This window comes from Streptomyces sp. NPDC091209, from assembly GCF_044757755.1.
Taxonomy (GTDB): domain Bacteria; phylum Actinomycetota; class Actinomycetes; order Streptomycetales; family Streptomycetaceae; genus Streptomyces.
On record NZ_JBIVVR010000022.1, the window covers coordinates 1 to 57,671 of the forward strand.

Genomic DNA, 57,671 nt, shown 5'->3' on the forward strand with positions numbered 1-57,671 from the left:
CCAACGTCGCCCGGACACGGTTCACTTCATGTGCGTCCACACACCCAACATGCTCTTGATCAGCACTGATAGGAAGACCTAACGGAGTCCTACTACGCGGTGGCCAAGAAGGATCTCGGCTCCAGGACGAGTTACCTCGCGGCGGCCAGTCTCGTCGTGGACTACGTGCTCACCGTGACCGTCAGCCTGGCGGCCGGAGCGGCCAGTCTCGCGTCCGCCTTCCCCTCGCTCGGCTCGCATCTGCTCGAGCTCTGCCTGGGCGGGCTCGCGCTGCTCACGGTCGTGAACCTGCGCGGTGTGGCCACGAGCGCCCGGGTACTGATGCTGCCCACGGTGCTGTTCATCGTGAGCATCCTCGGCATCGTCGTGCTCGGGCTGCTGCGCCCCCACCCGGCGGCCGTCGTAGGGACGGACCAACCCGTCCACGCCACCGAGGCGTTGGGCGTGCTGCTGCTCCTGAAGGCGTTCTCCTCCGGCTGCTCCGCGCTCACCGGGGTGGAGGCCATCGCCAACGGGGTACCCGCCTTCCGCGCGCCGCGCGTCAGGCGGGCGCAGCGCACCGAGCTGATGCTGGGCGCGCTGCTCGGGCTGATGCTGATCGGGCTCGCGGTGCTGATCCGGCGTGACCATGTGGCCCCGCGCGGTGGCGTGACCGTACTCGCACAGCTCACGGCGGGCTCGTACGGGACGGGCTGGCCGTACTACGCGACCAATCTCATCGTCACCGTGGCCCTCGCGTTCGCCGCGAACACCAGCTTCGGCGGACTGCCCGTCCTGATGAGCCTGCTGGCCAAGGACCACCGGCTGCCGCATCTCTTCGGACTGCGCAAGGAACGCCCCGTCTATCGCTGGGGAGTCGTGGCTCTCGCCCTGCTCGCGGCTCTGCTGCTGATCGCCGTGGACGCGGACACGCACCGGATGATCCCGCTGTTCGCGATCGGGGTGTTCATCGGCTTCACGATCAGTCAGATCGGGCTCGTACGGCACTGGAGGCGTGAGCGGCAGCCCGGCTGGCTGCGGCGTGCGGTGCTGAACGGGATCGGCGCGGTGCTGACGGCCGTGGCGGGCCTCGTGCTGCTGTCCACCAAGTTCCTGGAGGGGGCGTGGGTGGTGGTGGTCGCCATTCCGCTGCTGATGCTGCTGTTCTCCCGCGTCCAGCGGTACTACACGGAGGTCGGCCGGGAACTCGGGTTGGGGGAGACCCCGCCGCCGGTGCGTCTCACCGACTCCCTCGTCATCGTGCCGGTCGGCGAGGTCAGCAGGCTCACCCAGCTCGCGCTGACGGCCGCCCGCGCGCTCGGTCACGACGTCGTCGCGGTCGCCGTGCACGGTGATCCGGCCAAGGCCCGTGCCCTGGAGGAGAGTTGGGCCCGCTGGAATCCTGGCGTACGCCTGGACGTCATCGACAGCCCGCAACGCTCCCTCGTGGAACCGATCGTCGACTACGTCCGGCGGGCGGAGAAGGAAGGACGTCAGATCGCCGTCCTCATCCCCGAGGTCGAGCCGCGCCACCGCCGCTACCAGATCCTCCAGAACCAGCGCGGCCTTCTGCTGGCGGCCGCGCTGCGGGCCCGTACCGACGTCGTCGTGTGTGTCGTGCCGTACCGGCTGAGGCTGTGATGTGACGGGCCGGGAGCTCAGCCGGTACGGGGCTACAGGAGTCCGTCGGCGATGGTGCCGAGGGACAGTGCCGGCAGGAAGTTGAGCAGCGCCAGGACGACGGCCGCGGCCGTGGCGAGGACGACGAAGTTGACGCCCTGGCGGCGCAACGTTCCGACCGTGACGACGCCCGGCCGCTGCCTGGCGAGCCGCCCGGCCAGGGCCAGCACGGCGACCATCGGGAGATACCGCCCCGCCGGCATCGCGACCACCATCAAGAGATTGTGGAAGTCGGTGGCGCCGTTGAAGCCCGCCATCGCGCTGCCGTTGCTGTTGGTGTTGCTGGTGTAGGCGTAGATCAGCTCCGTCAGGCCGTGCGCCCCCGGGTTGCCCATCGAGGTCTGCCCGTCGTCGAAGGCGAGCGCGATGCCCGTGCAGGCCAGGATGACGGTGGGCGGGATCAGCGCGTAGACCACGACCCAGCGCATCTCCCCGAACCCGATCCGCTTGCGCAGGTACTCGGGCGTGCGGCCGACCATCAGACCGCCGATGAAGACGGCCACAAGGACCACCATGATCAGGCCGTACAGTCCGCTGCCGGTGCCGCCGGGCGCGATCTCGCCGAGCATCATCGCGGACAGCAGCACCCCGCCGCCGAGGCTGGAGAAGCTGTCGTACGAGGAGTTGGCCGCGCCGTCGGCCGAGCCGGTGGCTCCCACGCCGAACAGTGTCGAGCCGGGGATGCCGAAGCGGGTCTCGGTGCCCTCGTACTGGCCGCCGACCGCCTGGGTGACCGTGCCGGTGTGGGTGGACTGGGCCAGCGTTCCGGCTGCGAGGAGCAGGCCGAAGAGGATGCCGACGACCGTCAGCAGGGTCCAGCTCTGCTTCAGGCTGCCGATCATCCGGCCGAACATGCGGATACAGGCCGTCGGGATCAACAGCATCAGCACGATCTCGAAGGCGTTGGTCCAGGCGCTCGGGTTCTCGAAGGGGTGGGCGCTGTTGGCGTTGAAGACGCCGCCGCCGTCACCGGTGAACAGCTTGACCGGCTCCCAGGATCCGACCGGTCCGTCGAGGATCGTCTGCCGGGCGCCCGCGACCGTGGTGATGGTGTGGCCGGCGCCCAGACTCTGGATCACACCGCCCGCCATCAGGATCAGACCGCCGACGACCGCCATCGGGAGCAGGACGCGGACGGTCGTGCGGAGCAGGTCGACCCAGAAGTTGCCGAGGTCGTCCGTGCCGCGCCGGACGAGGCCCCGTACGAGGGCGAGTGCCACGCAGATGCCGACCGCCGCCGACGCGAACGCCTGCACGCCCAGGCCCGCCATGACGGCGAGGTGCCCGGTGGCCGACTCACCGGCGTAGTTCTGCCAGCTGGTGTTGGTCGTGAAGGAGACGGCGGTGTGCAGCGCGAGCCGCCACGGCATGCCCTCGTGGCCCGTCGACCACGGCAGCTTCCCCTGGAGGGGTGAAGAGGGCGAAGAGCGCCGCGATGCTCATGACGGAGAAGGCGAGCAGGGCGGTGAGGTAGTGCCGCCAGGTCTGCTCCTTGTCCGGGTCGATTCCACACACGCGGTAGAGGGTCTTCTCCCCGCGCCGGTGCCTCCCGCCGTCGAGCGCCCGGGCCATGTAGTCGCCGAGCGGGACGTGCAGTCCCACGACCACGGCGAGAATGATCGATGCCTGGATCCAGGCCGCCATGATCAGGCTCCCTGCTTCGGAGACGGCGCGGAGGTCGCGGTCGTCGGGTACCCACGGTCGAGCGCGAGGTTCAGCTCGACGACATTGACGCCCGGTTCGCCGAGCACACCGAGCGCACGCCCGGTGCTGTACTTCGAGATCAGCTTGCGTACGTCGGCCGTGCTCGCGCCGCGCTCACGTGCGACGCGCGGCGCCTGGAGCTTTGCGTACGCCGGGCTGATGTCCGGGTCGAGGCCGCTGCCGCTCGCGGTGACCGCGTCGGAGCGGGGCCAGACGGAGAGGCCTTCGGCGTCGCGCGCGTCGGTGTGGGGTCCTTCGCCGGGGCGGCCGGCTCCGGGCGCCTGACGTGCTTGCCGAACGGACGGTTTGCCGACGGCCGGGTCTGAACGGGCAGTTCCTGGATGGACATGACGCCTCCTCAGCCGATCAGCAGGTTCAGACACGCGACGACGGCGACCGCGCCGGACACCCGCTGGGCAGTGACGTGCTGGGGATGCCGGCGGCGCCAGGAGTTCTCTCGCTCATGGACCGTGGCCGCCGTGCGGTCGGCCGCGGGGGCGGAGAGCTGCGGGTCGACGGTGAGGGCGGTGACGCCCAGGGGTGCGGCGAGTGCGCGCAGCGCCGGTTCGGAGAGCCTGATGCAGGCCTGTTCGGTGCCCAGCGTGGCGGTGAGCTTCGCCGCCGAGGTGAATCCGACGGCCGTACGGCCGCCCAGTGGAGTGCGGAAGAACCGGGCCGTACAGCCCGTGGGCCCCGACCGGACGGGGACGAAGAGAGGTCCGGCCGGGAAGCGTTCTGAGGGCTCGGGGTCCTCGGAGTACTCGACTGGAGACATGGTGCTGCTCCTCGAAGAAGGCGACGTGCGCCGCCCGGTCGGATCGACCGGGCGCATCGATGAAGCTATGCCCGCCCCACCAGGGCCGGGCCCCCTCGCTGACGGATGCTTGACGGCAGGCCCCGCGCCCATAACGCGATGCTGACGGAGGCGGGGATGGGTCCTGACCGATGCCGGATTCCTCAAGCCCTGACGGCCGGCCCTCGGCGAGTCCGGCCGGCGGGGTGCGATCCGGAGGACGCCGGGGCTGATGGTCCGTGTCGGTGAACCGCCACGTGTGCCGACGGTCGATCCTGGGCACACCTGACGGAATGGATCTCACCGCGGCCGCTGACCCGGGGTTGTTCGGGCCCGATTCGGTCACCTGGCAGATGCATGCCGACCCCATGATGTGGGTCGCCGGGATTCGCGCGCTCTACCTTCAGGCTCTTCACCCGCGTGTCGTCAGCGCCGTCGTGCAGAACTCCGACTTCCGCAATGACGCCTGGGGCAGGCTGAAGCGCACCGCGAACTTCGTCGGGACGACGACGTACGGGACCGCCGAGGCCGCGGAGCGGGCGGCGGCCAGGGTCCGCAGGATCCACCGCACGCTCACCGCGACCGACCCGGACACCGGTGAGCGCTACGGAATCGACGATCCCGAACTGTTGCTGTGGGTGCACTGCGCGGAGATCGACTCCTATCTGCACGTCCTGCGGCGTTCCGGTTTCCGGCTCACGGACGCGCAGGCCGACCGCTACATCGGGGAACACCGGGTCGGCGCGCGGCTGGTGGGGCTCGACCCCGACCGGGTGCCGCTGAACCGGTCCGAACTGGCCGCGTACTTCGAGAAGATGCTCCCCGAACTGGCCGCGGGCCCCGGAGCCCTGGAAGTGGACGAGTTCCTCATGCGTCCGCCGGTCCACCCCCTGCTCGTACCGGCGCGCGCACTGTTGTGGCGGCGCGTGGCCGGGCTCGCGTACGCCGCTCTGCCGCCGTACGCCCACGCGCTGTACGGCAGGCCGACGCCGTCGCCCGGAGCGGTGACCCGGCGGCTGCGTGTCACGGGCACCACGCTGCGCTGTGTCCCCGCACGGTTGCGCTGGCAACTCCCGCCCAAGCACATTCTCTCGGCCGTGTCACGGCTCGGCCCCGGCTCGCGTCCGGCACCGTACAAAGTGGGCAGATAGCTCGTCATACTGGGCGGGGGTCAGGGGCGGGCCCGGGGCTGAGCGGTGACGGGGGCGATCACGCGAGATGGCGGAGAGCAGGCTGATCCAGGGCCGTTACCGGCTCCTCGATCCGATCGGGCGCGGCGGCATGGGCGAGGTGTGGCGGGCGCGGGACGACTCGCTGGGCCGCCAGGTGGCCGTCAAGTGCCTCAAGCCACTCGGCCCGCATCATGACCCGTCCTTCACCCGCGTCCTGCGCGAGCGGTTCCGGCGCGAGGCCCGGGTCGCCGCGGCCCTTCAGCACCGCGGGGTGACCGTCGTCCACGACTTCGGCGAGTCCGACGGTGTGCTGTACCTGGTGATGGAACTGCTGGAGGGACACAACCTCGGCCAGCTCCTGGAGGAGAACCGGCATCATCCGCTGGCGGTCGCCGAAGTCGTCGACATCGCCGACCAGGTGACCGCCGCGCTCGCGTACACCCACGAACAGGGCGTCGTCCACCGCGACTTGAAGCCCGCGAACATCATGCGGCTGACCGACGGCACCGTGAAGATCTGCGACTTCGGCATCGCCCGCCTCGGCCACGACATCGGATTCACCTCACGGCTCACCGGCACCGGCATCGCGATGGGCACCCCGCACTACATGTCGCCGGAACAGATCGGCGGCTCGGAGGTCGACCAGCGCAGCGACCTCTACTCCTTCGGGTGCGTGCTCTACGAAATCGCCACCGGAGCACCGCCGTTCGACCTCGACGACGCCTGGGCCATCCTCATCGGCCACCGCGACACGGTGCCCGAGCCGCCGCGCAGCCACCGGGCCGAGATCCCCGAGTACCTGGAGCGGATCATCCTCGACCTGCTCGCCAAGCGGCCCGAGCAACGCCCGCAGGACGCCCGCGAACTCGCCCACCGCATCAGCGCCGGGCGCACCACGCCGATGTACGTTCCGACGGTGGTCGCCCCGGCCCTGCCGCACCCCGCCGCGGGGCTACGCCCGGCCCCCCGGGTCCCGTCCCGACCCGAGTGGCAACCCTCCCGCGAACCCCGGCTGCCGTCCTGGACCCAGGGCATGACCACCGGCCACAAGGCCACCGGCGCGGGACTGCGCGGCACCCCGCCGGACACCTCCGCGGGACTCACCGGCGAGTGGATCGCCCGCCCCTCCACCGCTGTCTCACCCCTGCCAGGACGCAGTGAACGACCCACCCCCGCACCGGAGTTGCTCGCCACCCTGGCGGGACGGCACAACGCCGGACTGAGCCTCGGGCGGCTCGGACGGTGGACCGAGGCCGGAGAGGTCCACCGCTCGGTCGCCGCAGAACGGGAGCATCTGCTCGGCCCCGACCATCCGGACACGCTCGCCAGCCGGTACGAGGTCGGCTTCACCCTCAGCCGCACCGGACGCCCCGCCGAAGCGCTCGGCGAGTACGCGCGCGTCGCCCAGGCCAGAGAGCGGGTGCTCGGCGCCGACCACCCCGACACCCTGGCGGCGCGACAGGAAATGGCCTATGTGCTCGGCCAGTTGGGACGCCACTTCGAAGCGCACCAGGCCTACACGTCGGTGCTCGCCGCCCGGGAGCGCGCGATGGGCCCCGACCATCCCGACACCCTGCGCTGCCGCCACAATCTCGCCTTCAACCTCAGCAGGCTCGGGCGCCTGGAGGACTCGTACCGCATGGCGAGCGAAGTCGCCGCCGCCCGCGCCCGGGTGCTCGGCCCCGCCCACCCCGACACGCTCGTCACCCGCTACGAAGTGGCCTATGCCCTGGGCCAGTTGGGGCGCTGGCCGGAGGCGCTCGGCACCTACCAGGAGGTGGCCGCCGCCCGCGGGCAGGCCCTGGGCCCGGACCATCCGGACACGCTCGCAGCCCGCTACGAGGTGGGCATCAGTCTCGGCCGGCTCGGCCGCAGCGCGCAGGCACTGGAGCTGTACCGCTCCCTCGTCGACGACCGCACCCGGGCCCAAGGCGCAGCCCATCCCGAAACCCTGCGCGCACGGCACGGGCTCGGCGTGAACCTCGGCCGTCAGGGCCGCTGGGAGGAGGCGCTCGCCGAGTCCCGCGACGTGTGCGCCATCCGCGAGCGGGTGCTCGGCGCCGATCACCCCGACACCCTCGTCAGCCGCCGCGAGGTCGCCGTCGGGCTCGGCTGGCTCGGCCGCTGGGCCGACGCCCTCACCGAGTACCGGCGCGTCGCCGCCGCCCGCGAGCGGGTCCTCGGCCCGGCCCACCCCGACGCCCTCGCCAGCCGCAACGACGAAGCACACTGCCTGGAGCAGCTCGGCCACGGGCAGGAGGCGGTGGAGCTGTACCGCAGGGTGGCGGCCCTGCGGCAGCAGCGAGCGGCCGGAGGACACTGACCGCGCGGACGACGCCGGCGGCACGTCCCGACCGCACGGGCGACCGCGACAGCAGATCCCTACCGCCGCGGTGACCCGGCCGGTCGGTCCGCCGACCCGGACCCCGACCGCGCCGGCCGCCCCGGGACGAGAAGGCCGTCGGGTGTCGGGCGCCGGGGATCGGTGTGGGGCCGCGTGACGGTCGTACACGAAAGCCAAAAAATCTCCGACGGTGATGTCGAGAACCCGTGGCCCGCTCCGTCCCAGCAGTGAACGCGACCACAATGGATCGCACCAGTACCGAGGAGAAGCACGATGGCCAAGTACCTGCTGCTCAAGCACTACCGGGGCGCCCCGGCCGCGGTCAACGACGTGCCCATGGACCAGTGGACTCCGGAGGAGATCTCGGCCCACATCCAGTACATGAACGACTTCGCGGCCCGGCTGGAGAAGAGCGGCGAGTTCGTCGACGGGCAGGCGCTCGCCCCGGAGGGGACGTTCGTCCGGTACGACGGCGAAGGGCGCCCGCCGGTCACCGACGGCCCGTTCGCCGAGACCAAGGACCTCATCGCCGGCTGGATGGTGATCGACGTCGACACCTACGAGCGCGCCGTCGAACTGGCCGGGGAGCTGTCGGCCGCCCCCGGGGCGGGCGGCAAGCCGATCCACGAGTGGCTCGAGCTGCGCCCGTTCTACGGCGTGTCGCCCACCATCACGGAGTGACCTCTCCGGTGAACGAGGTCCTGCTCCGGAGCCTCACACCGAGCGTGCTCGCGATCCTGGTCCGCCGCGGAGCCGACTTCGCGGCGGCCGAGGACGCCGTGCAGGACGCGCTCGTCGAGGCGGTCCGCGTCTGGCCGGCCGACCCCCCTCGGGACCCGAAGGGCTGGCTGGTCACCGTGGCCTGGCGCCGGTTCCTCGACGCGACCCGGGCGGACGCGGCCCGCCGCCGGCGCGAGGACCTCGTCGACGAGGAGCCGGCCCCCGGACCCGCGCCCGCGGCGGACGACACGCTCCAGCTCTACTTCCTGTGCGCCCACCCCTCGCTCACGCCGTCGTCCGCGGTCGCGCTCACCCTGCGCGCCGTCGGCGGGCTCACCACCCGCCAGATCGCCCAGGCCTACCTGGTGCCCGAGGCGACCATGGCGCAGCGCATCAGCCGCGCCAAGCGCACCGTCTCCGGCGTCCGGTTCGACCAGCCCGGCGATGTCGCCACCGTGCTGCGGGTCCTCTACCTGGTCTTCAACGAGGGCTACTCAGGCGATGTCGACCTCGCCGCCGAGGCCATCCGGCTCACCCGGCAGCTCGCGGCCGCGATCGACCACCCCGAGGTGGCGGGGCTGCTCGCCCTCATGCTGCTCCACCACGCCCGGCGCGCGGCCCGGACCGCGCCCGACGGCAGCCTCGTACCGCTCGCCGAGCAGGACCGCGGCCGCTGGGACACCGGGGCGATCGCCGAGGGCGTGGGGATCCTGCAGGCGGCCCTCGCCCGCGACCGGCTGGGCGAATTCCAGGCCCAGGCCGCCATCGCGGCACTCCACGCCGACGCGCCCACCGCCGAGGAGACCGACTGGGTGCAGATCGTCGAGTGGTACGACGAACTCGCGCGCCTGACCGACAGCCCGGTCGTCCGGCTCAACCGCGCGGTGGCCGTCGGCGAGGCGGACGGACCGCGCGCCGGCCTGGCCGCGCTCGCGGCGCTGCACGACTCCCTGCCGCGGCACACCGCCGTGGCCGCGTATCTCCACGAGCGTGACGGCGACCTCGCGGCGGCGGCACGGCTGTACGCCGAGGCGGCGCGGAAGGCGCCCTACCTCGCCGAGCGCGACCACCTGACACGCCAGGCCGCCCGGCTCAACGCCCGCCGGTCCCGCTGAGGGGTCGCCTGAGCACGCGAGCCGGAGGCCGGGACGTCCGCGCCTTCCCGTACGGACGCCCGCCGCTTGCCGCGCACCCCTGGCCGACGTAGATCATCACGTGCTACGAAGAACCATGCCTGTACACGAGGGATATGACGCCGTGATCGTCGGCGGAGGCCACAACGGACTGGTCGCCGCCGCCTATCTGGCACGGGCCGGCCGGTCCGTGCTGGTGCTGGAGCGCCTGGGCAACACCGGCGGCGCCGCCGTGTCCACCCGGCCGTTCGCCGGAGTCGACGCGCGGCTGTCGCGCTACTCGTACCTGGTGAGCCTGCTGCCCCGGAAGATCGTGCGGGACCTGGGGCTCGACTTCCGGGTCAGGGGCCGCACGGTCTCCTCGTACACGCCCGTCGAGCGCGACGGACGGCCCACCGGGCTGCTCGTCGGCGGCGGCGAGCGGCGCACCCGCGAGGCGTTCGCCCGGCTGACGGGGTCGGAGCGCGAGTACGAGGCGTGGCAGCGCTTCTACGGGATGACCGGCCGCGTCGCCAAGAGTGTGTTCCCCACGCTCACCGAACCGCTGCCCACCCGCGAGGAGCTGCGGGCGCGCGTCGACGACGAGGAGGCCTGGCGGATCCTCTTCGAGGAGCCGGTCGGCGTCGCCGTCGAGAAGTACTTCGCCGACGACCTCGTCCGCGGTGTCGTGGTCACCGACGCGCTGATCGGCACCTTCGCCGACGCCCACGACACCTCGCTGCGGCAGAACCGCTGCTTCCTCTACCACGTGATCGGCGGTGGCACCGGAGCCTGGGACGTGCCCGTCGGCGGGATGGGCGCCCTCACCGACGCGATCACCGGCGCCGCGCGTGCCGCGGGCGCCGTGATCGCCACCGGTCACGAGGTGCTGCGGATCGAGACGGACGGCGAGTCCGCCGAGATCACCTACCGGACCGCCGACGGCGAGGGCGTCGTCGCGGCCCGGCATGTCCTGGTGAACGCCTCGCCGCAGGAGCTCGCGCACCTCACCGGAGACGAGCCGCCCACCCCCGCGGAGGGTGCCCAGCTCAAGGTGAACATGCTGCTCAAGCGGCTGCCGAGACTGCGTGACACCTCCGTCGACCCGCGCGAGGCGTTCTCCGGGACCTTCCACATCGCCGAGGGCTACGAGCAGTTGGCGGCCGCGCACGCGCAGGCCGCGGCCGGTGAGCTGCCCGCCGCACCGCCCTCGGAGATCTACTGCCACTCGCTCACCGACCCCAGCATTCTCGGCCGGGACCTCGTCGAGCAGGGCTATCAGACCCTCACGCTCTTCGGCCTCCACACGCCCGCGCGGCTCTTCGAGCGGAACAACGACGCCGTACGGGAGGAACTGCTGAAGTCGACGCTGGCCCAACTGGACGCTCACCTCGCCGAGCCGCTGGCCGACTGTCTGGCCACCGACGCGGACGGGCGTCCCTGCATCGAGGCGAAGACCCCGCTCGACCTGGAGCGCGACCTGCGCCTGCCCGGCGGCAACATCTTCCACCGCGACCTCGCCTTCCCGTACGCCCAGGAGGGCACCGGCCGCTGGGGCGTGGAGACCCGGCACGCGAACGTGCTGCTGTGCGGGGCCGGCGCGGTACGCGGCGGCGGCGTGAGCGGCGTACCGGGCCACAACGCGGCGAAGGCCGTACTGGAGTCCCTGGGCCAAGCGGGCTAGGCCGCGAGCGCGCCGCCCTCGCCCGGACCGTCCGGAGAGGGAGGACGGCCTCGGCGGCCCGCGCCCACGGGATTCCGTCGTGCCCCGTCGTCGAGGGGTGGCGGGGGCGGCCTCGCGCGGCCGTCCCCGCACGCAGCCCTCAGTCCCGCGACGGCACCCAGCCGGCAGCCGCGATCCGTGCCGCGTCGGCCGGGCGCGTCTCGTCGAAGAGGACGCGGCCCGCGGCCTCGACCCGCAGGGCGTCGACGTACGCGCCGCGGCCGACGTACAGCCGGTCGGTCGCGTACCGCCAGCGCAGCGTGAGTGCCGGCGCGCTCGGCAGATCCGCGTCCAGCCGGTGCCACACCCGCCCCGCCCAGCCGGTGGCCGTGCCCGCCGGATGATCCTCCGGGGCCTCGGACCCGCGCCGGACCGTGAACGGGACCGGTCGCCAGGTCGTGCCGCCGTCGGTCGAGGACTCCAGGAACAGGACGTCCGACACGGGTTCGGTGTCCCACCACAGCGCGCAGCCGAGCCGCGTCGGGCCGGCGGTGGTGTCGAGCGCGGGCAGTGTCAGTGTCGCGGTCGTCGCGCTCGCCATTCCGGAGAACCAGGACGTACGACCGCGCACGGGACGCACCGCGACGGCCCGCGCCAGGTTGTTCCCGGCGGCGACCCGGGGAGCGGAGCCGGATCGCCAATTGCGCACGGGGTGAACGGAGTTGCCCAGGACGATCAGGAAGGAGTCGGTCGTCGGGTCGAGGACGAGCGAGGTGCCGGTGAAGCCGGTGTGGCCCGCGGTGCGCGGTGTCGCCATCGCGCCCATGTACCACGGCTGGTAGAGCTCGAAGCCCAGGCCGTGCTCGTCGCCGGGGAAGGCGGTGTTGAAGTCGGTGAACATCAGGTCCACCGTCTCCGGTCTCAGGATGCGCGCCCTGCCGTACGCCCCGCCGTTCAACAGCGTACGGCCGAGGATCGCCAGGTCCCAGGCGCGGGAGAAGACCCCCGCGTGACCGGCGACCCCGCCCAGGGAGTACGCGTTCTCGTCGTGGACCTCGCCCCACACGAGCCCGCGGTCCAGTCCCGACCAGGGCGGCCGGGCGTCCTCGGTCGCGGCGATCTCCGGCTTCCAGGAGGCGGGCGGGTTGTAGCGGGTGCGTTCCATGCCGAGAGGGCCGGTGATCTCGTCGCTCAGGAGTGTGTCGAGGGTGTGCCCGGTGATCCTCTCCAGGACGAGCTGGAGCGAGATCAGGTTCAGGTCGGAGTACAGGTAGGCGGTGCCGGGCGGGTGGAGGGGGACCTCGTCCCAGATGAGCTGGAGCTTTCCCTCGCGGGTCGGCGCCTTGTACAGCGGGATCCAGGAGCGGAACCCGGAGGTGTGGGTGAGCAGTTGACGGATGGTGATGTCCTGCTTGCCGCCGCCCGCGAACTCCGGGAGGTACGCGGCGACAGCGGCCTCCAGCTCCAAGTGGCCGCGCTCCATCTGCTGCACGGCGAGGATCGAGGTGAACAGCTTCGAGACGGAGGCGAGGTCGTAGACCGTGTCCGGGGCCGCCCGGATCTGCCGGTCGGCGGGGAACTCCACACCGGTGTCGGTCTTCTCGTCGTAGGCCGCGTAGCGCACGGCCATGCCGATCGGCTGGTGCAGGGCCACGGTGCCGCCGCGCCCGGCGAGCAGCACGGCACCGGCGAACCAGGGGTACTTGGGGGAGGGTCCGAGGAACGCCTCGGCGTCCGCGACCAGTTGGCGCAGATGGCCGGCGAGCAGCCCGGCCTGCCCGGGGGTTCCGTGCCTCAGGGTCCGGCGGCCGTTCCCCGTCGAGGCCGCCGCCGGGCCCGCCGGGAAGGGGGCGAGGGCCAGCGCCCCGCCCACGGCCAGCGCGCCCCTGCCCCACTGGCGACGGGTCAGCCCGCCGCCCGCGTCGGCCCGGTCGTCACCTGTCCCGGCCCCCTCGCCCGCCGCTCTGTCCCGCTCGCCTTCCGCCCTGTCCTTCGCGCCTTCGGTCATCGAGAAGCCTCTCGCTCGCGTCGCCTGAAAGTATCTTTCCGGGTCTGCTGTGCCGAGTGAAACTTTCCGGTCAGAAGTGGGCGTGTCAACCCTCTCCGACGGGACCCAAGAGATCTGACGGAGTATCAGAAAAGGCCTTCCCTCGTCCGGACGTCTGCGGCATCCTGCGCCCATGCAGACGGAGCTGAGCAAGGAACTGGGAGTCGAGCACGCCATCTTCGGCTTCACGCCGTTTCCCGCCGTCGCCGCGGCCATCAGTCGCGCGGGCGGGTTCGGTGTGCTCGGCGCGGTCCGCTACACCGCCCCCACCGATCTCGAACGCGACCTCGACTGGATCGAGGCGAACGTCGACGGCAGGCCCTACGGCCTGGACGTCGTCATGCCCGCGAAGAAGGTCGAGGGCGTCAGCGAGGCCGACGTCGAGGCGATGATCCCCGAAGGGCACCGGCAGTACGTCAAGGACACCCTCGCCAAGTACGGCGTCCCCGAACTCGCCGAGGGCGAGGTGTCCGGCTGGCGCATCACGGGCTGGATGGAACAGGTCGCCCGCGGCCAGCTCGACGTCGCCTTCGACTATCCGATCAAGCTGCTCGCCAACGCGCTGGGTTCACCGCCCGCCGACGTCGTCGAGCGCGCCCACGCCCAGGGTGTGCTCGTCGCGGCCCTCGCGGGCAGCGCCCGGCACGCCCGCAAGCACGCCGAGGCGGGCATCGACGTCGTCGTCGCGCAGGGCTACGAGGCGGGCGGACACACCGGCGAGATCGCCTCGATGGTGCTGACGCCCGAAGTCGTCGACGCCGTGGGCCCGTTGCCGGTCCTGGCGGCGGGCGGCATCGGCAGCGGACGACAGGTGGCCGCCGCGCTCAGCCTCGGCGCCCAGGGGGTATGGCTCGGTTCGATCTGGCTGACCGTCACCGAGGCGGACATGCACTCGCCCGCCGTCACCCGGAAACTGCTCGCCGCCGGCTCCGGCGACACCGTCCGCTCACGCGCCCTGACCGGCAAGCCCGCACGTCAGCTCCGCACCGAGTGGACCGACGCCTGGGACGACCCGGACGGGCCCGGCACGCTCCCCATGCCCCTCCAGGGACTGCTGGTCGCCGACGCCGTCTCGCGCATCCAGAAGTACGAGGTGGAGCCGCTGCTCGGCACACCGGTCGGGCAGATCGTCGGCCGGATGACCAGCGAACGCTCCGTCCAGGAGGTCTTCGACGACCTGACCCGGGGCTTCGAGCGCGCCGTCGACCGCGTCAACCGCATCGCGGGCAGGGGGGAGCAGGCATGAGCACGGCACCGAACGGCTTCTGGGCCCAGGCCGCCGCCGACCCCCAGCGTGTCGTCCTCGTCACCCCCACCGGCGAGGAATGGACCGCGGGACGCCTGCACGCCGCCGCCAACGGGCTCGTCCACGGACTGCGCGCCGCCGGTCTGCGGCGCGGCGACTCCTTCGCGGTCGTGCTGCCCAACGGCGTCGAACTCCTCGTCTCCTACCTCGCCGCCTCGCAGGCCGGTCTCTATCTCGTCCCCGTCAACCACCACTTCGTCGGCCCCGAGATCGCCTGGATCGTCTCCGACTCCGGAGCCAAGGTCCTGATCGCCCACGAACGGTTCGCCGACGCCGCCCGGCACGCGGCCGACGAGGCGAAGCTTCCCGCGGCACAGCGGTACGCCGTCGGCGAGATCGAGGGCTTCCGGCCGTACGCCGAACTCCTCGACGGACAGCCCGAATCGGCGCCCGCCGAACGCACGCTCGGCTGGGTCATGAACTACACCTCGGGCACCACCGGCCGCCCACGCGGCATCAGGCGCCCGCTGCCCGGCAAGCTCCCCGAGGAGTCGTACCTCGGCGGCTTCCTCGGCATCTTCGGCATCAAACCGTTCGACGACAACGTCCACCTCGTCTGCTCGCCGCTCTACCACACCGCGGTGCTCCAGTTCGCGGGCGCGTCCCTGCACATCGGCCATCGGCTGGTGCTGATGGACAAGTGGACGCCTGAGGACATGCTGCTTGTCATCGACACGCACAAGTGCACCCACACTCATATGGTGCCGACCCAGTTCCACCGACTGCTGGCCCTCTCCGACGAGGTGAGGGCCCGCTACGACGTCTCCTCCATGCGGCACGCCATCCACGGCGCGGCCCCGTGCCCCGACCATGTGAAGCGGGCCATGATCGCGTGGTGGGGCGAGTGCGTCGAGGAGTACTACGCGGCCAGCGAGGGAGGGGGAGCGTTCGCGACCGCCGAGGACTGGCTGAAGAAGCCCGGCACCGTCGGCAAGGCGTGGCCCATCAGCGAACTGGCCGTCTTCGACGACGACGGCAACCGGCTGCCGCCCGGTGAACTCGGCACCGTCTACATGAAGATGAGCACGGGCGGATTCTCGTACCACAAGGACGAGACGAAGACCCGGAAGAACCGCATCGGCGACTTCTTCACCGTCGGAGACCTGGGCTGCCTCGACGAGGACGGCTATCTCTTCCTCCGCGACCGCAAGATCGACATGATCATCTCGGGCGGGGTCAACATCTACCCCGCCGAGATCGAGTCGGCCCTGCTCTCGCACCCCGCCGTCGCCGACGCGGCCGCCTTCGGCATCCCGCACGACGACTGGGGCGAGCAGGTCAAGGCCGTCGTCGAGGCCGCGCCGGGCCACGAACCCGGTCCCGCGCTCGCCGCCGACATCCTCGCCCACTGCGAGCGCCGGCTCGCGGGCTACAAGCGGCCCAAGAGCGTCGACTTCATCGCGGCCTTGCCCCGCGACCCCAACGGGAAGCTGTACAAGCGACGGCTGCGCGATCCCTACTGGGAGGGCCGCACCCGGACGATGTGACCCGGTTCGCCTTCCCGTGCCGTCCCGCCACGCCGCCTCACTTGACCTCGCTCTTCCGTGGATCGAGGATCACGTGTCATGAAGCCTGGACACGGCAGTACGGTCGACGGGGTGCTGCGCCGCAGTGCCCGGCGCACACCGGCGCGGCGCGCCGTCGACTACCGAGAGCGCTCCTGGACGTACGCGGAACTCGACGAGGCCGTCTCCCGCGCGGCGACCGTCCTCCTCGACGAGGGGCTCGTCCCCGGGGACCGCGTGGGCGCCTACGGCCACAACTCGGACGCCTATCTGATCGGCTTCCTCGCCTGCGCCCGCGCCGGCCTCGTCCATGTGCCGGTGAACCAGAACCTCACGGGCGACGACCTCGCCTACATCGTCGGCCAGTCGGGATGCTCCCTGGTCCTGACCGACCCCGACCTCGCGGGCCGGCTCCCGGAGGGCGTAAGGACCCTGCCGCTGCGCGACGCCGACGACTCGTTCCTCGTACGGCTGGAGGCGGCACGCCCGTACGACGGTGACGAGCCGCGCGGCGACACGCTCGTGCAGCTCCTCTACACGTCCGGCACCACCGCACTGCCCAAGGGCGCGATGATGACGCACCGCGCCCTGGTGCACGAGTATCTGAGCGCGATCACCGCTCTCGATCTGAGCGCCGGGGACCTGCCGGTCCACTCGCTGCCGCTCTACCACTCGGCGCAGATGCATGTGTTCCTGCTGCCCTACCTCGCGGTCGGCGCCTCGAACACCATCCTCGACGCGCCGGACGCGGGGCAGCTCTTCGACCTGATCGAGGCGGGCCGCGCGGACAGCCTGTTCGCCCCGCCCACGGTGTGGATCGGCCTGTCCAACCGCCCCGACTTCGCCGAACGCGACCTGAGCGGGCTGCGCAAGGCGTACTACGGCGCCTCGATCATGCCGGTCCCCGTCCTGGAACGGCTGCGCGAACGGCTGCCGAAGCTGGCCTTCTACAACTGCTTCGGCCAGAGCGAGATCGGCCCCCTGGCCACCGTGCTGGGACCCGACGAGCACAAGGGCCGGATGGACTCGTGCGGACGCCCGGTGCTGTTCGTGGACGCACGGGTGGTCGACGAGGACGGCAAGGACGTGCCGGACGGGACAGCGGGCGAAGTCGTCTACCGCTCACCGCAGTTGTGCGAGGGCTACTGGGACAAGCCCGAGGAGACGGCCGAGGCGTTCCGCGACGGCTGGTTCCACTCGGGGGACCTCGCCGTGCGCGATGCCCACGGGTACTTCACGGTCGTGGACCGGGTGAAGGACGTCATCAACTCCGGTGGCGTACTGGTCGCTTCGCGCCAGGTCGAGGACGCGCTGTACACCCACGAACAGGTCGCCGAGGTGGCCGTCGTGGGGCTCCCCGACGAGCGCTGGATCGAGGCCGTCACCGCGGTCGTCGTCCCCCGGGGCGAGGTCACCGAGGACGAACTGATCGCCCACGCACGCGAGAAGCTCGCCCACTTCAAGGCGCCCAAGCGCGTCCTGTTCGTGGACGAACTGCCCCGCAACGCCAGCGGGAAGATCCTGAAGCGGGAACTGCGGGACCGGTTCGGCGGGGCGTAGCCCTCGGCGGGGACGACGTCCGCTACCCGGGAGGGTCCTGGCGCCGGTTGTCGTTCTGATGTTCCGCGACCTCCGGTGCTTCCCCGGCCGCGGACCCCTCCTCGTGGGACAGGCGGTAGGCCACGGCGAGTCCCCAGGGGACACCGAGGAGGACGACGAGGGCGAGGCCGAGAACAAGTGGGGCCGGGCGCGCGGCACCGACTCCCACGCATACGACCGCCACGGCGACGCAGGTGGCTGCCAGCGGCCGGTAGAGCCCGCGGTCCGGGCGCCAGACGCGCAGGGAACTCGCGATCACCATCGTCGTGCAGAGCACGAGGGCCGCGCCCCCGCAGATCACCCAGGCCGTGGCGGCGGGGGTGCGGCTGTCGTGGGCGTGCTCGACGAGGCCGACCATCGCTGCACCCATGGCGGCCACCGCGGCCGTGAGCGGCAGGTGAACCAGCATCCACTGCACGGTGCTCGCGCGTGTGGGCCTCGGCCGCCGGTGTCCGGCGAAGTCGAAGTACGTCCACCAGGCACCGAAGCCGACGACGACGGCGACGAGCCCGACGGCGAGGGTGAGGGCGTTCGTCGGCTCGTGGGTCAGTCCGTCCACCACTCCGGTGACGGTCTCGCCGAGCACGATGATGATGAACAGCCCGAACCGTTCGGTGAGCGCGCCGGTCACGCTGAGCGCGACCGCCTGTACCGGGGTGGCCGCACCGACCATGACCGCGAACCCCGTCAGGTAGGCGACGGCCAAAAGGCCCCACGTGAGCACGCGGGCGTCCGCGGGCAGGGCGGAACTCGCGGCCAGGACGACGGCGCAGACGGCCGTCCCGGTCACGAACAGTGTGCTGGGGCGCCGGAATTCGGGGCTGTCCCCGCGTGCGGCGAGCAGCCACAGCACGGCCAGCACCGCGAACAGCACCCCGGCGTCCACGGCGAACGCGACTCCGCGTGCGCCGCCCGCCTCGGGGATGAACGCTCCCAACGGCACGAGCACCAGGATCTGCAGCAGGAACACGCTCCGGCCGCGGGCATCCTCGTGCCCGTGCAGTTCGTGGTGCAGGGTGCCGTTGAACCAGGCGATCCACACCAGCGCGAACACCACGGCGAACTCGCCCAGACCACGCCAGGTGAGGTGCCCGGCGAAGTGGTGGGCGGCCTGGGCGACCAGCACGACGACGACCAGGTCGTAGAAGAGTTCGAGCGGTCCGACCACTCGCTCGCGTGGCTGCTCGCCATGGGCGCGCGGGGGCTGCCACAGTCGGCGGCGCAGCCGGTCCCACCGCTCATGTCGTGAGGTCACAGCGGCAGCGTAGGACTTCAGCGGACGAGAGCCTCGGACACGGCCCACAGCCGGGCCGCGTTCTCCGGATCCAGGGCGTACGGCGCGACGCCGGCGACGGCACCGGCTCGCTCGGTGACCTGCTCGGCCTGCGCGCAGTCCTCGAAGTAGCGGCCGGTGATGCCGTCCACCGTCGGTGAGGCGGCCAGCAGCACCGAGGTGGCGGCGCCCTGCTCCACGGTCTTCTGCGGCGGCAGCGCGAGGTCGCCCGACGCGATGAACGCGGCCACCTGCTGCATGTCCACATGCCGGGCCAGGGACGTGTCGGCGATGTTCCCCGGCATCAGCGCGTTGGCGGTGATGCCGTCGTCGGCCCATCGCCCGGCGGCACCGAGGGCGAACAGGGCGTTGGCCGTCTTCGACTGTCCGTAGGAGGTCCAGGGGTCGTAGGGGCGGAAGCGGTAGTCCAGGTCGTCGAAGACGACCGGCGAGAAGAGGTGACCGATGGAACTCACCGAGACGACCCGCGCGCCGTCCGCCGCCGCGAGGGCCGGGTGGAGGCCGGTGGCGAGGGCGAAGTGGCCCAGATGGTTGACGGCGAACTGCGTTTCCCGGCCGTCCGGCGTGCGGGTGAGTTCCGGCGGGGCCATCAATCCGGCGTTGTTGACCAGGATGTGCAGCGGGCCTTGCCAGGCGGCCACGAACGCCGCGACCGTCGACCGGTCGGCCAGGTCGAGCCGCCCCACCGTCACCTGTCCCGATTCGGGCGGCAGCTCGGCCTCCAGGCGCGCCGCCACGCGGGCACCCGCGGAGGTGTCGCGCACGGCCAGGGTGACGTCGGCGCCCGCCACGGCGAGCACCCGGGCCGTCTCCACCCCGATTCCGGAACTGGCTCCGGTCACCACGGCCCGGCGGCCGTGCAGGTCGACGCCGTCGATGACCTCTGTGGCGGTTGTGCTTGCCCCGAACGTCTGGGGCGTCTGAGATACGGACATGAGGTGAATCTCCTGATTTGAGTAACTTCGAGACCCGAGACCCGAGCGGCCTGGGGGTGAGGTGCGCCGCGTTGGGCCTTAAGGGGCCTCGGCCGGCTTTCTGCCGTTGAGCGCCGCCGTGAACTGGGGTGCGCGGCGATCGTCGCTGGTGCGCCGTTCGGGGTGATCGCCTCGATTGCGGCGACGTCGTCGGCGGTGCGGCAGAGGCTGCCAACGTGTAACTAACTGGATATATACATCACCGTAGACCTGCGGATCGACCATGTCAATAACTAGATAGTTACTTGCTAGGGTGGCGGCATGCCACGGGATTCCAGCGCCACCAAGGCCAGGCTGCTCGACGCCGCCTTCGCCGAGTTCGCCGCCTACGGCATCGCCGGGGCCCGAGTGGACCGGATCGCGGAGGCCGCGGGGGCGAACAAGCGGCTGATCTACGCCTACTTCGGCAACAAGGAGCAGTTGTTCGACGAGGTGCTGCAACGAGCGATGACAGCGGGTGCGGAATCGGTGCCCTTCGACGTCGAGGACCTGCCCGGGTACGCCGGAGCGGTCTTCGACCACCTCGTCGCCCGGCCGGACCTGATGCGCCTACGGCTATGGAAGCTGCTGGAGCGCCCCTCCGCCACCGGACTCGAACCGAACGCCTTCCGGCGCAAAGCGGCGGAGGTGGCCGACGCGCAGCACCGTGGCGAGGTCACCCAGGAGATGGAGCCCGGCGATCTTCTGACCATGGTTCTGGCCGCGGCCCAGGCGTGGTTCTGGGCGGCCGAGGGCGTCGACCCCGAGGAGGTCGCGCAGTCCTGGTCGGCGCAGCGGCTGGCCCTGCATCGCTCGGCGGTCGTCGAGGCCGCCCGCCGGATGAGCGAGCCGAGGGCCGCAGGCGCGTAGCGGTCTCATGGGCGCGTGGCGCAGGGCGGGCCCGTCTCCCCAAGGCGGTGGGCCGTCTCCCACAGGGCGGGGAGACGGGGTGGGGGCACGGCCGGTCGCCGTTCCGGGCGGAAGACGCGTGGCGCGTGACATGGCGGCCGGTGTCGGCCTGCTCCGGCCCACCGCCCGCCAGGCCTGAGGCGGTGGACCGGTCCGCGACGGGTCGGACCAGCGGTCGGCCGGAGCGCGGTTCGCCGTGTCCGCGTGGGGTGCGAGCGACCGCTCACGGGCGTCGGCGCAGGTCCACGATCCGCTTCAGCTTGCCCACCGACCGCTCCAGGGACTCCGGTTCGACGATCTCCACCGTGACCGAGACGCCGATCCCGTCCTTGATGCCCGCGGTGATCGCCCGAGCGGCCGCCTCGCGCGTCTCGGGTGTGGCGCCGGAGCGGGCCTCGGCCCGGACGGTCAGGGCGTCGAGGCGGCCCTCGCGGGTCAGCCGGAGCTGGAAGTGCGGAGCGACTCCCGGGGTCCGCAGCACGATCTCCTCGATCTGCGTCGGGAAGAGATTGACCCCCCGCAGGATCACCATGTCGTCACTGCGGCCGGTGACCTTCTGCATCCGGCGGAAGACCCGTGCGGTGCCGGGCAGCAGCCGCGTCAAGTCCCGTGTCCGGTAACGGATCACGGGCATGGCCTCCTTGGTGAGCGAGGTGAACACCAGCTCACCCTCCTCGCCGTCCGGCAGCACCTCACCCGTGATCGGGTCGACGACCTCCGGGTAGAAGTGGTCCTCCCAGATGTGCAGACCGTCCTTGGTCTCCACGCACTCCTGGGCGACCCCCGGGCCGATGACCTCCGAGAGGCCGTAGATGTCCACCGCGTCGATCGCGAACCGCTCCTCGATCTCGCGGCGCATCTCCTCCGTCCACGGCTCGGCCCCGAACACGCCGACCCGCAACGAGGTGCCGCGCGGGTCCACGCCCTGCCGCTCGAACTCGTCGAGCAGGGTCAGCATGTACGACGGTGTCACCATGATGATCTCGGGCTTCAGGTCCTGGATGAGCTGGACCTGACGTGCCGTCATACCGCCGGACGCGGGGATCACCGTACAGCCGAGCCGTTCCGCGCCGTAGTGGGCGCCCAGCCCGCCGGTGAACAGGCCGTAGCCGTAGGCGATATGAACCTTGTCGCCGGGCCGGCCGCCCGCCGCGCGGATCGAACGGGCCACCATGTCGGCCCACATGGACAGGTCGTTCTCCGTGTAGCCGACGACCGTGGGCCGCCCGGTCGTCCCGCTCGACGCGTGGATGCGCCGGATCCGCTCCTGCGGAACGGCGAACATCCCGTACGGGTAGTTCTCGCGCAGATCCGCCTTCACCGTGAAGGGGAACCGTGCCAGGTCGGCGAGCGAGCGGCAGTCGTCCGGGCGCAGCCCGGCCTTGTCGAAGGACTCCCGGTAGAAGGGGACGTTCTCGTACGCGTGCCGCAGCGACGCGCGCAGCCGCTCCAGTTGGAGCGCCCGCAGTTCCTCCGCGTCGAGCCGCTCGCCCGCGTCGAGCAGGTCCTTCGGGTCCGTCGAGCCCGCCATCGCGCCCACTCCCTCGCCAACCGTGCGATTCCGGACGACCGATCATTCGGTCGTGTCGTTCCGGATCAGTAATTCAGGTGTCCCGTCCCCGTGCAAGGGGTCCGCCGCCGCTTTTTGCGGGAGCGCGTGCGGCGGGGGTCAGCGCACCAGCGCGGGCCGTTTGGCGTCGAACTCCCACCCGGGGACGAGGCAGCGCATGCCGACGGCGTCGTCCCGGGCGCCGAGCGCCTCCTTCAGATACAACTCGTGTGCCGCCAGCAGCCGGTCCATGTCCAGCCGGACGCCCAGGCCGGGGGCGTCCGGAAGCGCGATCTCGCCGTCGACGATGCGCGGCGGGGCGACCGTGAGCCGTTCCAGACCCTCCTGCCAGATCCAGTGCGTGTCGAGGGCGTTGTACGCGCCCGGTGCCGCGGCTCCGCAGTGCGTGACCATGGCGAGCGAGATGTCGAAGTGGTTGTTCGAGTGGCAGCCCCAGGTCAGGCCCATCGCGTTGCAGAGCTGGGCCACGCGCACCGAGCCCCGCATGGTCCAGAAGTGCGGGTCGGCCAGCGGGATGGAGACCGACTGGAGCGCCAGGGCGTGGGTCAGCTGCCGCCAGTCCGTGGCGATCATGTTGGTCGCGGTGGGCAGTCCCGTGGCCCGCCGGAACTCGGCCAGGATCTCCCGCCCCGAGTAGCCGTCCTCGGCCCCGCAGGGGTCCTCGGCGTAGGCGAGGGTGCCGACCAGGGGCTCGCACAGTTCGATCGCCTCGCGCAGGGACCAGGCGCCATTGGGGTCGAGCGTGATCCGGGCCTCGGGGAAGCGGTCCTTGAGCGCGCGGACGGCCCGGACCTCCTCGACGCCCTCCAGGACACCGCCCTTGAGCTTGAAGTCCCGGAAGCCGTACAGCTCGTGGGCGGCCTCGGCCTGCCGGACGATCGCGCCGGGCGTGAGGGCCTCCTCGTGCCGCAACCGGTACCAGTCCACGTCCGAGTCGCTCTCGCGGACGTACGGGAGATTCGTGCGGTCCGGGTCTCCGACGTAGAAGAGATAGCCGAGCACCCGTACGCGGTCGCGTTGCTGTCCGTCGCCGAGCAGGGCCGCGACCGGCACGTCGAGGTGCTGGCCGAGCAGGTCGAGCAGGGCCGACTCGACGGCGGTGACGGCGTGGACGGTCGTCCGCAGATCGAAGGTCTGGGCACCGCGCCCGCCGGCGTCGCGGTCGCGGAAACGGTCCCCGATCTCGCGCAGCACGCGCTGGTAGTCGCCCACCTTCGCGCCGAGGACGAGGGACTCCGCGTCGCGCAGCGTCCGGGTGATCTTCTCCCCGCCCGGCACCTCGCCGAGCCCGGTCCGCCCCTCGGAGTCCTTGAGGACCACGACATTGCGGGTGAAGTAGGGGCCGTGGGCGCCCGACAGATTCAGCTCCATGCAGTCCCGCCCCGCGACGGGATAGACGGCGAACTCGGCGATCGTCGGTTGCTGACTCATCATCAAAATCCTTGTGTACGAGGGTGACCGGGGCCGGTGATCACAGGATGACGGCGACGGGCCGGGCGAGGGGAGGCCCGCGCCGAGACCCCTCGCCCCGTCCCCCGCGTGCTTCAGGCGGGTCCGCGCACGGCTCCGGCCAGAGCCAGCCCGGTGTCGAGGATCCTCTCCAGAGCGGCGAGATCGTCCGGGCCCGGATCGGTGAGCGGAGCGCGCACCGGTCCGACGGGAAGACCCCGCAGCCGGGCCGCGGCCTTGACGAGCGAGACGGCGTATCCGGGCACCTTGTCGCGGAGTTCGACGAGCGGGACGTAGAAGTCGCGCAGCAGTTTGTTCACGGTCGCCTCGTCACCGGTGCGCAGTGCGGTGAAGAAGGCGCCGGCGATCTCGGGAGCGAAGGCGTGGACGGCCGACGAGTAGGCGGGGACGCCCACGGTGGCGTACGCGCGGGCCTGGATCTCGGCGGTGGCGGCGCCGTTGAAGAAGAGGAAGCCGTCGGGTGCCGCGAGCGTGAGGCGCTGGAGCCGGTCGAGGTCGCTGTGCCCGTCCTTCAGCCCGATGACCGTGGGGATCGCCGCGATGGCGCGCAGCCCCTCGGGGGTGAACGTGACCGGGCCGCGCTGGTAGGCGATGAGGGGCAGCCGCGTACCGGCGGCGATCCGGCGCAGCTGCTCGACCAGGCCGGCCTCGGGGGCCTCGACGAGATAGTGGGGCAGTACGAGAAGGGCGTCCGCGCCGGCCTCCTCCGCGATCCGGGCGAACCGCAGCGCCTGCGCCCATCCATAGCCGACGCCCGCGACCACGGGCAGCCGGCCGTCGGCGATCTCGACCGTCGCGGTGACGACCGCCCGGTACTCGTCCTCGTCCAGCGCGCTGAATTCGCCGGTCCCGCAGGCGGGGAACACCGCGCCCGGCGCCGTGGCCAACTGGGCTGTCAGGTAGACCCGGTAGGACTCCGGATCGAGTTCGCCGTCCTCCGTGAAGCTCGTGAGCGGGAAGGACAGGACCCCGCTCGCCATGCCGTCCCGCAGCCGCTGGACCACACCCTCCGGATCCGCGCTGAACCCTGCCATGAGTCTCATCCCTATATGCAGACGTCGTCTATGTATGAGAACTCAGGTTAGATTCGTGAACCTCGGGGGTCAATGGGTACGGAGGCATGGATGCACGATCGCGGGCGCCATCGCTTCTGCTCGGTCCGGCGGCGCGGCTCACGGAGAGCGCGAGGTCCGCGTCGTCGCCGACGTGCGCAGGGCGCGGACGAGTGGAGGAGCCGGCCGGTCACCCGCCCCGGACGCGCCGGACCGGCGCTGATGGGGGGTGTCGGGCGAGCTGGGCTCCCGAGACGGCCACGGTCCTTCCCGGGTGCCGGCCCGGCGAGAGTCGATGCGAGGAGGAGCACTGCGGCGGGGACGGTGAAGAGCGCGAAGAAGGCGCCGCCCAGCAGAAGGCCGGCCACCCACAGGACCGCGGTTGCCGCCGCCCAGAGGGTCTGCAGGCGTCGTGCGCGCAACGCGTGCCACAGGACCGTGACGGCGTCAGAGTCGACGGACGGGGCGACGACGCGCTCGTGATGTACGTGGAGCGCCTGGATGACCGCGTCCCGGAAGCCGGGATCGACGTACGTGCCCGCGCTCGGCAGCCGGGTGGTGTCGGTGACCTCGTCGGCCACTGCGGACCAGTTGCGGCCGGACGAGTCCGGCGGACGTAACGGTGGCGGAAGCGGACCGGAGAGGTGCTCGTCATGGCCTTGGCCGGGCGGATGGTCATTGCTGCTCGCTGACGTCACTCCACCCCCAGGCTGAGGCCCCGACGAGGCGGTTGCTCCAGCGCTGCGATCGGATCCCACATCATATTGGGCACTCGGACCGAAACAACCACTAATCCCCTGAGCCGACTTGGGCGCTCCGTGACAGATCGGGCCAAGCGCCCCGTCCTCAACCGGCTCGAACGCTTCAAGTAACGGCCCGGCGGCTTCATGGCGGGCACCGGGCCCGGCCCCCGACAATCCGTGTCGGCAAGGGCACCTTCGGCGCCGCCGAGTCGTGCACGCAGCCCTTACCGCTGCTGCTGAGGTGCGCACCAGGGCGAGCGCCGAGGCTTCCGTGCCCCAGCAAGGAGAGCGGCAGCCGCCAATGACGTCGGCAGTCGTGCGGTAGTCGGGCGGCGGTGCGGCGGCAAGCATGGGTGCCGCCGTCGTGCTGGACCGGCGGCGTCGATGTTCAGCAGGGTCCGCGTCATGCTGCCGGCCGTCGGCTCGTCCCCGGTTCTGACGAACTCCAGGTTCGGTTCCTTGCGGCTACTTCTTCTGCTCGGTGGTGTCTTCCCCTGAGCCCTGGCTCGTCGGCAGCAGGTACTGCAACGGTGTGTACCGCTGGACGCAGGCCGTTCGCGCGATGGCCTCGGCGACCGCGTCGGCGAGGGGACGGGATGATTTGCTCAGCAGAGTGCGGGCCTTGTCGGTGAGTGTCACCTCGACGCCGCGCCGGTCGCCGCATGCGGAGTTCTTGGTGACCAGCCCCGCGTGCTGCAGGCAGGCCACCTGGTAGGTCAGCCGCGTCTTGGGGCGACCCAGCAGGTCCGCAATTCGTGTCATCCGCAGGCAGGAGCCGGGCTGATCGGCGAGCAGGCACAGCACCAGGAACTCGTCGTGCGAGATCCCCATCGCGTCCTTCACCCGCGAGCGGAGCTGCTGCTCGATCGCGCCGGCCGCGGCCAGCAGCTGCATCCAGGAACGCAGTTCGGCCGGCAGGAGCCCGATGTCGTCTGACGGCGCACGTTCGGGCTGATCGGCGGGGGCTGGAGAGTCGGCCATGGTGTCACAGTCTAACGGTTGTCCATTTTTGGATAACCCGCTAGCGTGACGGGAGTCATCCAAATTTGGACTACTGGGTGCGGTCCCGGCGCTCAGATCGCGGATGCGGCTCCTCGTTTCCTTTCCTCCTTAACCCTTCTGGAGAACTCCCATGACCGTCGTCATCGAAACCGGCCTGTGGCAGCTGGATCCCGCCCGCTCCACCGTGGCCATCGCGCATCGGACCATGTGGGGCCTGGTCACGGTGAAGGGCGCCTTCGGCAGCGTCACGGGCGAGGGTGAGATCAAGCCCGACGGGACCGTCCACGGTGTTGTCAGCGTGGACGCGAGGTCCCTGGACACCAGGAACGCGAAGCGGGACGAGCATCTGCGCGGCAGTGACTTCTTCGACGCCGAGAACCATCCGACGCTCGCTTTCAGCGTCCATGACGCAGCGGTGCCCCAGGACGACACCGCCGAGATCACGGGCCAGTTGACCGTCCGGGGTACCAGCAGCCCACAGGTCGTCGCCACCCACGTCACCGCATCGAGTGGCGACGCGATCAGCCTTGCCACGGAGTTCACCGTGGACCGGGAGCAGTTCGGGATGGTCTGGAACCAGCTGGGGATGATCCGCGGCCTGACCACGGTCACCGCGACGCTCACCTTCGCCCGCGCGGCTGTCTGAAGAGCCAACGCGCTCGCCCCCTGACCCGGACACCTGAACGGCGCATGCGCGCCACCAAGGGCCCTGGCCGTCCGAGCGGAGCCGGGCGTGGAGTCCGGGGCCCGAGCCGGTGTACGCCAGGTGCCCGGCCTTCACCGTCCCCGGGAACCAGCATGACTGCTCGTGTCCGCACCGGCGGAGATCCTGCCGGATGGGGATCCGCCGTTGTACGGGCCGCTACGTCCATGCCCCAGGCCACGCCGAAGCGGTCCGTGAGCATGCCGTACAGCGGTGCCCACTGCGACGCCGCTGCTGTCGGTCTGTCTGGCCAGGTGGGCGTCTGATGGGTGAGTCACGTCCAGAGCGCCTCCCGAGGCGGAGGCGAGGCCGTGCATTCACGCCGTCGAGTCGATCTTGGTGATCCCTCTCCACTGCTCAGCGCTGTAGCCGTCCCATCCCTTTGCCCTGCGGTCGGCCGGGAACTTCGCCGCTTGGTCTGCGCCCACGAGGACGAGTTGGTAGGTGTTGCTGAGCCCTTTCGCGCCGGGATGGCCGACGCGGTGGTTGGTCTCCTATCCTGCCGCACTCGACCTGCCTCATGCGCTGGTCGAGTGGGTCTGGACGGGCGCGTCCCGGATGACGCCGGGGCCACGGGCGCTCCGATCACCGCGTCGCGTTCGCGGCGACCGACCGGGCCCAGCGGTAGTCCGCCTTGCCGCTGGGCGAGCGCTGGATGAAGTCGGTGATCACGAGCCGGCGCGGGATCTTGTAACCCGCGAGGTGGGCGCGGCAGTGCGTCTGGATGTCGTCCAGGGAGAGCTGCGGCGCGCCCTCGCGGAGCTGGACGACCGCCGCCACATGGTTGCCCCACTTCGGGTCGGGCACCCCGGCGACCAGGGCGTCGTACACGTCCGGATGCGACTTGAGGGCCTGTTCGACCTCCTCGGGATAAACCTTCTCACCGCCGGTGTTGATGCACTGCGAACCGCGGCCGAGGACGATGACGATGCCCTCCTCGTCGACCGTGGCCATGTCGCCGAGGAGCACCCAGCGCTCGTCGCCCTTGTGGAAGAACGTCTCGGCGGTCTTCTTGGGGTCGTTGTAGTAGCCGAGGGGTACATGGCCGCGCTGTGCGACGCGTCCGGGCTCGCCGACCGCGACCGGCTCGTGGGTGACCGGATCGACCACTTGTGTACGGGCGTTGACGCGAATGCGGAAGCCGCGCTCCGGGCCGGAGTCGGCCGTCGCGGTGCCGTTGAAGCCGGACTCCGAGGAGCCGAAGTTGTTGAGCAGCATCACGTTCGGGACGAGCGCCTGGAACTGTTCGCGCACGGTGTCCGACATGATCGCGCCGGACGAGGACACGCTGAACAGGGCGGAGCAGTCCGTGCCCTTCAAGGGACCGTTCAGTGCGTCGATCAGGGGCCGCAGCATCGCGTCGCCGACCAGCGACACACTGGTCACCCTCTCCCTCTCGATCGTCCGCAGGACCTCCTCGGGCACGAACTTGCGGTGGAGCGCGACGCGTTGACCGAAGTTGAAGGCGATGAAAGCGGTGAGCGTCGAGGTGCCGTGCATCAACGGGGGAGTGGGGAAGAAGGTGATCCCGGCGCCGCCGGCCGCGACGCGCTCGGCGAGCTCCTCCGGCTTCGTCACCGGATCGCCGGTCGGCGCGCCTCCGCCGAGTCCGGCGAAGAAGAGGTCCTCCTGCCGCCACATGACGCCCTTGGGCATTCCCGTCGTGCCGCCGGTGTAGATGATGAACTGGTCGTCCGCGGAACGCGCGGGGAAACCGCGTCCGGGCGACCCGGCGGCCTCGGCGTCGGCGAAGTCCACCACGTCCGCCGCACCCACGGCATGCACCGCACCCACGGCTTGCATCGCATGCACAGCGCTCGCCGCATCCGCGGCGCTCACTGCAGCGGCAGTACTCGCCGCACCCGCTGTGCCCACCGCACCCGTCACGCCCTCGGCGCCCGCTCCGGACGTCGAGGCTCCCACCCGTACGAGGTGCCGCAGCCGCGGGGCGCGTGGCCGGGCCGCTGCCACCCGGTCGGTGAACTCGGCGTCGAAGACCAGCGCCGAAAGGTCGGCGTCCTGGTAGAGGTACGCCAACTCTTCCTCTACGTATCGGTAGTTGACGTTGACCGGGACGATGCGCGCCTTCAGGCAGGCCAGCACCGTCTGGAGGTACTCGACCCCGTTGTAGAGGTGCAGGCCGAGGTGCTCGCCGGGACGGATCCCGCTGTCGATCAGATGGTGCGCGATCCTGTTCGCGGCCGCGTCCAACTGCGCGTACGTCAGGCGGCGTTCCGCGCCCGTGCCCGGGTGGTCGATGTAGACGAGCGCCTCGCGGTCCGGGACCACGTCGACGACCGACTCGAACAGGTCGGCAAGGTTGTACTCCACCGTTCCTCCTGACCGTGCACGTCCGTGGCCGGGCGCCCCCGGTGCGTGTCCGCCCCGGGCCCGACGGTCATCAGAGCAAAGCCCCACCCAACTGTGAAGGGTCCCGGCACAAGAAATCTGACTGTCTGTCAGAAAACCCTTGTACTGGCTGGACGCCTCCTGCAACCTGTTCTCGTTCCTGAGACGGGAGGACGGCAATGGGTGGGACGGAACACCTCACCGTGCAGCGCGAAGGCGCCACACTGGTGCTCACGCTCAACAGGCCCGAGGCCAAGAACGCGCTCTCGCTGCCGATGCTGGTCGGTCTGTACGACGGCTGGGTCGAGGCGGACGAGGACGACGCGATCCGCTCGATCGTGCTCACCGGCGCCGGTGGTGCCTTCTGCGCCGGGATGGACCTCAAGGCGCTGGCCGGCAAGGGCATGGAGGGCGAGCAGTACCGGGACCGGCTCAAGGCCGACCCCGATCTGCACTGGAAGGCCATGCTGCGCCACCACCGCCCCCGCAAACCGGTGATCGCGGCCGTAGAGGGCCACTGCGTCGCGGGCGGCACCGAGATCCTCCAGGGCACCGACATCCGGGTCGCCGGAGCCTCCGCGACCTTCGGGCTCTTCGAGGTCCGGCGCGGACTCTTCCCGATCGGCGGCTCGACGGTCCGGCTGCAACGCCAGATCCCGCGCACCCACGCCCTCGAAATGCTGCTCACCGGACGCCCGTACAGCGCCGAGGAGGCGGCGGGCATCGGTCTGATCGGCCATGTCGTGCCCGACGGCACCGCGCTGGAGAAGGCACTCGCCGTCGCCGAGCAGATCAACGCCTGCGGTCCGCTCGCCGTCGAGGCCGTCAAGGCGTCGGTGTACGAGACCGCGGAGCTGACCGAGACCGACGGCCTCGCCGCCGAACTGCGGCGCGGTTGGCCGGTCTTCGACACCGCCGACGCCAAGGAGGGCTCCCGGGCCTTCGCCGAGAAGCGCCCGCCCGTCTACCGGCGCGCCTGACCCGCAAGCCCGGCCCCGGACGCGTCCAGCCGCCCTCGGACGTGGCGCGTCCGGCCGTTGGAAGGAGAGATCCGGGATGCCCGAAGTCCTCAAAGCCCCCCTCGTCGTCGAGTTCCCCTTCACCCGCTCCCTCGGGCCCGTGCAGAGCGCCTTCCTCACGGGTCTGCGTGAACGGGTCGTCCTCGGTGTGCGGACCGCCGACGGCCGCACGCTCGTCCCGCCCGTCGAGTACGACCCCGTCACCGCCGAAGAGCTGCGCGACCTCGTCGAGGTGGCCCCCACAGGCACCGTCACCACCTGGGCCTGGAACCACGAACCCCGTCGTGGCCAGCCCCTCGGCACCCCCTTCGCCTGGGTCCTGGTCAAGCTCGACGGGGCCGACACCGGCCTGCTGCACGCTCTCGACGCCCCCGGCCCCGACGCCGTGCGCACCGGAATGCGCGTCCGCGTCCGCTGGGCCCCCGAACGCTCCGGCGCGATCACCGACATCGCCTGCTTCGAGCCGTACGACGGCGCGGCCGCGCAACTCACGGGCCACGACGGCCGGTTCGACGACATGGTGACCGGGATCGTCGCCCCCGCACGGCTCGACTACGTCTACTCGCCGGGCCGCGCCCAGTCCGCCTACATCGCGAGCCTCTCCGAGCGGCGGACCGTCGGCGAACGCTGCCCCTCCTGCCACAAGGTGTACGTCCCGCCCAAGGGCGCCTGTCCCACCTGCGGGGTGGCCACCTCCGAACAGGTCGAGGTCGGTCCGCGCGGCACCGTCACCACGTACTGCATCGTCAACATCAAGGCGAAGAACCTCGACATCGAAGTCCCGTACGTATACGCCCACATCGCCCTAGACGGCGCCGGCCTCGCGCTGCACGGCCGGATCGGCGGCATCCCCTACGACAAGGTCCGGATGGGTCTGCGCGTGGAGCCCGTGTGGTCCGAGGGCGGCCGCTACCCCGACCACTACCGGCCCACCGGGGAACCGGACGCGGACTACGACACGTACAAGGAGATGCTGTAGATGCGGACCGCCAGGGACATCGCCGTCGTCGCCTTCGGGCAGACCGACCACCGGCGCACCTCCGACGAGCACTCCGAGGTCGAGATGCTCCTCCCGGTCCTGCACGACGTCCTCGACCGGACGGGCCTGCAGACCAGCGACATCGGTTTCACCTGCTCCGGTTCCACGGACTATCTCGCGGGCCGCGCCTTCTCCTTCACCATGGCCCTCGACGGCGTCGGCGCCTGGCCGCCGATCTCCGAGTCGCACGTCGAGATGGACGGCGCCTGGGCGCTGTACGAGGCGTGGACCAAGCTGCTGACCGGCGACGCCGACACCGCGCTCGTGTACGCGTACGGCAAGTCCTCGCCCGGTTCCGTACGCGACGTCCTGACACGGCAGTTGGACCCGTACTACGTGGCCCCCCTGTGGCCCGACTCCGTCGCCCTCGCCGCGCTCCAGGCGCAGACGCTCATCGACGCGGGGGAGACCGACGAACTCGCGCTCGCCTCGGTCGCCGCCCGGAGCAGAGCTGCGGCGACCGCCAACTCCCATGCCCAGCTGCGAGGTCCGGTGCCGCAGGGCGACTATCTCGTACGACCGCTGCGCACCGGCGACTGCCCGCCCATCGGCGACGGCGCCGCCGCCGTGATCCTCGCCGCCGGGGACCGGGCCCGCGACCTGTGCGAACGGCCCGCCTGGATCCGGGGCATCGACCACCGTATCGAGGCGCACTCCCTCGGCGTACGCGACCTGACCGACTCGCCGTCCACCCGGCTGGCCGCCGAACGGGCCGGCGCCTTCGAAAGGCCTGTCGACACGGCCGAGTTGCACGCCCCCTTCACCTCCCAGGAAGTGGTCCTGCGTAAGGCGCTGCGGCTCGACGACAGCGTCCGCGTCAACCCGTCGGGGGGCGCGCTCGCCGCCAATCCCGTCATGGTGGCCGGGCTCATCCGCATCGGCGAGGCCGCCGCGCGCGTCCATCGCGGGGAGTCCGACCGGGCGCTCGCCCACGCCACCTCCGGCCCCTGTCTCCAACAGAACCTGGTCGCCGTACTCGAAGGGGATGCGCGATGAGCAAGGAGCCCGTGGCCGTCGTAGGCATCGGCCAGACCAAGCACGTGGCGGCCCGGCGGGACGTGTCCATCGCCGGACTCGTCCGCGAGGCCGCGCAACGAGCCCTGGAAGATGCCGAGTTGACCTGGGCCGACATCGACGCCGTCGTGATCGGCAAGGCGCCCGACTTCTTCGAGGGCGTCATGATGCCCGAGCTGTACCTCGCCGACGCGCTCGGCGCCGTCGGCAAACCGATGCTGCGCGTGCACACGGCGGGCTCCGTCGGCGGATCGACGGCCCTGGTCGCCACCAACCTCATCGCGGGCCGCGTCCACGGCACCGTCCTGACCCTGGCCTACGAGAAGCAGTCCGAGTCCAACGCCATGTGGGGCCTGTCCCTGCCCATCCCCTTCCAGCAGCCGCTGCTCGCCGGCGCCGGTGGCTTCTTCGCACCGCATGTGCGCGCCTACATGCGGCGGACCGGCGCACCCGACACCGTCGGCTCACTCGTCGCGTACAAGGACCGCCGCAACGCGCTGAAGAACCCGTACGCGCACCTGCACGAGCACGACATCACCCTGGAGAAGGTCCAGGCCTCGCCCATGCTCTGGGACCCGATCCGCTACTCGGAGACCTGCCCCTCCTCCGACGGAGCCTGCGCCATGATCCTCACCGACCGCGCGGGAGCGGCCCGTTCACCGCGCCCGCCCGCCTGGATGCACGGCGGCGCCATGCGCAGCGAACCGACGCTCTTCGCCGGGAAGGACTGCGTGTCCCCGCAGGCCGGCAAGGACTGCGCCGCGGACGTCTACCGGCAGGCGGGGATCGCGGACCCCCGCCGTGAGATCGACGCCGTGGAGATGTACGTGCCGTTCTCCTGGTACGAGCCCATGTGGCTGGAGAACCTGGGATTCGCCGACGAGGGCGAGGGCTGGAAGCTCACCGAGTCGGGCGTGACCGAACTGGAGGGCGACCTGCCCGTCAACATGTCGGGCGGGGTCCTCTCCACCAATCCGATCGGCGCCTCCGGCATGATCCGTTTCGCCGAAGCGGCCCTCCAGGTGCGCGGCCAGGCCGGAGAACACCAGGTCGACGGGGCTCGCAGGGTGCTCGGGCACGCCTACGGCGGCGGATCCCAGTTCTTCTCCATGTGGCTGGTCGGGGCCGCGCCGCCCGCCTCCTGAAACCGTCTCCCTCATGTGGCCTGTGCGCGGCACGGACCGATCGCTAGGCTGGCCGCGGACGACGAACCGGGAGGAGCACGGACGTGGCCGAAAGCACCATCGAGCAACACCCGCTCGCGGGCTGGGACAAGCCGGAGCTGGACCTCAGCAACGCCGAATGGCAGTCCAGCAGCCGGGGGCGGGGAGATGTCCAGATCGCCTTTGTCGAGGGCTTCATCGCGATGCGCAACAGTGGCCGCCCGCACAGCGCTTCCTTGATCTTCACTCCCGCGGAGTGGGGGGCCTTCGTATCGGGAGCCCGCGAGGGCGAGTTCGACCTGACCTGAACAGAGGACCGCCGGGCCTTCCCGCCCCGCCCCCGTGCGGGGAAGGGGCGGCGGCTCGCGCCCCCGCGCCCAGGGGGCTGCTCACCGGCCTGTCCTCCCGCAGCCACGCTGCCTCGACGAGGTTCCGAACAGGAGCGCGCGAACGGGCTGCCCCGTGGATGATCGGGGCGTACGCTGAGGTGCCTGAACGTCACGGTGCGCATCCGCTCCCCGCGCGGGCGCGCGATCGTGACAGGGGGTGATCATGGGGCAACGCAGCCTGCGCAGCCGTCGGACGCTCTTCGAGCGCGAGAGTGAACTGTCCGCCGCCGACGAGGCGTTGAGCGACCTCGTCGGGCTGCGCCGGGACGCGGGCGAACCGCCGGGCCGGCCCCGCGGCGCGCTCCTCGCCTTCGCCGGACGCGCCGGAATCGGCAAGACGACCCTCCTCGCCGAGGTCCGCGGGCGCTCCGCGGCCAAGGGCTGCACCGTACTGAGCGCACGCGGTGGAGAACAGGAACAGCGCGTCGCCTTCCACGTCGCCCGCCAGCTCCTGCAGCCACAGCTCGCCGGATACTCCGAGGCCGAACTCCGCACCTCGCTGGGGAGTTGGTACGCGATCGTCGGCCCCGCACTCGGCCTCTGCGCGCCCTCCGAGGGTGCCCCGCCCGACCAGCAGGGCCTGCGCGCCGGACTCGACTGGGTGCTCACCCACCTCGCCGTGCAGCGTGCCCCCATGGTGCTCCTCCTCGACGACGCCCACTGGGCCGACGCCGAATCCCTGAGCTGGCTGGCCGCGTTCGCGCCCCGCGCCGAGCAACTCCCACTGCTGCTCGTCGTCGCCTACCGGCCCGACGAACTCCCGGAACACGCCGAGGCGTTCAGGGGCCTGCCCGGCCGCGCCGGACAACGCCCCATCGGCCTCGAACCGCTCAGCGCCGCGGCCGTCGCCCGGCTCGTCCGGGAGGACCTCGGCACCCAGGCCGACGACGCCTTCTGCCGTGAGTGCTGGGCCGTCACCGCCGGCAACCCGTTCGAGGCCGTCGAGCTGACCGCGAAGGTCCGCGACCGCGGCCTCACGCCGACCGAGGACGGAGCGCATCTCCTGCGCGACCTCGCCGCCGCCGTCAAGGGCAGCGGCATCGTCGCCCGCCTCGAACGCCTGGGCACCGCGACCGTCCGCTTCGCCTGGGCCTGCGCCGTGCTCGGCACCGAGATCCGCCCGACGCTCGCCGCCGCCGTCGCGGGCCTCGGCTCCGAGGAGGCCGCCGACGCGGCGGACGCCCTGCGCACCGCCCGGATCCTCACCGGCGCCGACCCCCTCGAATTCGTCCACCCACTGATCGCCACCGCCGTCTACCGGGACATCCCCGGCAGCGTCCGCGTCGCCCTGCACGGCCAGGCCGCCTGGTGCGTGATCGACGAGGGCCTCGGCCCGGCCGCCGCCGCCCGGCACCTCATGGAGACCCACCCCGACGGCGACACCTGGATCGTCCAGCAACTGCGCGCCGCGGCCCGCGAGACCCAGCGCGCCGGAGCCCCCGACGCCGCCCGCCGCTACCTCGCCCGCGCCCTGCGCGAACCGCCGCCCTTCGAGGACCGCGCCGCCGTCCTGTACGAACTGGGCTGCGCGTCCCTGCTCACCGAGCCGACGACCACGGTCAACCATCTGCGCGCCGCCCTGGAAGAGCCCATCACCGACCCCGAGCTGCGGCACAACATCGTCTACCGCCTCTCCCAGGTCCTCGCCCACAGCGACCGCCTCGCCGAAGCCTCCGAGACCCTCGCCCGCGAGATCCCGGTCACCGGCGACGCCCGGGTGCGCCTGCGCATGCAGTCCGAGCAGTTCATGTGGGACGCCTTCCGCGCCGACGAACCCGACTCGCCCGCCCGCTCCCGCCGGCTGACCCGTCTCGCCGACCGGCTCACCGGCCACGACCTCACCGAGCGCTATGTCATCGGACTGCGCGCCTGGGACGCCACCCTGCGCGGCGAACCCGCCCACATAGCCCTCCACCACGCCGAACGCGCCCTCGCCGGAGGCCTCGGCTGGGCCGAGGCCGACCGCGGCTTCGAGGTCCCGGTCCTCGTCGCGATGACCTTCATGTACGCCGACCGGCCCGGCCGCACCGAGGAACTCTTCGCCACCGGAATCGCCGACTTCGAATCCCAGGGCTGGCACGGCGCCCACCTCTCCTTCGGCTACACGATCCTCGGATACGTCCGCTTCCGCCGCGGCCGTCTCGCCGAAGCGGAGGACTTCGTCCGCGCGGGGCTCAGGCTCGCCGAACGCGTCGGGCCCGGTACTCCCGTCCACTGGTACGCGGTGGGCACCCTCATCCAGGTCCTGCTCGCCCGTGGCCAGGTCGAGGAGGCCGCGCGGACCGGCGAGGCCTACGCCTTCCGCGCCCCTTTCCCGGCCGCCGTCACCTTCCCCGACGCCCAGACCGTGTACGGCGAACTCCTGCTCGCCCGCGGCCTCACCAAGGACGCCGCGATCGAGCTCGCCTCCGCAGGGCGCCGCCTCGACCCGCGCGGCATGCGCAACCCCGCCTGGTGCCCCTGGCAGCTCCACCTCGCCCGCGCCGAGAGCCACGACGCCCCCGAGCGCGCCGTCGCCACAGCACTCGAAGCGGTGAACCGCGCCCGCCAGTACGGTGCCCCCTCCGCGATCGGCCAGGCCCTGCGCGTCGCCGCCGAGGTCTCCCCGGGACCGGCCCGCGTCCAGCTCCTCGAAGAGGCCGTCGGCCATCTGGAGCGCTCCCCGGCCGCGTACGAACTGGCCTGCGCCCTGGTCGCCCTGGGCACCGAACTGCGTCGCGCCGGACGTCCCAGGGAAGCCGCCGAGCACCTCTACCGCGGCCTCGACGCGGCCGTCCAGTGCGGTGCCGACGGGCTGATCGAGGACGCCCGTGACGAGCTGGCGTCGGCCGGACTGCGGCCGCGTCGCCTGCACAGCACCGAGACGGACACCCTGACGGCCCGCGAGCGCACCGCCGCGGCACGCACCGCGGAGGGCCGGACCCAGGGTCAGATCGCCGAGGAACTGAACATCGACGAGCACGCCGTCGCCCGGCTCCTGTCGGCGGTCTACCGCAAGGTCGGCACGGACCACAGGGGACTGGCGGCGGCGCTGGGGGAACAGGCGATCTCCTGACGCGCGCGGGCCCGTCCCCGGCCCCGCGCGGACGGCGCCCGTGGGGCCCCGTACGCCCCCGTGCACGTACCATTGCGGCATGTCCTTCCTCCGCCGCCGCAGCGCCACGCCCGCCGGGCCCGACTTCGACGTTCTGGCCATGGATCCGGGCGACTGGCCCGGCAATCTCGGCGCGGGCCTGCTGCCCGCCCCCGACGGCAGCTGCCAGGGCGTCTTCCTGCGCTACGACCTGTTCGGCGGCCGCGGTCCGGCGATGATCATCGGCAATCTGCCGGAGGGCTCCCAGGCCCGGGACGTCGCCGAGGGCGAGGTCCCCTTCGAGGTGGCCCAGCTCCTGATCGCGCTGGAGAACGACGAAGAGGTGACCGTCACCGGGACCGAGGACATGCCGGTGATGCAGGGCGACAACCTGCTGATCGTGCGCCGGCTGAAACTCTCCGAGACCCGTATCGCCTGCGTGCAGTTCGACCGCAGCGACAACGTCCTGGTGACCATCGCCGCCTGGGACCGTCCGATCACGGACGACCTGTACGCCCTGCTGAAGCCGCTCCCGGCGGAACTCTTCCAGCAGGGCTGAGGCCCAACACCCGCGCCCTCGTCACAGTTTGAGGGTGAACCAGGTGGTCTTGCCCGCGTCGGTGGGACGTACGCCCCAGTCGTCGGCGAGCGCGCGGACGAGGATCAGGCCCCGTCCCGACTCCTCGTCCTGGTCGGCCATCCGGGGCTGCGGCAGATGCGGGCTGTGATCGCTGATCTCCACCGTCAGGTCGGTCGCCGTGCGGCACAGGTGAAGGCCGATGGGGCCCTGCGCGTGCTGCACGGCGTTCGTGAGGATCTCGGAGAGCAGGAGCCGGGCGTCGTCCGAGGAGGGCACGCAGTCCCAGGCGGTCAGCGCCTTGCTCAGGAAGGCACGGCCCTCCGGCACCGACTCGGGCATCGCCGGCAGGTCGGTGCTGACGGTGGCCAGTGGCCCTTCGGGGAGCCGGGTGAGCAGCAGTGTGACGTCGTCGTTGTGCCCGTCGGCGTCCGGCAGCAGGGCGGCCAGCACATGGTCGGCGGCCACCTCGAGATCGGGCGCCGTGGTGAACAGGTCCGTGAGGGTGGCGGTGAGCTCGGCGAGCTGGTCCTCGATGTCGCTGCCCGGCGTCTCGATCAGACCGTCGGTGTACAGGACGAGCGTCGCCCCCGGCGGTATCACAGAGGTCGCCTGCTCGTAGAGGATGTCACCGACCCCGAGCGGCGCGTTGACCGGTGCGGGGAGCGGCCGGGCTCGGGCGCCGGGCGTGGCCACCAGGGTCGGCAGATGCCCGGCCGAGCAGACGGTCACCTCGCCCGCGTCGGCCGAGATGACCAGATAGCAGCAGGTCACGAGCTGGTCGGGCACGTCCAGATCGCCGACGACGGCTTCCAGCGCTTGCATGAGCTGGCGGGGCTGCATACCGGTCTTGGCCAGGGCGTGCGCGGCCGACCGCAACTGCCCCATCACCGCGGCGGCGTCCAGACCGCGGCCCATCACATCACCGATCAGGACCCCGACCCGGCCGGCCCCCAGGGGGATCAGGTCGAACCAGTCGCCGCCCACCCCGGCCCCCTGCGTGGCGGGCCGGTAGCGGCTCGCGGTGGTCAGACCGGGAATGGCGGGCGGGGTGCCCATGAGGCTGCGCTGCAGGGTGAGGGCGATGTGCCGCTGCTGCTCGTAGAGGAAGGTCAGCTCCGCCTCGGCCTTCTTGCGGTCGCTGATGTCCCGGACGATCGCGCACGCACCGATCACCGAGCCGTCCGTGGCACGGGTGGGCCACAGCGTGATGTCCACGTTCAGCAGGTCGCCCGAGCGCGTCAGCCGCAGCGTCTCGAAGTGCTCGACCTTCTCACCGCTGCGCAGCCGGTCCATGAGCAGGTCGATCTCGTCCCGCCGCTCGGTGGTCGCGAGCAGCGACACGTGCCTGCCCATGACCTCGGCCCTGCTGTAGCCGTACAGCCGCTGGGCCGCCGCGTTCCAGTACGTGATGTGGCCGTCCAGGGTCTTGGCGAGGATCGCGTCCTGGGAGGACTCCACCAGACCGGCCAGTTCGTTGATCCGGGCCTCGGCGCGCTTGCGGTCGCTGACGTCGCGGACGGCGGCGGAGACGAGGAGACCGTCGGTGGTTTCGAGCGGGCTGAGACTGATCTCGACGGGGAATTCGGTGCCGTCCTTGCGCAGGCCGTGGAGTTCGAGTTCGGCGCCCATGGGGCGGACTTGGCGGTTGTCGGCGTAGCCGTCGCGGTGCCGGTGGTGGTGGCCGCGGAAGCGGCCGGGTACGAGGAGTTCGACGGGGTGGCCGAGGAGTTCCTCGCGCCGGTATCCGAAGAGTGCCTCGGTCTGGGCGTTGACGAGTCTGATGGTTCCGGTGTCGTCGACGATGACCATGGCGTCCGGCGCCGCCTCCAGCAGCCCCCGAAACCTTTCCTCGGCCGCCTTGCGGTCGCTGACGTCGCGGACGGCGGCGGAGACGAGGAGACCGTCCGCGGTTTCGAGCGGGCTGAGACTGATCTCGACGGGGAATTCGGTGCCGTCCTTGCGCAGGCCGTGGAGTTCGAGTTCGGCGCCCATGGGGCGGACTTGGCGGTTGTCGGCGTAGCCGTCGCGGTGCCGGTGGTGGTGGCCGCGGAAGCGGCCGGGTACGAGGAGTTCGACGGGGTGGCCGAGGAGTTCCTCGCGCCGGTATCCGAAGAGTGCCTCGGTCTGGGCGTTGACGAGTCTGATGGTTCCGGTGTCGTCGACGATGACCATGGCGTCCGGCGCCGCCTCCAGCAGCCCCCGAAACCTTTCCTCGGCCCCCGCCGGCGCGTTCCCGCGTGATGTGCCGCCGCATTGGCAGCGCCGTGGGTCCGCCGCATCGGCGGGCCGCGTTGAAGTCCCTTTGACAAAGTCGCCCATACCCGCCCCAGATGTGCCGCTTACCGTGAGCGGCCCATCCCAGCGCACATCGATCGGGCGCACGGTTACATGTCGTTAACTGGTCCTACCGAGGTCGAACCTGTCCTAGGCGGCGCATTCCCTGGCCGGTTGCCCGTGTCATTGTCGTCAGGGACCGACGGAAACCGGGCCCGCTCCGCGCGGACCCGGCCCCCGGACCAACGGATCCGCTAGGGAACGAGGTCCACGTCCGCGGCCCGCACGAACTCCACCCGATGCCCGAACTGGATCTCGTAGTACATGTCCGTACCGATCACGACCCTGTGCGGCGTCGTGTCGAAGGTCGGCGCGTAGAAGTACTCGCCCGGCACCTCGTCACCGGCCGCGTACCGCTGGCCCGCGAGGATCTTGTACGGCAGCGGCGAGACGGCCTGGACGGGCACACCCGCCGGGTAGGCCTCCTTCTCCGGGTACGCCCTTCCGTAGACAGGGATCTGTGCAAGCCCCTCCTTGGGTGTCACGACAGGCCCCCGGGCGTTCACCGCAGTGGGCTGTTTCCTCGGGTTCTTGAACCAGGCCTTCTGGCCCAGGTACCAGATCGCCGTCCAGTCACCGTCCCGTCCGGCGAGCGCGTACCGCTGTCCGGTGGAGACGCGCGAGGCGACGTCGTTCACGCCGGTCGTGGAGGCGTCGCCCTTCGGGTACAGGCCGATGTCCTGGATCAGCGGCGAGCTCTCGTCCGGCTGGGAGTAGAGCCGTACCTCGCTGGAGCCGTGCGCGGCACAGGGCTGGCCCGCGGTGACGCAGCCCGTGTACACCGGCTGGTTCGCGTCGAAGTCCGGCAGGACGGTCACCAGGTCGCCCTTGCGGAACGAGCGGTGGAAGGGGTGTCCGAGCAGGGTGAAGTAGTGCTGCCAGTCCCAGTACGGGCCCGGGTCCGTGTGCATGCCAGGAATGGTGGAGGCCGTGGGCCCGGGTACGTTGTCGTGCCCCAGGATGTGCTGCCGGTCCAGCGGGATGTCGTACTTCCGGGAGAGGTACCTCACCAGGCGGGCGGAGGCGCGGTACATCTCCTCCGTGTACCAGGCGTCGGGCGAGGCCAGGAAGCCCTCGTGCTCCAGGCCGATCGACTTCGCGTTGATGTACCAGTTGCCCGCGTGCCAGGCCACGTCCTTGGCCTTCACATGCTGGGCGATGTACCCGTCGGTCGAGCGCAGGGTGTAGTTCCACGACACATAGGTCGGGTCCTGGACGAGATTCAGCACACCGTCCCAGGTGCCTTCCGTGTCATGGATGACGATGTACTTGATGCTCTGTGACGCGGGCCGGTCGCCCAGGTCGTGGTTGCCGTAGTCGCCCTGGCCGAACTCCTCGTACGGGGCCGGGATCCACTCGCAGGACACCGTCCTCGGGCACTCCGTGCCGTCGGCGGAGGCCGTCCGCAGTCCCGCGCCGCGGAGCTGGGCGGTGTCGGGGTTCAGCCGGGGCTGAGCGGCGAGCGTGACCTGCTGGCCGGCGTCCGTGGTACGCCGTTCGCCGGTGCGCATCACGGCGTACGCGTCGTCGGCGTAGGTCGCCGCGGTGGTGCTGTCGTCCGCTCCGGAGAAGCGCGCCACCGCTCCGTACCAGTCGGCGGCGTCGTCGCTCAGGGACTCGCCGAGGTCCCGCTGCGCGGCGGCGAGGAGGGCGGCGCCGCCCGCGACGTTGGCCGCCGCGTCGGTGCGCAGCCGTTCCGCCGGCAGGCCGGTGAGATCGGCTGCCTTCGTCAACGTCTTGAGCCGGGCGGGGAGCTGGGCGTCGGTGGGCACCGACGTCTCGGGCAGGAGGGCGGGACGCGAGCTGTCGCCGCGGGCGTCCTCCGTGCCGTCGCTGTGATGCGGGGTCCCGGCGATCGCCGTCCGGGCATCGGTCAGGTGCATGGGACCGTAGCCGCCCGTGACGCTCGGCGCCCCGGCGTGCGCGTCCCAGCGGGACTGCAGATAGGAAACGGCGAGCAGAACGCTCTGTGGAACGTGGTACTCGGTGGCCGCGGCGGCGAAGGCCCGCTGCAACCGGGCCGCGGGCACCTCCTCGGCGGCGCTCGAAGGGGCCGCGCCGAGCAGCGGCAGCAGCAGCGCCGCCGAGGCGACGGCTCCTGCGGACCTGCGCGCGCGTCTGTGTCCGGTGGTGCCCTTGGGTTCGGTGGCGGACCGGTGCAATGCAGCCTCCTGGGACGGTCGAGCGCGGTGGGGCGTGCGAGGGCCGAACGCGTCAGTGCTACCGGCTCTCCGACGATCCGTCAATCATGCCCAGAGGCAGGCGATTTCCCATGTCAACGCGGGGCGAAGGGGTTTCGTGGCGGCGGCCTCCCGGCCTGCGGGGCGTCAGTGGCGTGGACCAATGCTCCGAACACCGGGCCGCACGTGAGGGAGGTCCGCGGTGACGCCGATGTCCTGGCGTCACCGCGGACCTCCGTCCCCCTTCAGCGAGTGCCGACCGCCGCGCGAACGGCCCGACGGGCCATCTGGCAGTCGTCGTGCAGCCGCCTCAGCAGCAGCCGCTGTTCCTCGCCGGACGGCGCAGCAGCCGGGTGGGCCGGGCCCGCTGCCGCCGGGGCCGCGTCGTGCAGGGAACGCTGCACGGCCATCTCGTACGTACGGATCTCACGGGTCAGGACGATCATCAGGTTCACCAGGAAGGCGTCCCGTGCCGCCGGTCCGGCCGACTGCGCGAGCTGGCTGATCTGACGGCGTGCCACGGGAGCGTCACCGAGGACCGCCCACAGCGTCGCCAGGTCGTAGCCCGGCAGATACCAGCCCGCGTGCTCCCAGTCCACCAGCACTGGACCGGCCGGTGAGAGAAGGAGGTTCGACAGGAGGGCGTCGCCGTGGCAGAACTGACCCATGCCCTGGCGGCCCGACGAAGCCGCGATGCCGTGCACCAGCTTCTGCAGATCGCCCATGTCCCGGTCCGTGAGCAGCCCCAGATCGTGGAACCGGGCGATCCGTTCCGCGTAGTCCAGCGGGGCGTTGAAGGTCCCCGCCGGCGGCCGCCACGCGTTCAGTCGGCAGATGGCGCTCAGCGCGGCGCGGATGTCCGCGCGGGGCGGGGCCTCGACCGGGTGGCGCTGGAGCGCGGCCACCCGGCCCGGCATCCGCTCGATCACCAGCGTGCAGTTGTCCGGATCCGCCGCGATCAGCCGGGGCACCCGCACGGGCGGGCGGTGCCGGACGAACAGACGGTATGCAGCTATTTCGTGCCGGATCCGCTCGGCCCAGACGGGGGAGTGGTCCAGTAAGCACTTGGCGACGGCCGTGCTGCGTCCCGTCGTGCCGACGAGGAGCACGGAGCGTCCGCTGCGCCGCAGCACCTGGACCGGAGCGAACTCCGGACAGATCCGGTGCACCGACGCGATCGCCGTGCGCAGCTGGGCGCCCTGAGGGCCGGACAAGTCGAGTCTCCCGCTCAGCGGTTGGGTGCCGAGCCCCGGCACGCGCCGCGTCCGGCCGGCACCGAGCACGGGAGCCGCCTGACGTGCGGGGTCGAGGTAAGGGCCGCTGCCCACCGGGCGGGAGTGCAACGACCGGGGCGGAGCGGACACGGAGGACGATGCTGTGTACATGGGCGAAACAGATCCCTTCGTGTGCCTGCAAGTTGCCGCGCTGCCCGCCCCGGCCGCCTGGTTCATCCTGGGGAATGTCCCTGGCAACCGGGTCGGGGTGGCGCGTTCCTACCTGACACCCGACGTCCACTGGCACACCATCTGGCGCACCCTGGCGAACCCTGGCGAATAGTCGCTCAGCAACTGACAGGCGGTTACTGTCGAAATCAGCCGAGAACCTGGGGGCTTGACGTGAACGGACAACCCAACTCCCGTCTGTCGGACCTGTTCGGCCTGGCCGGCTGGTCCAAGGGCGAGCTCGCGAGAATGGTCAACAGGCAGGCGGCGGCCATGGGCCACCCCCAGCTGGCGACCGACACCTCGCGGGTGCGGCGGTGGATCGACATGGGAGAGATCCCGCGCGATCCGGTGCCGCGGGTGCTGGCGGCTCTGTTCACCGAGCGTCTCGGCCGTGTCGTGACCATCGAGGACCTCGGTCTGGTCAGGCACGGGCGCGCGGGGAAACGGCAAGGCGCCGCCGGGAGTGTGGAACATCCCGACAGCCTGCCGTGGGCGCCCGACCGAACCGCCGCGGTCCTCACCGAATTCACGGGAATGGACCTCATGCTCAACCGACGCGGCTTGGTGGGCGCGGGTGCCGCGCTCGCCGCGGGATCCGCACTCAGCCCTGCCATGCACGACTGGCTCCGCAACGATCCGGCCCTCGCGGCCGACGCTCCGCGGTTCGAAGACCCCCTGCACGCCGACCCCGCCGGGTTCGACCGATACGAGGCCGCCCCCATCGGGTCGCAGGAGATCGAGGAACTGGAGCGCTCCGTCGAGGTGTTCCGGGCCTGGGACGCGGCCCGCGGCGGCGGGCTGCAACGCAAGGCCGTGGTGGGTCAGCTCAACGAAGTGGGAGGCATGCTCTCCTACCGGCACCCCGACCATCTCCAGCGGCGCCTGTGGGGCGTCGCCGCCAACCTCGCCGTCCTCGCGGGCTGGATGTCGCACGACGTCGGCCTGGAGCCCACGGCTCAGAAGTACTTCGTCATCGCCGCCCACGCGGCCCGAGAGGGCGGCGACCGGCCCCGCGCCGGGGAGGCGCTCTCCCGAGCGGCTCGCCAGATGGTGCACCTGGGCCGGCCCGACGACGCGCTCGACCTCATGAAGCTCGCCAAGTCCGGTTCCGGAGACGAGGTGCTGCCCCGCACCCGGGCCATGCTCCACACCATCGAGGCCTGGGCACAGGCGTCCATGGGCAAGGGCCAGGCCATGCGGCGCACCCTCGGAGTGGCGGAGGACCTGTTCGTCTCCGACCGTGGTGACGTACCCCCGCCCAGTTGGATGCAGTTGTTCGACGAGGCCGACATGCACGGCATGCAGGCTCTCGCGTACCGCACCCTCGCCGAGCACGAGCCGGCCGCCGCGGCGACCGCGCAGCGCCACGCCAAGGAGGCGCTGAAGCTAAGGGAGTCGGGCCGGGACCGGTCGAAGATCTTCGACCACATCTCCCTCGCGTCGGCCTGCTTCATCGCCGACGACCCCGAACAGGCCGACCGCTACGCGCGACTGGCTCTGACGTCGATGGGTTCCAACTCCTCCCATCGCACCTGGGACCGGCTGCGCGAGATGTACCGGCTCACCGGGCAGTACTCCAGCTATCCGAAGATCAGCGATCTGCGTGAGGAGATCAAACTCGCGTTGCCGAAGGGTTCGTTGAAGCCCCGGCGCGGCAACAGCGCGCGGGTGTGAGGGGCCTGCTCCCGCATCCTCGTACGCCTGCGTCCCCGTGCTCCCGCAGCTCCTGGGCGGGTTGACCTCCGGGGCGGGGCGCGCTGAGACGCGCCGTGTCGGCGCGGCTGACGACGACGTCAGCCGTCAGGAGCCGACGCCGGTCCTGACCGACTCACCGTCGCGTCCGACTCCGCTCTCCCCGGTCTTCTCGGTGTCCTGCGTCGCCGGGGTCAGTGGCATCGGGGTCAGTGTCATCGGCGTCAGGATCCGATCCGGGCGACGAGCACGCAGGCGTCGTCCTCGCGCTCGGTCTCACCGAATTCCTCGACAACCATCCGTACACAGTCCTGGGCCGTACGGGCCTCGCCGAAGCGCGGGGCCAGGTCGAGCAGCCGCTGGACGGCCGCCGTTCCTCCCCGGCCCCCGGCCTCGTCCGGGTCCGGAGAACCCGATCGCCGGGGCACCAGTCCCTCGGTGTGCAGGAGCAGCAGGTCGCCCACGCGGAGGCGCTCCTCGGCCTGCCCGTAGACGGCACCGGAGGTGGCTCCGAGCAGTACGCCGTCCGGTGCGGCCAGCGCGCGCCCCGTCCCGTCGCGGAACAGCAGCGGGGCGGGGTGTCCTGCCTGGGCCCAGCTCAGGGTGCGGGTCTCGGGCAGGTAGCGGCAGCAGACGGCACTGCCCAGGGCGGGCTGGACGGTGGCGTCGAGCAACTGATTGAGCCAGGAGAGGAGTTGACCCGGCTGGGTGCCCGCCACCGCCATACCGCGCAGGGCGCCCAGCAGCATCGCCATTCCCGAGGTCACGGTGACCCCGTGGCCGGTGAGGTCGCCGACGCTCAACAGGGTTCCAGTGTCGGGGAGTTCGAGTGCGTCGTACCAGTTGCCGCCGATCAGCGCGCTGGTCGAGGACGGCAGATAGCGGGCGGCCACGTCCAGCGCCCCGGGGCCCTGGCGCGGGAACCGCAGGGAGCCGCGCCAGGGTGGCAGCACGGCCTCCTGGAGCTCGACCGCGAGCCGGTGCTCGGTCTGTGCGACGTGCTGCCGGCGCTGGAGCGATTCACGGGTCTCGCCCACCGTCCGCTGGCTGCGGCGCAGTTCGCTGACATCACGCAGCACGGCCCACATCGAGGCGGTGCTGCCGTCGGCGTCGAGCACGGGTTCGCCCATCATGTGCACGGTCCGCACTCCGCCGTCGGGGCGCACGATGCGGAACTCGCCGTCGATGGGCTTGGCGTCGATGAGACAGTCGGTGACCATCGTCGTCAGCATCGGCCGGTCCTCGTCGAAGACCAGCGAGGGTAGTTCGTCGAGGGTGAGCGGCGGAGCGGCGGCCTCGCGCCCCAGGATCTGGTAGAGCTCACCGGACCAACTGGCCTCGTCCGTCAGCAGGTTCCACTCGGCGCTGCCGACCCGGCTCAGCAGTGAGCCGTGCCCGGGTGCGGCCGGCCCGGTCCGGGCGGTGGGTGAGGCCGGGGTGGCCGTCGGCTGGACGGGCACGGCCGGCGGTCCGTCCCGGAGTTGGGCCAAGTGCGCGTCCAGATCGTTCAGTTGGTGCAGTGCCAGATTGCACAGCGCGCGCTGCCAGCGTCCCTGCGGGTCCTCGCCGTCGGCGGGTGCCTCACGCCGTACGGCGTCCACCTCACCGCGCAGGCGCCGCGTCTGCGAGATGAGCGCGTCGACCGTGCCGCGCGGGGGCGGCTGAGCGGCGGGGCGGTCCGCAGAGAGATGGGGTGGCATGGCGTACTCCGATGCGGGGACGGTACGACCTAGGCTGACGGAAGGACCGTTACGACTGTGACACAGCCCGCGACGCGCTGTAAGGGATTTGGCAACACCCGATACGGTCGTGCTTCTGGTATATGCCGCAGTCCTCCCGGAGCGGGCGACTGGTCCCGATGAGGTAGGTGTGGTTCTGGGGCAAGTCGTAGACACCGTACGCGACTTGAGGGTCGGCGGTGGACCCGTGCGGGCGTTCATTCTGCTGTTCGAGGGGCGTGTGTGCGAGCCCCGGGAGGGGATCCGCCTCCTCTCTCACGGTGAGCGCACGAAGTCCGTCACCTCGGCCTCGTAGAGGAAGGACGGATCGATGCCCATCGAGGCGAAGTTGCCCTCGATCTCCAGGGCCACGATGCCGTGCAGATGGGACCACAGCATCGTGGAGCGCGCGGCGACCGCTTCCGGGACACCCTCGAAGCCGTGCCGCTCCTGCCACTTCCGGAACTGCGCCGCCGCACCCTCCGGGACCCGGGTGTCCGGCTCGGCCAGGGCGGTCACCGCTTCCAGGAGCACGTTCATGGCGGGCTGCGAGGCCTCGACCAGACTCGCGGACTGGGCGTCGTACCCCTGGAGCGGGGCCCGGAACAGCAGTCGGTAGCGGTGCGGCTCGGCCAGCGCCCAGGCCCGGTAGGCCCGGCCGAGTTCGGTCAGCCGGGCGACGGCGTCCCCCGTGCAGGCGTCGGCGGTACGGGAGAGGGCCGACGCCAGGTCTCCGTAGGCGTCGATGACGAGTTCGGTCAGCAGGCTGTCGCGGTTGGCGAAGTAGCGGTAGAGCGCGGGTCCCGTCATGCCCAGCTGCTTGGCGATCGCGTTGAGCGACAGCGCTTCCGGGCCGCCCTCGGCGAGCTGGCGCAGCGCCGCCGTCTTCACCTCCTGGCGTACCTGTGCGCGGAACCGGTCGCGCGGGCCCGTCCCGGTTCGGGTCTCTGCGGCCATGTCATCGCCTCTTCGTGTCGGGTGGGGGACGTCGGATGGTTAGAGACTATCATGGACGCGATAAGCAGTAACTGAAGGGAACCGAACGGAACGGAACGGCCTGGCGCAGGAACGGGACGACCTCGCGCGAGCGGTACCGGGCCCGCGCTCGGGCGGTGCTGCGGACGGTTCGGCCAGGATGCGGCCCCCGGGCCCGGCCGGGGCCCCGAGTACCGCGGGACGATCACGGCCTCCGCCATGGGCCGGGACCGGTCACCTCGAGGCGGCGGGCAAGACCGCCGCGGACACCGACGACGCCGAACAGGCGGACTTCGGCAACTCCGTCGACCCCCTCGGGGAGAACCGCTGCGCCAGTGCGGCGAGGCGGGCCGGCTCCACGGGGCGGCCCCCCGGGAAGCGCGCGGCCACCGCACGCCGGTGGCCCGGTCAGGCGTAGAGGTCCGGGCGCGCGACGAGGTCGACGGTCACCCGGCCGCCGCTCTCCAGCGCCCGGACCCCCGCCTCCGCGACCGCGGACGCCGCGTACCCGTCCCAGACGCCGGGCCCGGTGACCCGGCCCGCCCGGGTCGCGTCCACCCAGGCCTGCACCTCGCGGTCGTAGGCGTCGGCGAAGCGTGCGAGATAGTCCTGCGCCACCTCCTCGTGCGTGCCGCCCGCCGTCGTCACGGCCATCGTGTGCTCGCCCCCGATCCGCGCGCTCCCCGACTCGCACACCGCCTCGCACCCGACCTGGTACCCGAACCCGGAGTTCACGAAGACCTCCACGTCGACCAGCGCGCCGCCGGCCGTCTCGAACAGGACGAACTGGGGGTCGATCAGACCCTCGGGGGCGTTCGCGGACGGCTGGGGCCGCAGCACGGTCACCGCCGTGAGTTCCTGGCCCAGCAGCCAGCGCGCCGCGTCGATCTCGTGCGAGACGGAACTGTTGACCAGCATCGCCGAGGTGAAGCCGGGCGGCGAGGCGACATTGCGGTGTGTGCAGTGCAGCATCAGCGGGCGGCCCAGCCGGCCGCTGTCCAGCAGGGACTTGAGACGCTGGTACTCGGCGTCGTACCGGCGCATGAACCCGACCTGCGCCAGCCGCCGCCCGAGCCGCACCTCCGCCTCCACCACCCGCAGCGCCCCGGCCGACTCCGGCACCAGCGGCTTCTCGCACAGCACCGGCAGTCCGCGAGCGAAAGCCGCGAGCAGGGCCTCCTCGTGCGCGGGGCCCGGGGACGCGATCAGTACGGCCGCCACGCCGGGCGCGTCGAGCGCGGCCTCCGGCTCGGCGTGGACCGACACGCCGTCGATGCCCGCCACCGCCGCCTCGGCGCGAGCGGTGTCGGGATCCGCCACGGCGGCGACCCTGGCGCCGCTCACCACCCGGTCCATACGGCGTACATGGTCGGCTCCCATGTGTCCGGCACCCAGTACCGCCACACCCAACAACTCACTCACGCGGTGCGCACCTCTCCGACGACTGTTCGGACCCTTCCGGCCCTGTGCCCCGATTGTCGGCCGCGGAGATCGATGACGCAGCACCCCGGTGGATTCCCGTATCCGGCGTTCCAGGTCGCCGCCGGTCGTCGGTGAACTCCTTGACGGCGGTCAGGGGCGTCCCGCCGCATGATCCGCGAAGCGGCAGCAGGACCGGAAGCGTGGACGCCGTCGCCCCGGAGCCCGGCGTGGCTCAGAAGGAGTCCGGATCGGCGGACGCCCAGTCCTCCGCCCAGGACGCGGGCGGCTCGGCGAGCAGCACCCCTGGCGCCAGCCACTCGTAGAGCTCCGCGTACGACCGTACGGCCGTGGGATCGACGCGGCGCAGCAGGCGGTCGGGCGTGAGCTCGCCCGGATCCCGTACGCCCATCGCCGCCATGATCCGGCTCGCCCCGCGCACGGTGGCCCGCTGGTAGCGGTGCACGCGCTCGGACTTGTCGGCCACGTCCAGCGCGCGGACCCGGCGCGGATCCTGGGTCGCCACGCCCACCGGACAGGTGTTGGTGTGGCAGCGCTGGGCCTGGACACAGCCGAGGGCGAACATCATCGCGCGGGCCGCGTTGGTGTAGTCGGCGCCCTGGAGGAGGCGTTTGACGATGTCCGAGCCGGTGGCGACCTTGCCGCTCGCCCCGATCCGGACGTGCTCGCGCAGGCCGGTGCCGACCAGCGCGTTGTGCACCGTGATCAGGCCCTCGGTCAGTGGGGTGCCGATGCCGCCGTCGAACTCCGCGGGCGCCGCCCCGGTGCCGCCCTCCGAACCGTCGACCACGATGAAGTCGGGCGTCACGCCCTCGGCGAGCATCGCCTTGCAGACGGCCAGGAACTGGCGGCGCGAGCCCACGCAGAGCTTGAAGCCGGTCGGCTTGCCGCCCGCCAGCTCCCGCATCCGGGCGATGAACCGCACCAGCTCCCGCGGGGTCGAGAACACCCGGTGGTACGGCGGCGACACGACGGTCCGGCCCTCGGGGACATCGCGCGCCCGCGCGATCTCGGCGCTCACCTTCGCCCCCGGCAGGACCCCGCCGATTCCCGGGTACGCCCCCTGGGAGAGCTTCAGCGACAGGCACTTGACCTCGGGCAGCGCGGCCTTGTCCGCGAACTCCCGTGCCTCGAAGTCCCCTTCGGGGGTGCGGCAGCCGAAGTACCTCGTGCCGATCTCCCAGACGAGGTCGCCGCCGCCCCGCAGATGGTAGTCGGAGAGGCCGCCCTCCCCGGTGTCGTGCGCGAAACCCCCCAGTGCGGCACCCCTGTTGAGGGCCGTGATCGCGTTCCCCGAGAGGGCCCCGAAGCTCATCGCGGAGACATTGAGCAGGGCCATGTCGTACGGCTGGGTGCAGTCGGGACCGCCGACGCGGACGACGGGCGGCTCGTCCGGCACCTCGACAGGACGCATCGACGGCTCGAGGAACTCGTGGCCGTCCGCGTACACGTCGTGCTCGGTGCCGAACGGCTCCTCGACCTCGACGCCCTTCGCCCGGTCGTACACGAGGGCCCGCACCCGGCGGTCGTAGGGCCGCCCGTCGTGGTTCCGTTCGACGACGTACTGCTGGACCTTCGGGCGCAGCGCCTCCAGGAGGAAGCGGAGGTGGCCGGACAGGGGATGGTTCCGCAGCACGGACTGCCGTCGCTGCCCCAGGTCCCATCCGCCCAGCGCGGTCAGCGCCAGCAGCGGGGCCGCCGCGCACCACCACCACGCCGAGACACCACGGACCAGGAACAGCGCCCCGGCCGCACCGAGGGCGACGAGCAGCAGTGGGAGCATCCGGCGCACACCATGAGTCAAGCCGATGGGGGCGTAAGGCGCCGATCGGGGCGCCGTCGGATCGTGCGCGCCACGGAGCGGTCAGCCCGGTCGGCTCCGGCAGGACGGCGCCGTCGCGGTCGCCGAGGAGGACGCCGGGTACGCGGGCGACGGACGGGAACGCCTCGGCCGTTCGGGGTACTCCGGACCCTGTGGGCCGGCAGGCCGGCGCCACCCCGTCGCCTCGCCGTGACCGGCGGTCCCGCATCACCCGGTGATCGCCGGTCAGTACGTGTCCGTGCCCGTGTCCTCCGGGCCGCAGGAGCTCCCGCTGGCCGGCAGGGACCCGTACAGCAGGAAGTCGTCGACCTTCCGGTGCACGCACTTCGAGGACGCGTACCCGGTGTGCCCGTCGCCCTTGTTGTCGAGCACGACGGCGGAGGAGCCGAGACGCTTGGCGGTCTCCAGGGTCCAGCGGTACGGGGTCGCCGGGTCCCCGCGGGTGCCGACGAGGAGCATCTTCGACGTGGGTACGTCGCGGACCTTGTCGCGTATGTAGTCGGTGCCCTTCGGGCGGCCGTAGCACATCAGGACCTGGGCGAGCCGGTACTGGCCGAAGACCGGCGACGCCTCGTCGTACGCGGCGCGCAGTCCGGCGATCTGCCGGGTGACCTGGTCGGCGCTCGGCCGGTCGGGGTCGTCGGCGCAGTTGATGGCCATCAGGGCGGCGGGCAGATTGTCGAGGGGGACGTCCTCGTCGTCGACGAGCCCGCCGTTCTGCCGGGGCCGCTGCCCGGCGGGCGCGGAGGCGGCGGGCAGGGAGGCGGCGGGCAGGGAGGCGGCGGGCAGGGAGGCGCCGCCGTACAACTGCGTGAGTCCGTGCGTGTCGCCGTCCTGGACCAGCAGATTGAGCGCCTGTTCGAGGACGGGCCACATCGCCTTGCTGTAGAGCGCCTCGCCGATCGCTCCCACCAGGTCCTGTCCGGTGAACTCCTGGCCGAAGTCCGAGGGCACCGGCTCCTCGTCGAGCGACTTGACGAGCTGGACCACCTGCTCACCGGCGCTGCGCTCATCCTGTCCGAACGGGCAGGCCATGTTCTTCGCGCACCAGGTGATGAAGTCGTCGAGCGCGGTCTGCTGTCCCTCGGCGCCTATGAGCCCCTGCTCGGCCACCGGCTCGGTGAGGGTGTCGACACCGTCGAGCACCATCCGGCCCGTCTTCTTGGGGAACTGGGCCGCGTACACCGCGCCGAGCCGCGTTCCGTACGAGAAGCCGAGATAGTTGAGCTTCTTGTCGCCGAGCGCCTGGCGCATCACGTCCAGGTCGCGCGAGGCGTTGACCGTGCCGATGTGGGGGAGGACGGCACCGGAGTGCCGGGCGCAGGTGTCGGCGGCCTTCTTGACCGCCTTGAGCGCCGCCTGTACGTCGGTGCCGCCGGCCGTGGCCCCGAAGACCGCGTCCACACCGTCGCCGCAGCTCACGGGCGAGGACCTGCCGACGCCGCGGGGGTCGAAGGTCACCACGTCGTAGCCGTTCGTCAGGCCCATGAAGTCCTTGCCGCCCGCGGCGAGCTCGGGAATCCCGGCACCGCCCGGACCGCCGAAGTTCAGCAGCACCGAACCCCGTGAATGGCCCGTCGCCCGGTAGCGGGCCAGCGCCAGGTCGAGCGTGCCGTGGTCCGGCCTCGCGTAGTCCAGCGGGACGGTGACCTTGCCGCACTGCAGATCCTCGGGCATGCCGTCGCCCTTGCAGGCCGCCCACGCGACCTTCTGGCCGTAGAAGCGGGACAGGTCGGGCTTGTCGTCGGCGGCGGCCGCCATCGGCAGACCCGCCGCCAGCAGGGTCAGCGTGGCGGTGGCGGCTCCCACGACCGCGAAGCGTTGGTGCACGGACAGCATGCCTGCCTCCAGGGTCGCCCGGCGGTGGACCGGCGGAACCCCCCGGATCACGATAGGCGCGGCCTCGGGGGCACGCCTCTGGGCGGGCGGAACCCGCCGCCGCGCCTTACCCTGCGCGCCGACGCGCTTCGTACGGGGTGCGGCGGCCGTTCGAAATACGTGACGCTCGATGGAGTGAAAGCCCGATAAGCCATAACCCGGATCGATCGCAGGCGTTCTTGGCACTGTGGGCGAGTGCCCGCGAGTTGTCAGGAAGGCAGTGAACGTATGAAACGGGTGACCCGAAATGGTTTGATCGCCGCGGCCGCCGCCTCGGGCGCGCTGGCCGTGACCATGCCGGCCCACGCCGACTCCGCGGCGAACGGCACGACGGCAGGCTCGCCCGGCCTGATCTCCGGCGACACCGTCCAGCTCCCCGTGCACGTTCCCGTGAACCTGTGCGGGAACACGCTGAACGTGGCCGGGCTGCTCAACCCCGCGGCGGGCAACCGCTGCGCCGATGTGAGCACCGGAGGCCGGGCCGCCGCGACCGGCGGCGGGCGGCACGGGGGAGCCGTCGCCCCCGAAGGCGCCGGTGGCATGGGCCGTGGCGGCGAAGCGCACGCCGTTGGCGGGGCGGTCGCGCACGGCGGCGGAGAGGATTCACCGGGTGTGCTCTCGGGCAACGGCCTCCAGCTCCCGGTGGATCTCCCGGTCAACGTCAGCGGCAACTCCGTGACGGCGGTCGGCCTCGGCAACGCGTCCGTCGGGAACGAGTCCGCCAACGTCCCGGACGGCGGGCCCCGGCAGCCGCACCACCCCGGGAACCCCGCCCCGAGGCCGTCCGCCCCGGCCGCGAGGGAACCGCGGACAGAGGCGCAGGGGCAGGTCCGGCCGCGGAGCGGGGCCGTGGCCTCCCTCGCCCACACCGGCGCGGACCAGGTCATGCCCGCCATCGCGGCGAGCGCGGCGCTGCTGCTGGGCGGTGGCGTCCTGTACCGCCGTTTCCGGCCCGCGGCGGTCCGCTGACAAGCGGCGATCGCGGACCGGAGGCTCCACCGGGGACGGGTGACCGGTGGAGCCTCCGCCGCTGTCCTCCTCTTCGTCCTCCGCCACCTCCCCTTCCGCTTCCGCTGTCGCGGGAGTCTCAGGGCGCGGCGTTGAGCAGGTCGAGTGCGCTCTGCTGCCGGGCCGCGTCGGCGAGGTCCAGGGGACCGGACCAGCGCAGCCCGTACTGGTCGAGCGCGTCACGGTCCCCGGCGTGGGCGGCGTCGGCCTGCCGGCTGAGATAGGCCGAGTACGGATGATCGGGCAGCGCGGCGTTCAGCCGGCCGAGACCGCGTACGTGGGCCCCCTTGAAGGACGGCCCGTCGGCCCCGCAGTCGCCGCTTTCGCACGGGTCCCGCAGGATCCCGGCCGCCGTGTTGAGCGACGGGGACGTGGTGGCCGCGTCGGCGACCTGCCGGGCCGTGTCGAGGGTCCCGCTGTCGCCGGTCGCGCGGTTCAGTTCGGTGAGCGCCCCCAGGAGCACACCCTGGTTGTACGACCACACGGTGCCGCCGTTGTTCCGGCAGGTCGACAGGTCGACACCGTCGTTCACCAGGTGCGACGCGTTCACCATGCCCGTCGAGCGGAACCAGGACCAGTCGGCGACCGCCCGCGAGAGATAGGCGCTGTCACCGGGGACCCGGTTGTGCAGGGCCGCGTTGAGCTGGATGTACAGCGAGTTGGCGATGGCGTTCTTGTACGTCCTGGCCGTGCTCCACCACACCCCGCCGCCGCACGTCGTGTCCCAGTACGCCGCCATGTGATCGGCGTCCGCGCGTGCGGTGCTCAGATAGCGGCTGTCGCCGGTCAGGTCGTACGCGGCCACCCAGGCGAGTCCCCACCAGCCGGTGTCGTCCAGGTAGTCGTTGCGGAACTGCCCTCCCTGCGCCCCGAGTTGACGGTCGTAGGTGCGGGCGATCGCGTACTTGTAGCTGCCCATGCCGGTCACCCGGATGTTGTCGATCAGAGCCGTGAGCGCGTTCGCGGAGTTCCACCAGCCGGTCGTGGCGAAGAGCCCGGTGGAGTTGTCGTAGAACATCATCTGGGCGGTCGCCGCGGCCGTACGGCGTTCGCCCGCGTTCCAGGTCGTACGAGCCCAGGCGGTGCACGCGATGTCGGTGCGGTCCCCGGCCTTGCCGCAGGCCCGCAGGGCGCCGACACCGAGGTTGCCCCAGTCGTCGACGTTGTACATGAGGGTGCGCCGGCCGCGCTGCCCCGTGGGCACGGAGGTGTCCCCGAGCCGGCTGCCCGAACTCCAGGTGCGGCCGCCGTCGAAGGAACGGTCGAGCCACACTTCGTCGCCGGGGCTGCCGTTGTCGAGCGACGCCCAGCCCATCGCGTCCGTGTCGTCGAAGTGCAGGGTGATGGCGCGGGAGAAGAGGGTGGTGGACACCGGGGTGCGGTCCTGCGGCGCGAGGGCGGGGTCGCGGGTGTCGCAGTACTTGTTGCAGACGGACGCGGCGGCCGACGCGGTGCCGGCCGGCGCCACAGCGGCCGGGGTGACGGGACCGGGTCCGGCTTCGGCGGCGGGTGCGGGGAGTGCCAGCGCGGCGGAGAGTGCCAGGAGAACGGGAACGGTTCTGCGCAGACCGTGGGACAACGTTGTCTTCATGGTCGACCTCTGTTCGGGAGAGGGTCGGTGGGGGACCGGAGGCGGCGTGGCGGTGGGGGCGTGGTGGTGGGGGCCGGAGGGGATCGGCGGGAGACCGGAGGAGCACGGTGGGAGACCGGAGAGGCGCGGTGGGGACTGAGAGCGCTCCCGGAAGTTAGTCGCGTGACGCGTTCGCGTCAATGAAGGTGCGGGGGTTGGGTGTACCACTTCCGGGCTCGCTCGGCGCGGTTCCGGCATGGCGTCGGCCCGCCCGCACGGTGCGGCGCGGTGGCGGCACGGTGTGGGCCGCGTCGGCCGCGCGTGCCGAAGTGGCCGAATCCCTTCCCGCGCGCGGGGCCTGTCGCTGCGATCGGCACGGAGATCGGGAAGGATGCTGAGCGTGCGACCGGCCGCCGCACCCGCGACCCGTGAGCGGCCGGCACACCTCGCGACCGGTCCGTGGCCGGCGCGGCCCCCGACCCGTACGCATTGGAGCGCCCCCATGATTTCTCCGGGACCCGACGGCCTCGTCGTCAGCCAGGCCACGCTCGACGAGTGGAAGGTGGTCGGCGGCTGGGCGGCGGACGAGGGCTGGAATCCCGGGGTCTCCGACGCCGCGAGCTTCTTCGCCCAGGACCCCGGGGGCTTCTTCCTCGGACGCGTCGACGGGGAGCCGGTCTCGGCCATCTCGGTGGTCAACTACGGCGCCGACTACGCGTTCCTCGGCTTCTACCTCGTACGCCCGGATGTGCGCGGGAGGGGCTACGGCCTCGCCACCTGGGAGACGGCCCTCGCCCACGCGGGTGACCGGACCGTCGGCCTCGACGGGGTCGTCGCCCAGCAGGGCAACTACCGCAAGTCGGGCTTCGAACCGGCCTACCGGACCGTCCGGTTCACCGGCGTGGCACCGGTGGGGGAGGAGCCGTCGGGAGTGCGGGCGGCCGAGCGGGCGGATCGCGCGGCGATCACGGCGTACGACAGCGCCTGCTGCCCCGCCGACCGGCCGGCGTTCCTGGAGTCGTGGCTGACCGCGCCGGGGCACCGCACCTTCGTCCGGCACGCCGATGACGGGCACTTGAGCGGGTACGCCGTGCTCCGACCGGCGCGTGACTCCCTGCGGATCGGTCCCCTGTTCGCCGACACCGCCGACGACGCCCGCGCCCTGTTCTCCGCGCTGGCCGTCGACGCGGGCGGGAAGGCGGTCGCCGTCGACGTGCCCGAGACGAACGCGGCGGCCCTCGCCCTCGTCGAGAAGCTCGGCCTGACGCCCTCCTTCGAGACCGCCCGCATGTACACCGGGCCGGTCAGGACGTTCGCGGGGGCGCGGGTCCACGGGGTCACCACGCTCGAACTCGGATAGCTCGGCTGCTCCGGGTGGTTCGGCCGGCGGTCTCGGCGGCCGGACCCCGTCAGCCGGCGGCCAGCTCCCGGGCGCGCCGAGCCGCCTCGCGCACCGAAGCGCGGTGCACGGGTCCGTGCCCGGGCAGCAGCACATCGGCGGCGAGGGCCTCGATGCGTTCGAGCGAGGCGAGCGCCCCGGCGCGCTCGGTGTCGAACATCTCGGGCAGCAGCTGCGGACCCTGTATCCGTGAGGTGGGATGGCCGCTCACCAGGGCGTCACCGGAGATCAGCACTCCGGCGTCCGGCAGGTGGTACACGCAGT

The 57,671-nt window shown here is 71.7% G+C and carries 44 protein-coding genes (1 of these 44 running past the window's edge); 22 read left to right on the forward strand and 22 right to left on the reverse strand.

Going from position 1 to position 57,671, the window contains the following annotated elements; translation table 11 throughout:
- Positions 1-99 precede the first annotated feature (99 nt).
- Positions 100-1,620 carry an APC family permease gene (locus tag ACIQRL_RS38880; RefSeq protein WP_401340683.1) on the forward strand — a complete coding sequence of 507 codons (1,521 nt, stop codon included), beginning with the start codon at positions 100-102 and terminating at the stop codon, positions 1,618-1,620.
- Between the two features lie 32 nt (positions 1,621-1,652).
- On the opposite strand, the gene kdpA is transcribed toward ACIQRL_RS38880, so the two are convergent.
- The 4 genes from kdpA to ACIQRL_RS38900 are packed head-to-tail and all read right to left on the reverse strand — an operon-like array spanning position 1,653 to position 4,138.
- Positions 1,653-3,029 carry a potassium-transporting ATPase subunit KdpA gene (gene kdpA / locus ACIQRL_RS38885; RefSeq protein ID WP_401340686.1) on the reverse strand — a complete coding sequence of 459 codons (1,377 nt, stop codon included), beginning with the start codon at positions 3,027-3,029 and terminating at the stop codon, positions 1,653-1,655.
- On the reverse strand, positions 2,956-3,303 hold the full coding sequence (locus ACIQRL_RS38890; protein ID WP_401340689.1) for a potassium-transporting ATPase subunit KdpA: 348 nt from the start codon (positions 3,301-3,303) through the stop codon (positions 2,956-2,958). Before ACIQRL_RS38890 ends, kdpA begins: the two co-directional genes overlap by 74 nt.
- A gap of 2 nt (positions 3,304-3,305) precedes the next feature.
- Positions 3,306-3,746 carry a potassium-transporting ATPase subunit C gene (locus tag ACIQRL_RS38895; RefSeq protein WP_401340691.1) on the reverse strand — a complete coding sequence of 147 codons (441 nt, stop codon included), beginning with the start codon at positions 3,744-3,746 and terminating at the stop codon, positions 3,306-3,308.
- Positions 3,722-4,138, reverse strand: coding sequence for an SAV_915 family protein (locus ACIQRL_RS38900; RefSeq protein WP_401340694.1), 417 nt, complete (start codon positions 4,136-4,138; stop codon positions 3,722-3,724). Before ACIQRL_RS38900 ends, ACIQRL_RS38895 begins: the two co-directional genes overlap by 25 nt.
- Positions 4,139-4,449: 311 nt before the next feature.
- On the opposite strand from ACIQRL_RS38900, the gene ACIQRL_RS38905 reads away from it, so the two are divergent.
- The 5 genes from ACIQRL_RS38905 (at position 4,450) to ACIQRL_RS38925 (ending at position 11,188) form a co-directional block, all read left to right on the forward strand.
- On the forward strand, positions 4,450-5,307 hold the full coding sequence (locus tag ACIQRL_RS38905; protein WP_401340697.1) for an oxygenase MpaB family protein: 858 nt from the start codon (positions 4,450-4,452) through the stop codon (positions 5,305-5,307).
- 67 nt (positions 5,308-5,374) lie between these two features.
- The gene (locus tag ACIQRL_RS38910; RefSeq protein ID WP_401340700.1) at positions 5,375-7,651 is read left to right on the forward strand and encodes a tetratricopeptide repeat protein; all 2,277 of its coding nucleotides are present in this window, start codon (positions 5,375-5,377) and stop codon (positions 7,649-7,651) included.
- A gap of 294 nt (positions 7,652-7,945) precedes the next feature.
- On the forward strand, positions 7,946-8,353 hold the full coding sequence (locus ACIQRL_RS38915; RefSeq protein ID WP_401340702.1) for a YciI family protein: 408 nt from the start codon (positions 7,946-7,948) through the stop codon (positions 8,351-8,353).
- An 8-nt stretch (positions 8,354-8,361) separates the two neighbouring features.
- On the forward strand, positions 8,362-9,507 hold the full coding sequence (locus ACIQRL_RS38920; protein ID WP_401340871.1) for an RNA polymerase sigma factor: 1,146 nt from the start codon (positions 8,362-8,364) through the stop codon (positions 9,505-9,507).
- Between the two features lie 115 nt (positions 9,508-9,622).
- Positions 9,623-11,188, forward strand: a complete 1,566-nt coding sequence (locus ACIQRL_RS38925) for a phytoene desaturase family protein (protein ID WP_401340704.1) — start codon at positions 9,623-9,625, stop codon at positions 11,186-11,188.
- Between the two features lie 139 nt (positions 11,189-11,327).
- On the opposite strand, the gene ACIQRL_RS38930 is transcribed toward ACIQRL_RS38925, so the two are convergent.
- On the reverse strand, positions 11,328-13,175 hold the full coding sequence (locus tag ACIQRL_RS38930) for a serine hydrolase (protein ID WP_401340707.1): 1,848 nt from the start codon (positions 13,173-13,175) through the stop codon (positions 11,328-11,330).
- A 172-nt stretch (positions 13,176-13,347) separates the two neighbouring features.
- Between ACIQRL_RS38930 and ACIQRL_RS38935 the strand changes: the two genes are divergently transcribed.
- The 3 genes from ACIQRL_RS38935 (at position 13,348) to ACIQRL_RS38945 (ending at position 17,585) form a co-directional block, all read left to right on the forward strand.
- Positions 13,348-14,460, forward strand: coding sequence for an NAD(P)H-dependent flavin oxidoreductase (locus ACIQRL_RS38935; protein ID WP_401340710.1), 1,113 nt, complete (start codon positions 13,348-13,350; stop codon positions 14,458-14,460).
- A complete protein-coding gene (locus ACIQRL_RS38940) occupies positions 14,457-16,007 on the forward strand; it encodes an acyl-CoA synthetase (protein ID WP_401340713.1) in 1,551 nt (516 codons plus the stop codon). Before ACIQRL_RS38935 ends, ACIQRL_RS38940 begins: the two co-directional genes overlap by 4 nt.
- Positions 16,008-16,085: 78 nt before the next feature.
- Positions 16,086-17,585, forward strand: a complete 1,500-nt coding sequence (locus ACIQRL_RS38945; RefSeq protein ID WP_401340714.1) for an acyl-CoA synthetase — start codon at positions 16,086-16,088, stop codon at positions 17,583-17,585.
- Between the two features lie 22 nt (positions 17,586-17,607).
- On the opposite strand, the gene ACIQRL_RS38950 is transcribed toward ACIQRL_RS38945, so the two are convergent.
- Positions 17,608-18,879, reverse strand: a complete 1,272-nt coding sequence (locus tag ACIQRL_RS38950; protein ID WP_401340715.1) for a low temperature requirement protein A — start codon at positions 18,877-18,879, stop codon at positions 17,608-17,610.
- Positions 18,880-18,896: 17 nt separating this feature from the next.
- On the reverse strand, positions 18,897-19,853 hold the full coding sequence (locus ACIQRL_RS38955) for an SDR family NAD(P)-dependent oxidoreductase (RefSeq protein WP_401340717.1): 957 nt from the start codon (positions 19,851-19,853) through the stop codon (positions 18,897-18,899).
- Between the two features lie 300 nt (positions 19,854-20,153).
- On the opposite strand from ACIQRL_RS38955, the gene ACIQRL_RS38960 reads away from it, so the two are divergent.
- On the forward strand, positions 20,154-20,741 hold the full coding sequence (locus ACIQRL_RS38960) for a TetR family transcriptional regulator (RefSeq protein ID WP_401340719.1): 588 nt from the start codon (positions 20,154-20,156) through the stop codon (positions 20,739-20,741).
- A 262-nt stretch (positions 20,742-21,003) separates the two neighbouring features.
- On the opposite strand, the gene paaK is transcribed toward ACIQRL_RS38960, so the two are convergent.
- From paaK to ACIQRL_RS38980, 4 genes are all read right to left on the reverse strand, one after another.
- On the reverse strand, positions 21,004-22,311 hold the full coding sequence (gene paaK / locus ACIQRL_RS38965) for a phenylacetate--CoA ligase PaaK (RefSeq protein WP_401340720.1): 1,308 nt from the start codon (positions 22,309-22,311) through the stop codon (positions 21,004-21,006).
- Positions 22,312-22,449: 138 nt separating this feature from the next.
- Positions 22,450-23,781 carry an enolase C-terminal domain-like protein gene (locus ACIQRL_RS38970; RefSeq protein ID WP_401340873.1) on the reverse strand — a complete coding sequence of 444 codons (1,332 nt, stop codon included), beginning with the start codon at positions 23,779-23,781 and terminating at the stop codon, positions 22,450-22,452.
- A 113-nt stretch (positions 23,782-23,894) separates the two neighbouring features.
- Positions 23,895-24,854 (reverse strand): 5-dehydro-4-deoxyglucarate dehydratase, encoded by a 960-nt coding sequence (locus tag ACIQRL_RS38975; RefSeq protein WP_401340722.1) that lies wholly within the window; start codon positions 24,852-24,854, stop codon positions 23,895-23,897.
- Positions 24,855-26,080: 1,226 nt separating this feature from the next.
- Complete coding sequence (locus tag ACIQRL_RS38980) at positions 26,081-26,596, reverse strand: MarR family winged helix-turn-helix transcriptional regulator (RefSeq protein WP_401340725.1); 516 nt, start codon at positions 26,594-26,596, stop codon at positions 26,081-26,083.
- Between the two features lie 151 nt (positions 26,597-26,747).
- Between ACIQRL_RS38980 and ACIQRL_RS38985 the strand changes: the two genes are divergently transcribed.
- A complete protein-coding gene (locus ACIQRL_RS38985) occupies positions 26,748-27,263 on the forward strand; it encodes a YceI family protein (RefSeq protein ID WP_401340727.1) in 516 nt (171 codons plus the stop codon).
- A 642-nt stretch (positions 27,264-27,905) separates the two neighbouring features.
- On the opposite strand, the gene ACIQRL_RS38990 is transcribed toward ACIQRL_RS38985, so the two are convergent.
- On the reverse strand, positions 27,906-29,651 hold the full coding sequence (locus ACIQRL_RS38990; protein WP_401340730.1) for an acyl-CoA synthetase: 1,746 nt from the start codon (positions 29,649-29,651) through the stop codon (positions 27,906-27,908).
- Positions 29,652-29,848: 197 nt separating this feature from the next.
- Here ACIQRL_RS38990 and ACIQRL_RS38995 point away from each other — a divergent pair, with 197 nt between their 5' ends.
- The 7 genes from ACIQRL_RS38995 to ACIQRL_RS39025 all read left to right on the forward strand — a co-directional run bounded on the left by ACIQRL_RS38995 (position 29,849) and on the right by ACIQRL_RS39025 (position 37,925).
- On the forward strand, positions 29,849-30,649 hold the full coding sequence (locus ACIQRL_RS38995) for a crotonase/enoyl-CoA hydratase family protein (protein WP_401340732.1): 801 nt from the start codon (positions 29,849-29,851) through the stop codon (positions 30,647-30,649).
- 76 nt (positions 30,650-30,725) lie between these two features.
- Complete coding sequence (locus ACIQRL_RS39000) at positions 30,726-31,667, forward strand: Zn-ribbon domain-containing OB-fold protein (protein ID WP_401340734.1); 942 nt, start codon at positions 30,726-30,728, stop codon at positions 31,665-31,667.
- Complete coding sequence (locus ACIQRL_RS39005; RefSeq protein ID WP_401340736.1) at positions 31,668-32,723, forward strand: thiolase domain-containing protein; 1,056 nt, start codon at positions 31,668-31,670, stop codon at positions 32,721-32,723.
- Positions 32,720-33,886: a thiolase domain-containing protein gene (locus ACIQRL_RS39010; RefSeq protein WP_401340738.1), complete on the forward strand. Its 1,167-nt coding sequence runs from the start codon at positions 32,720-32,722 to the stop codon at positions 33,884-33,886. Before ACIQRL_RS39005 ends, ACIQRL_RS39010 begins: the two co-directional genes overlap by 4 nt.
- An 83-nt stretch (positions 33,887-33,969) precedes the next feature.
- Positions 33,970-34,212 (forward strand): DUF397 domain-containing protein, encoded by a 243-nt coding sequence (locus ACIQRL_RS39015; protein WP_401340740.1) that lies wholly within the window; start codon positions 33,970-33,972, stop codon positions 34,210-34,212.
- A gap of 244 nt (positions 34,213-34,456) precedes the next feature.
- Positions 34,457-37,348 carry an ATP-binding protein gene (locus ACIQRL_RS39020; RefSeq protein ID WP_401340742.1) on the forward strand — a complete coding sequence of 964 codons (2,892 nt, stop codon included), beginning with the start codon at positions 34,457-34,459 and terminating at the stop codon, positions 37,346-37,348.
- A gap of 79 nt (positions 37,349-37,427) precedes the next feature.
- Positions 37,428-37,925, forward strand: a complete 498-nt coding sequence (locus ACIQRL_RS39025) for a hypothetical protein (RefSeq protein ID WP_261706991.1) — start codon at positions 37,428-37,430, stop codon at positions 37,923-37,925.
- 21 nt (positions 37,926-37,946) lie between these two features.
- Here ACIQRL_RS39025 and ACIQRL_RS39030 read toward each other — a convergent pair whose 3' ends face one another.
- The 3 genes from ACIQRL_RS39030 to ACIQRL_RS39040 all read right to left on the reverse strand — a co-directional run bounded on the left by ACIQRL_RS39030 (position 37,947) and on the right by ACIQRL_RS39040 (position 43,845).
- Complete coding sequence (locus tag ACIQRL_RS39030) at positions 37,947-40,265, reverse strand: PAS domain S-box protein (protein ID WP_401340745.1); 2,319 nt, start codon at positions 40,263-40,265, stop codon at positions 37,947-37,949.
- Between the two features lie 209 nt (positions 40,266-40,474).
- Positions 40,475-42,442: an N-acetylmuramoyl-L-alanine amidase gene (locus ACIQRL_RS39035; protein ID WP_401340746.1), complete on the reverse strand. Its 1,968-nt coding sequence runs from the start codon at positions 42,440-42,442 to the stop codon at positions 40,475-40,477.
- Positions 42,443-42,705: 263 nt separating this feature from the next.
- Positions 42,706-43,845 (reverse strand): aminoglycoside phosphotransferase family protein, encoded by a 1,140-nt coding sequence (locus ACIQRL_RS39040; RefSeq protein WP_401340747.1) that lies wholly within the window; start codon positions 43,843-43,845, stop codon positions 42,706-42,708.
- On the opposite strand from ACIQRL_RS39040, the gene ACIQRL_RS39045 reads away from it, so the two are divergent.
- On the forward strand, positions 43,844-44,017 hold the full coding sequence (locus tag ACIQRL_RS39045) for a hypothetical protein (protein WP_158997174.1): 174 nt from the start codon (positions 43,844-43,846) through the stop codon (positions 44,015-44,017). The two genes, ACIQRL_RS39040 and ACIQRL_RS39045, sit on opposite strands and share 2 nt — an antisense overlap.
- A 59-nt stretch (positions 44,018-44,076) precedes the next feature.
- Complete coding sequence (locus ACIQRL_RS39050; protein ID WP_401340749.1) at positions 44,077-45,579, forward strand: hypothetical protein; 1,503 nt, start codon at positions 44,077-44,079, stop codon at positions 45,577-45,579.
- A 242-nt stretch (positions 45,580-45,821) separates the two neighbouring features.
- On the opposite strand, the gene ACIQRL_RS39055 is transcribed toward ACIQRL_RS39050, so the two are convergent.
- The 5 genes from ACIQRL_RS39055 to ACIQRL_RS39075 all read right to left on the reverse strand — a co-directional run bounded on the left by ACIQRL_RS39055 (position 45,822) and on the right by ACIQRL_RS39075 (position 53,391).
- Complete coding sequence (locus tag ACIQRL_RS39055) at positions 45,822-47,297, reverse strand: PP2C family protein-serine/threonine phosphatase (protein ID WP_401340751.1); 1,476 nt, start codon at positions 47,295-47,297, stop codon at positions 45,822-45,824.
- A gap of 294 nt (positions 47,298-47,591) precedes the next feature.
- A complete protein-coding gene (locus ACIQRL_RS39060) occupies positions 47,592-48,272 on the reverse strand; it encodes a TetR/AcrR family transcriptional regulator (protein ID WP_401340753.1) in 681 nt (226 codons plus the stop codon).
- 426 nt (positions 48,273-48,698) lie between these two features.
- The gene (locus ACIQRL_RS39065) at positions 48,699-49,712 is read right to left on the reverse strand and encodes a Gfo/Idh/MocA family protein (RefSeq protein ID WP_401340755.1); all 1,014 of its coding nucleotides are present in this window, start codon (positions 49,710-49,712) and stop codon (positions 48,699-48,701) included.
- 232 nt (positions 49,713-49,944) lie between these two features.
- Positions 49,945-51,513, reverse strand: a complete 1,569-nt coding sequence (locus tag ACIQRL_RS39070; protein ID WP_401340756.1) for an FMN-binding glutamate synthase family protein — start codon at positions 51,511-51,513, stop codon at positions 49,945-49,947.
- Between the two features lie 264 nt (positions 51,514-51,777).
- Entirely contained in the window at positions 51,778-53,391 is a 1,614-nt protein-coding gene (locus ACIQRL_RS39075; RefSeq protein ID WP_401340757.1) for an alpha/beta hydrolase, read from the reverse strand.
- A 267-nt stretch (positions 53,392-53,658) separates the two neighbouring features.
- Here ACIQRL_RS39075 and ACIQRL_RS39080 point away from each other — a divergent pair, with 267 nt between their 5' ends.
- Positions 53,659-54,399 carry a chaplin gene (locus ACIQRL_RS39080; RefSeq protein ID WP_401340759.1) on the forward strand — a complete coding sequence of 247 codons (741 nt, stop codon included), beginning with the start codon at positions 53,659-53,661 and terminating at the stop codon, positions 54,397-54,399.
- Between the two features lie 118 nt (positions 54,400-54,517).
- On the opposite strand, the gene ACIQRL_RS39085 is transcribed toward ACIQRL_RS39080, so the two are convergent.
- The gene (locus ACIQRL_RS39085) at positions 54,518-56,029 is read right to left on the reverse strand and encodes a glycoside hydrolase family 76 protein (protein ID WP_401340761.1); all 1,512 of its coding nucleotides are present in this window, start codon (positions 56,027-56,029) and stop codon (positions 54,518-54,520) included.
- A gap of 481 nt (positions 56,030-56,510) precedes the next feature.
- Here ACIQRL_RS39085 and ACIQRL_RS39090 point away from each other — a divergent pair, with 481 nt between their 5' ends.
- Positions 56,511-57,368, forward strand: coding sequence for a GNAT family N-acetyltransferase (locus tag ACIQRL_RS39090; RefSeq protein ID WP_401340763.1), 858 nt, complete (start codon positions 56,511-56,513; stop codon positions 57,366-57,368).
- Positions 57,369-57,417: 49 nt separating this feature from the next.
- Here the strand turns inward: ACIQRL_RS39090 and ACIQRL_RS39095 are convergent, their stop codons facing one another.
- A protein-coding gene (locus tag ACIQRL_RS39095; protein WP_401340765.1) for an MBL fold metallo-hydrolase crosses the window boundary here: on the reverse strand, positions 57,418-57,671 show its final stretch. The gene runs 499 nt beyond the window's last position; 254 of the gene's 753 nt are visible here — the last part of the coding sequence; its start codon lies beyond the right edge, outside the window — the gene reads right to left on this strand; the stop codon is at positions 57,418-57,420.

Coding starts and splice junctions, on each gene's coding strand:
- ACIQRL_RS39045 (WP_158997174.1), top strand. CDS start 43,844: ATGGGCGAAACAGATCCCTTCGTGTGCCTGCAAGTTGCCGCGCTGCCC.
- ACIQRL_RS38925 (WP_401340704.1), top strand. CDS start 9,623: ATGCCTGTACACGAGGGATATGACGCCGTGATCGTCGGCGGAGGCCAC.
- ACIQRL_RS38905 (WP_401340697.1), top strand. CDS start 4,450: ATGGATCTCACCGCGGCCGCTGACCCGGGGTTGTTCGGGCCCGATTCG.
- ACIQRL_RS39040 (WP_401340747.1), bottom strand. CDS start 43,845: ATGTACACAGCATCGTCCTCCGTGTCCGCTCCGCCCCGGTCGTTGCAC.
- ACIQRL_RS38995 (WP_401340732.1), top strand. CDS start 29,849: ATGGGTGGGACGGAACACCTCACCGTGCAGCGCGAAGGCGCCACACTG.
- ACIQRL_RS39020 (WP_401340742.1), top strand. CDS start 34,457: ATGGGGCAACGCAGCCTGCGCAGCCGTCGGACGCTCTTCGAGCGCGAG.
- ACIQRL_RS38910 (WP_401340700.1), top strand. CDS start 5,375: ATGGCGGAGAGCAGGCTGATCCAGGGCCGTTACCGGCTCCTCGATCCG.
- ACIQRL_RS38980 (WP_401340725.1), bottom strand. CDS start 26,596: ATGGCCGACTCTCCAGCCCCCGCCGATCAGCCCGAACGTGCGCCGTCA.
- paaK (WP_401340720.1), bottom strand. CDS start 22,311: ATGGCGGGCTCGACGGACCCGAAGGACCTGCTCGACGCGGGCGAGCGG.
- ACIQRL_RS38960 (WP_401340719.1), top strand. CDS start 20,154: ATGCCACGGGATTCCAGCGCCACCAAGGCCAGGCTGCTCGACGCCGCC.
- ACIQRL_RS38985 (WP_401340727.1), top strand. CDS start 26,748: ATGACCGTCGTCATCGAAACCGGCCTGTGGCAGCTGGATCCCGCCCGC.
- ACIQRL_RS38900 (WP_401340694.1), bottom strand. CDS start 4,138: ATGTCTCCAGTCGAGTACTCCGAGGACCCCGAGCCCTCAGAACGCTTC.
- ACIQRL_RS38890 (WP_401340689.1), bottom strand. CDS start 3,303: ATGGCGGCCTGGATCCAGGCATCGATCATTCTCGCCGTGGTCGTGGGA.
- ACIQRL_RS38940 (WP_401340713.1), top strand. CDS start 14,457: ATGAGCACGGCACCGAACGGCTTCTGGGCCCAGGCCGCCGCCGACCCC.
- ACIQRL_RS39000 (WP_401340734.1), top strand. CDS start 30,726: ATGCCCGAAGTCCTCAAAGCCCCCCTCGTCGTCGAGTTCCCCTTCACC.
- kdpA (WP_401340686.1), bottom strand. CDS start 3,029: ATGCCGTGGCGGCTCGCGCTGCACACCGCCGTCTCCTTCACGACCAAC.
- ACIQRL_RS39005 (WP_401340736.1), top strand. CDS start 31,668: ATGCGGACCGCCAGGGACATCGCCGTCGTCGCCTTCGGGCAGACCGAC.
- ACIQRL_RS39085 (WP_401340761.1), bottom strand. CDS start 56,029: ATGAAGACAACGTTGTCCCACGGTCTGCGCAGAACCGTTCCCGTTCTC.
- ACIQRL_RS39010 (WP_401340738.1), top strand. CDS start 32,720: ATGAGCAAGGAGCCCGTGGCCGTCGTAGGCATCGGCCAGACCAAGCAC.
- ACIQRL_RS39030 (WP_401340745.1), bottom strand. CDS start 40,265: ATGGGCGACTTTGTCAAAGGGACTTCAACGCGGCCCGCCGATGCGGCG.
- ACIQRL_RS39055 (WP_401340751.1), bottom strand. CDS start 47,297: ATGCCACCCCATCTCTCTGCGGACCGCCCCGCCGCTCAGCCGCCCCCG.
- ACIQRL_RS38975 (WP_401340722.1), bottom strand. CDS start 24,854: ATGGCAGGGTTCAGCGCGGATCCGGAGGGTGTGGTCCAGCGGCTGCGG.
- ACIQRL_RS38930 (WP_401340707.1), bottom strand. CDS start 13,175: ATGACCGAAGGCGCGAAGGACAGGGCGGAAGGCGAGCGGGACAGAGCG.
- ACIQRL_RS39025 (WP_261706991.1), top strand. CDS start 37,428: ATGTCCTTCCTCCGCCGCCGCAGCGCCACGCCCGCCGGGCCCGACTTC.
- ACIQRL_RS38955 (WP_401340717.1), bottom strand. CDS start 19,853: ATGTCCGTATCTCAGACGCCCCAGACGTTCGGGGCAAGCACAACCGCC.
- ACIQRL_RS38915 (WP_401340702.1), top strand. CDS start 7,946: ATGGCCAAGTACCTGCTGCTCAAGCACTACCGGGGCGCCCCGGCCGCG.
- ACIQRL_RS38970 (WP_401340873.1), bottom strand. CDS start 23,781: ATGAGTCAGCAACCGACGATCGCCGAGTTCGCCGTCTATCCCGTCGCG.
- ACIQRL_RS38935 (WP_401340710.1), top strand. CDS start 13,348: ATGCAGACGGAGCTGAGCAAGGAACTGGGAGTCGAGCACGCCATCTTC.
- ACIQRL_RS39090 (WP_401340763.1), top strand. CDS start 56,511: ATGATTTCTCCGGGACCCGACGGCCTCGTCGTCAGCCAGGCCACGCTC.
- ACIQRL_RS39060 (WP_401340753.1), bottom strand. CDS start 48,272: ATGGCCGCAGAGACCCGAACCGGGACGGGCCCGCGCGACCGGTTCCGC.
- ACIQRL_RS39070 (WP_401340756.1), bottom strand. CDS start 51,513: ATGCTCCCACTGCTGCTCGTCGCCCTCGGTGCGGCCGGGGCGCTGTTC.
- ACIQRL_RS39075 (WP_401340757.1), bottom strand. CDS start 53,391: ATGCTGTCCGTGCACCAACGCTTCGCGGTCGTGGGAGCCGCCACCGCC.
- ACIQRL_RS39080 (WP_401340759.1), top strand. CDS start 53,659: ATGAAACGGGTGACCCGAAATGGTTTGATCGCCGCGGCCGCCGCCTCG.
- ACIQRL_RS38945 (WP_401340714.1), top strand. CDS start 16,086: ATGAAGCCTGGACACGGCAGTACGGTCGACGGGGTGCTGCGCCGCAGT.